The sequence below is a fragment of the Mesorhizobium sp. genome (assembly GCF_965229135.1).
Classification (GTDB): Bacteria; Pseudomonadota; Alphaproteobacteria; order Rhizobiales; family Rhizobiaceae; genus Mesorhizobium.
Genome location: NZ_OZ245860.1, coordinates 565654 through 619758, shown reverse-complemented (window position 1 = coordinate 619758; position 54105 = coordinate 565654). Strand labels below are relative to the sequence as shown.

Annotated in this window: 64 protein-coding genes (2 of these 64 cut by a window edge); 36 read left to right on the top strand and 28 right to left on the bottom strand. The window is 61.7% G+C overall.

The window, feature by feature from the left end; all coding sequences use genetic code 11:
* The 21 genes from ACO07C_RS02975 to ACO07C_RS02875 form a co-directional block, all read left to right on the top strand.
* Positions 1 to 225 carry the 3' end of a phage portal protein gene (locus ACO07C_RS02975; protein WP_421912741.1) on the top strand. Its footprint begins 999 nt before the window's first position, so 225 of the gene's 1224 nt are visible here — the last part of the coding sequence; its start codon lies off the left edge, out of view; it ends in the stop codon at positions 223 to 225.
* On the top strand, positions 222 to 890 hold the full coding sequence (locus ACO07C_RS02970) for an HK97 family phage prohead protease (protein WP_421912740.1): 669 nt from the start codon (positions 222 to 224) through the stop codon (positions 888 to 890). Before ACO07C_RS02975 ends, ACO07C_RS02970 begins: the two co-directional genes overlap by 4 nt.
* 31 nt (positions 891 to 921) lie before the next feature.
* Complete coding sequence (locus ACO07C_RS02965; protein WP_421912739.1) at positions 922 to 2232, top strand: phage major capsid protein; 1311 nt, start codon at positions 922 to 924, stop codon at positions 2230 to 2232.
* Positions 2233 to 2300: 68 nt separating this feature from the next.
* The gene (locus ACO07C_RS02960; RefSeq protein ID WP_421912738.1) at positions 2301 to 2537 is read left to right on the top strand and encodes a hypothetical protein; all 237 of its coding nucleotides are present in this window, start codon (positions 2301 to 2303) and stop codon (positions 2535 to 2537) included.
* Positions 2538 to 2583: 46 nt separating this feature from the next.
* A complete protein-coding gene (locus ACO07C_RS02955; protein ID WP_421912737.1) occupies positions 2584 to 2958 on the top strand; it encodes a hypothetical protein in 375 nt (124 codons plus the stop codon).
* A 4-nt stretch (positions 2959 to 2962) separates the two neighbouring features.
* A complete protein-coding gene (locus ACO07C_RS02950; RefSeq protein WP_421912736.1) occupies positions 2963 to 3532 on the top strand; it encodes a head-tail connector protein in 570 nt (189 codons plus the stop codon).
* Positions 3533 to 3564: 32 nt separating this feature from the next.
* The gene (locus tag ACO07C_RS02945; RefSeq protein ID WP_421912735.1) at positions 3565 to 3975 is read left to right on the top strand and encodes a hypothetical protein; all 411 of its coding nucleotides are present in this window, start codon (positions 3565 to 3567) and stop codon (positions 3973 to 3975) included.
* A gap of 2 nt (positions 3976 to 3977) precedes the next feature.
* On the top strand, positions 3978 to 4190 hold the full coding sequence (locus ACO07C_RS02940; RefSeq protein WP_421912734.1) for a hypothetical protein: 213 nt from the start codon (positions 3978 to 3980) through the stop codon (positions 4188 to 4190).
* On the top strand, positions 4165 to 4512 hold the full coding sequence (locus tag ACO07C_RS02935; protein ID WP_421912733.1) for a phage head closure protein: 348 nt from the start codon (positions 4165 to 4167) through the stop codon (positions 4510 to 4512). The genes ACO07C_RS02940 and ACO07C_RS02935 overlap by 26 nt, the downstream gene beginning before the upstream one ends.
* Positions 4512 to 4937 (top strand): HK97-gp10 family putative phage morphogenesis protein, encoded by a 426-nt coding sequence (locus ACO07C_RS02930; RefSeq protein WP_421912732.1) that lies wholly within the window; start codon positions 4512 to 4514, stop codon positions 4935 to 4937. Before ACO07C_RS02935 ends, ACO07C_RS02930 begins: the two co-directional genes overlap by 1 nt.
* Positions 4934 to 5323, top strand: coding sequence for a DUF3168 domain-containing protein (locus tag ACO07C_RS02925; protein ID WP_421912731.1), 390 nt, complete (start codon positions 4934 to 4936; stop codon positions 5321 to 5323). The genes ACO07C_RS02930 and ACO07C_RS02925 overlap by 4 nt, the downstream gene beginning before the upstream one ends.
* Before the next feature lie 36 nt (positions 5324 to 5359).
* The gene (locus ACO07C_RS02920; RefSeq protein ID WP_421912730.1) at positions 5360 to 5797 is read left to right on the top strand and encodes a phage tail tube protein; all 438 of its coding nucleotides are present in this window, start codon (positions 5360 to 5362) and stop codon (positions 5795 to 5797) included.
* Entirely contained in the window at positions 5797 to 6204 is a 408-nt protein-coding gene (locus ACO07C_RS02915; RefSeq protein ID WP_421912729.1) for a gene transfer agent family protein, read from the top strand. Before ACO07C_RS02920 ends, ACO07C_RS02915 begins: the two co-directional genes overlap by 1 nt.
* A gap of 454 nt (positions 6205 to 6658) precedes the next feature.
* A complete protein-coding gene (locus tag ACO07C_RS02910) occupies positions 6659 to 8659 on the top strand; it encodes a phage tail length tape measure family protein (protein WP_421912728.1) in 2001 nt (666 codons plus the stop codon).
* On the top strand, positions 8656 to 9261 hold the full coding sequence (locus ACO07C_RS02905; protein ID WP_421912727.1) for a hypothetical protein: 606 nt from the start codon (positions 8656 to 8658) through the stop codon (positions 9259 to 9261). Before ACO07C_RS02910 ends, ACO07C_RS02905 begins: the two co-directional genes overlap by 4 nt.
* On the top strand, positions 9258 to 9824 hold the full coding sequence (locus ACO07C_RS02900) for a hypothetical protein (RefSeq protein WP_421912726.1): 567 nt from the start codon (positions 9258 to 9260) through the stop codon (positions 9822 to 9824). Before ACO07C_RS02905 ends, ACO07C_RS02900 begins: the two co-directional genes overlap by 4 nt.
* 13 nt (positions 9825 to 9837) lie before the next feature.
* On the top strand, positions 9838 to 10254 hold the full coding sequence (locus ACO07C_RS02895) for a DUF6950 family protein (protein WP_421912725.1): 417 nt from the start codon (positions 9838 to 9840) through the stop codon (positions 10252 to 10254).
* 3 nt (positions 10255 to 10257) lie between these two features.
* Complete coding sequence (locus tag ACO07C_RS02890; RefSeq protein WP_421912724.1) at positions 10258 to 12963, top strand: phage tail protein; 2706 nt, start codon at positions 10258 to 10260, stop codon at positions 12961 to 12963.
* A 77-nt stretch (positions 12964 to 13040) separates the two neighbouring features.
* Entirely contained in the window at positions 13041 to 14579 is a 1539-nt protein-coding gene (locus tag ACO07C_RS02885) for a hypothetical protein (protein WP_421912723.1), read from the top strand.
* A gap of 10 nt (positions 14580 to 14589) precedes the next feature.
* Positions 14590 to 16461 carry a hypothetical protein gene (locus tag ACO07C_RS02880; protein WP_421912722.1) on the top strand — a complete coding sequence of 624 codons (1872 nt, stop codon included), beginning with the start codon at positions 14590 to 14592 and terminating at the stop codon, positions 16459 to 16461.
* The gene (locus ACO07C_RS02875) at positions 16454 to 16888 is read left to right on the top strand and encodes a hypothetical protein (protein WP_421912721.1); all 435 of its coding nucleotides are present in this window, start codon (positions 16454 to 16456) and stop codon (positions 16886 to 16888) included. Before ACO07C_RS02880 ends, ACO07C_RS02875 begins: the two co-directional genes overlap by 8 nt.
* Here the strand turns inward: ACO07C_RS02875 and ACO07C_RS02870 are convergent, their stop codons facing one another.
* Positions 16889 to 17647, bottom strand: coding sequence for a glycosyltransferase domain-containing protein (locus tag ACO07C_RS02870; RefSeq protein WP_421917427.1), 759 nt, complete (start codon positions 17645 to 17647; stop codon positions 16889 to 16891). It abuts the gene before it with no gap.
* 149 nt (positions 17648 to 17796) lie between these two features.
* On the opposite strand from ACO07C_RS02870, the gene ACO07C_RS02865 reads away from it, so the two are divergent.
* Genes ACO07C_RS02865 through ACO07C_RS02845 form a run of 5 tightly spaced genes read left to right on the top strand, consistent with a single transcriptional unit; the run spans position 17797 to position 19389 of the window.
* On the top strand, positions 17797 to 18450 hold the full coding sequence (locus tag ACO07C_RS02865) for a lysozyme (RefSeq protein WP_421912720.1): 654 nt from the start codon (positions 17797 to 17799) through the stop codon (positions 18448 to 18450).
* Positions 18451 to 18462: 12 nt separating this feature from the next.
* Positions 18463 to 18666: a hypothetical protein gene (locus tag ACO07C_RS02860; protein WP_421912719.1), complete on the top strand. Its 204-nt coding sequence runs from the start codon at positions 18463 to 18465 to the stop codon at positions 18664 to 18666.
* A complete protein-coding gene (locus tag ACO07C_RS02855) occupies positions 18663 to 18896 on the top strand; it encodes a hypothetical protein (RefSeq protein ID WP_421912718.1) in 234 nt (77 codons plus the stop codon). Before ACO07C_RS02860 ends, ACO07C_RS02855 begins: the two co-directional genes overlap by 4 nt.
* Positions 18881 to 19066: a hypothetical protein gene (locus tag ACO07C_RS02850; RefSeq protein WP_421912717.1), complete on the top strand. Its 186-nt coding sequence runs from the start codon at positions 18881 to 18883 to the stop codon at positions 19064 to 19066. The genes ACO07C_RS02855 and ACO07C_RS02850 overlap by 16 nt, the downstream gene beginning before the upstream one ends.
* The gene (locus ACO07C_RS02845) at positions 19066 to 19389 is read left to right on the top strand and encodes a hypothetical protein (RefSeq protein ID WP_421917426.1); all 324 of its coding nucleotides are present in this window, start codon (positions 19066 to 19068) and stop codon (positions 19387 to 19389) included. Before ACO07C_RS02850 ends, ACO07C_RS02845 begins: the two co-directional genes overlap by 1 nt.
* 37 nt (positions 19390 to 19426) lie before the next feature.
* Here the strand turns inward: ACO07C_RS02845 and ACO07C_RS02840 are convergent, their stop codons facing one another.
* Complete coding sequence (locus ACO07C_RS02840; RefSeq protein ID WP_421912716.1) at positions 19427 to 19855, bottom strand: hypothetical protein; 429 nt, start codon at positions 19853 to 19855, stop codon at positions 19427 to 19429.
* A 722-nt stretch (positions 19856 to 20577) separates the two neighbouring features.
* On the opposite strand from ACO07C_RS02840, the gene ACO07C_RS02835 reads away from it, so the two are divergent.
* Complete coding sequence (locus ACO07C_RS02835) at positions 20578 to 21456, top strand: RNA ligase family protein (protein ID WP_421912715.1); 879 nt, start codon at positions 20578 to 20580, stop codon at positions 21454 to 21456.
* On the opposite strand, the gene ACO07C_RS02830 is transcribed toward ACO07C_RS02835, so the two are convergent.
* Positions 21453 to 21917 (bottom strand): hypothetical protein, encoded by a 465-nt coding sequence (locus ACO07C_RS02830; RefSeq protein ID WP_421912714.1) that lies wholly within the window; start codon positions 21915 to 21917, stop codon positions 21453 to 21455. The genes ACO07C_RS02835 and ACO07C_RS02830 overlap by 4 nt on opposite strands.
* Positions 21918 to 22246: 329 nt before the next feature.
* Here ACO07C_RS02830 and ACO07C_RS02825 point away from each other — a divergent pair, with 329 nt between their 5' ends.
* Together ACO07C_RS02825 and ACO07C_RS02820 are read left to right on the top strand one after the other, a co-directional pair.
* The gene (locus ACO07C_RS02825; RefSeq protein WP_421912713.1) at positions 22247 to 22483 is read left to right on the top strand and encodes a hypothetical protein; all 237 of its coding nucleotides are present in this window, start codon (positions 22247 to 22249) and stop codon (positions 22481 to 22483) included.
* A 24-nt stretch (positions 22484 to 22507) separates the two neighbouring features.
* Positions 22508 to 22729 carry a hypothetical protein gene (locus ACO07C_RS02820; protein WP_421912712.1) on the top strand — a complete coding sequence of 74 codons (222 nt, stop codon included), beginning with the start codon at positions 22508 to 22510 and terminating at the stop codon, positions 22727 to 22729.
* A gap of 189 nt (positions 22730 to 22918) precedes the next feature.
* On the opposite strand, the gene ACO07C_RS02815 is transcribed toward ACO07C_RS02820, so the two are convergent.
* Both ACO07C_RS02815 and ACO07C_RS02810 read right to left on the bottom strand, forming a co-directional pair.
* Positions 22919 to 23104: a hypothetical protein gene (locus ACO07C_RS02815; RefSeq protein WP_421912711.1), complete on the bottom strand. Its 186-nt coding sequence runs from the start codon at positions 23102 to 23104 to the stop codon at positions 22919 to 22921.
* An 11-nt stretch (positions 23105 to 23115) separates the two neighbouring features.
* A complete protein-coding gene (locus ACO07C_RS02810) occupies positions 23116 to 23820 on the bottom strand; it encodes an SOS response-associated peptidase (RefSeq protein ID WP_421912710.1) in 705 nt (234 codons plus the stop codon).
* A gap of 80 nt (positions 23821 to 23900) precedes the next feature.
* On the opposite strand from ACO07C_RS02810, the gene ACO07C_RS02805 reads away from it, so the two are divergent.
* Both ACO07C_RS02805 and ACO07C_RS02800 read left to right on the top strand, forming a co-directional pair.
* Positions 23901 to 24194, top strand: coding sequence for a hypothetical protein (locus tag ACO07C_RS02805; RefSeq protein ID WP_421912709.1), 294 nt, complete (start codon positions 23901 to 23903; stop codon positions 24192 to 24194).
* Entirely contained in the window at positions 24191 to 24568 is a 378-nt protein-coding gene (locus ACO07C_RS02800; RefSeq protein ID WP_421912708.1) for a hypothetical protein, read from the top strand. Before ACO07C_RS02805 ends, ACO07C_RS02800 begins: the two co-directional genes overlap by 4 nt.
* A gap of 10 nt (positions 24569 to 24578) precedes the next feature.
* Here the strand turns inward: ACO07C_RS02800 and ACO07C_RS02795 are convergent, their stop codons facing one another.
* A complete protein-coding gene (locus tag ACO07C_RS02795; protein WP_421912707.1) occupies positions 24579 to 25091 on the bottom strand; it encodes a Fic family protein in 513 nt (170 codons plus the stop codon).
* Between the two features lie 1233 nt (positions 25092 to 26324).
* Here ACO07C_RS02795 and ACO07C_RS02790 point away from each other — a divergent pair.
* Positions 26325 to 26708 (top strand): hypothetical protein, encoded by a 384-nt coding sequence (locus ACO07C_RS02790; protein WP_421912706.1) that lies wholly within the window; start codon positions 26325 to 26327, stop codon positions 26706 to 26708.
* Between the two features lie 205 nt (positions 26709 to 26913).
* Here the strand turns inward: ACO07C_RS02790 and ACO07C_RS02785 are convergent, their stop codons facing one another.
* From ACO07C_RS02785 to ACO07C_RS02770, 4 genes are all read right to left on the bottom strand, one after another.
* A complete protein-coding gene (locus ACO07C_RS02785; RefSeq protein WP_421912705.1) occupies positions 26914 to 28362 on the bottom strand; it encodes an aromatic amino acid lyase in 1449 nt (482 codons plus the stop codon).
* 143 nt (positions 28363 to 28505) lie between these two features.
* Entirely contained in the window at positions 28506 to 29042 is a 537-nt protein-coding gene (locus ACO07C_RS02780; RefSeq protein WP_421912704.1) for an HD domain-containing protein, read from the bottom strand.
* 32 nt (positions 29043 to 29074) lie between these two features.
* Positions 29075 to 29656 carry a GDYXXLXY domain-containing protein gene (locus ACO07C_RS02775; RefSeq protein WP_421912703.1) on the bottom strand — a complete coding sequence of 194 codons (582 nt, stop codon included), beginning with the start codon at positions 29654 to 29656 and terminating at the stop codon, positions 29075 to 29077.
* Positions 29653 to 30771 (bottom strand): DUF2157 domain-containing protein, encoded by a 1119-nt coding sequence (locus ACO07C_RS02770; protein WP_421912702.1) that lies wholly within the window; start codon positions 30769 to 30771, stop codon positions 29653 to 29655. The genes ACO07C_RS02775 and ACO07C_RS02770 overlap by 4 nt, the downstream gene beginning before the upstream one ends.
* Positions 30772 to 31008: 237 nt before the next feature.
* Between ACO07C_RS02770 and ACO07C_RS02765 the strand changes: the two genes are divergently transcribed.
* The 3 genes from ACO07C_RS02765 (at position 31009) to trmFO (ending at position 33271) form a co-directional block, all read left to right on the top strand.
* Entirely contained in the window at positions 31009 to 31149 is a 141-nt protein-coding gene (locus ACO07C_RS02765; RefSeq protein WP_013531315.1) for a DUF1127 domain-containing protein, read from the top strand.
* A gap of 49 nt (positions 31150 to 31198) precedes the next feature.
* Positions 31199 to 31339 (top strand): DUF1127 domain-containing protein, encoded by a 141-nt coding sequence (locus tag ACO07C_RS02760; protein ID WP_013531314.1) that lies wholly within the window; start codon positions 31199 to 31201, stop codon positions 31337 to 31339.
* Positions 31340 to 31858: 519 nt separating this feature from the next.
* Positions 31859 to 33271 (top strand): methylenetetrahydrofolate--tRNA-(uracil(54)-C(5))-methyltransferase (FADH(2)-oxidizing) TrmFO, encoded by a 1413-nt coding sequence (trmFO, locus tag ACO07C_RS02755; RefSeq protein WP_421912700.1) that lies wholly within the window; start codon positions 31859 to 31861, stop codon positions 33269 to 33271.
* Positions 33272 to 33277: 6 nt separating this feature from the next.
* Here the strand turns inward: trmFO and ACO07C_RS02750 are convergent, their stop codons facing one another.
* The 6 genes from ACO07C_RS02750 to yajC form a co-directional block, all read right to left on the bottom strand.
* Positions 33278 to 34228 (bottom strand): sterol desaturase family protein, encoded by a 951-nt coding sequence (locus ACO07C_RS02750; protein ID WP_421912699.1) that lies wholly within the window; start codon positions 34226 to 34228, stop codon positions 33278 to 33280.
* Positions 34228 to 34617, bottom strand: a complete 390-nt coding sequence (locus tag ACO07C_RS02745) for a hypothetical protein (RefSeq protein WP_421912698.1) — start codon at positions 34615 to 34617, stop codon at positions 34228 to 34230. The genes ACO07C_RS02750 and ACO07C_RS02745 overlap by 1 nt, the downstream gene beginning before the upstream one ends.
* A gap of 123 nt (positions 34618 to 34740) precedes the next feature.
* The gene (locus ACO07C_RS02740) at positions 34741 to 35583 is read right to left on the bottom strand and encodes a phytoene/squalene synthase family protein (RefSeq protein ID WP_421912697.1); all 843 of its coding nucleotides are present in this window, start codon (positions 35581 to 35583) and stop codon (positions 34741 to 34743) included.
* Position 35584: 1 nt separating this feature from the next.
* The gene (locus tag ACO07C_RS02735; protein WP_421912696.1) at positions 35585 to 35974 is read right to left on the bottom strand and encodes an Mth938-like domain-containing protein; all 390 of its coding nucleotides are present in this window, start codon (positions 35972 to 35974) and stop codon (positions 35585 to 35587) included.
* A 27-nt stretch (positions 35975 to 36001) separates the two neighbouring features.
* Positions 36002 to 38548 (bottom strand): protein translocase subunit SecDF, encoded by a 2547-nt coding sequence (gene secDF, locus ACO07C_RS02730; protein ID WP_421912695.1) that lies wholly within the window; start codon positions 38546 to 38548, stop codon positions 36002 to 36004.
* Positions 38549 to 38599: 51 nt separating this feature from the next.
* Positions 38600 to 38911, bottom strand: a complete 312-nt coding sequence (gene yajC / locus ACO07C_RS02725; protein ID WP_421912694.1) for a preprotein translocase subunit YajC — start codon at positions 38909 to 38911, stop codon at positions 38600 to 38602.
* 275 nt (positions 38912 to 39186) lie between these two features.
* Between yajC and ACO07C_RS02720 the strand changes: the two genes are divergently transcribed.
* Complete coding sequence (locus ACO07C_RS02720) at positions 39187 to 40062, top strand: ATP-binding protein (RefSeq protein WP_421912693.1); 876 nt, start codon at positions 39187 to 39189, stop codon at positions 40060 to 40062.
* A gap of 97 nt (positions 40063 to 40159) precedes the next feature.
* On the opposite strand, the gene ACO07C_RS02715 is transcribed toward ACO07C_RS02720, so the two are convergent.
* From ACO07C_RS02715 to argS, 12 genes are all read right to left on the bottom strand, one after another.
* On the bottom strand, positions 40160 to 41656 hold the full coding sequence (locus tag ACO07C_RS02715) for a peptidoglycan DD-metalloendopeptidase family protein (protein WP_421912692.1): 1497 nt from the start codon (positions 41654 to 41656) through the stop codon (positions 40160 to 40162).
* Positions 41657 to 41854: 198 nt separating this feature from the next.
* Complete coding sequence (locus ACO07C_RS02710; protein WP_421912691.1) at positions 41855 to 42505, bottom strand: protein-L-isoaspartate(D-aspartate) O-methyltransferase; 651 nt, start codon at positions 42503 to 42505, stop codon at positions 41855 to 41857.
* Positions 42502 to 43260, bottom strand: a complete 759-nt coding sequence (gene surE, locus ACO07C_RS02705; RefSeq protein WP_421912690.1) for a 5'/3'-nucleotidase SurE — start codon at positions 43258 to 43260, stop codon at positions 42502 to 42504. Before surE ends, ACO07C_RS02710 begins: the two co-directional genes overlap by 4 nt.
* Positions 43260 to 44564 carry a serine--tRNA ligase gene (gene serS / locus ACO07C_RS02700; protein WP_421912689.1) on the bottom strand — a complete coding sequence of 435 codons (1305 nt, stop codon included), beginning with the start codon at positions 44562 to 44564 and terminating at the stop codon, positions 43260 to 43262. Before serS ends, surE begins: the two co-directional genes overlap by 1 nt.
* Before the next feature lie 262 nt (positions 44565 to 44826).
* Entirely contained in the window at positions 44827 to 45702 is an 876-nt protein-coding gene (tatC, locus tag ACO07C_RS02695; protein WP_421912688.1) for a twin-arginine translocase subunit TatC, read from the bottom strand.
* Positions 45699 to 46496: a Sec-independent protein translocase protein TatB gene (gene tatB / locus ACO07C_RS02690; RefSeq protein ID WP_421912687.1), complete on the bottom strand. Its 798-nt coding sequence runs from the start codon at positions 46494 to 46496 to the stop codon at positions 45699 to 45701. Before tatB ends, tatC begins: the two co-directional genes overlap by 4 nt.
* Before the next feature lie 28 nt (positions 46497 to 46524).
* Positions 46525 to 46746 (bottom strand): twin-arginine translocase TatA/TatE family subunit, encoded by a 222-nt coding sequence (locus ACO07C_RS02685; RefSeq protein ID WP_013895102.1) that lies wholly within the window; start codon positions 46744 to 46746, stop codon positions 46525 to 46527.
* A gap of 177 nt (positions 46747 to 46923) precedes the next feature.
* Complete coding sequence (scpB, locus tag ACO07C_RS02680) at positions 46924 to 47679, bottom strand: SMC-Scp complex subunit ScpB (RefSeq protein WP_421912686.1); 756 nt, start codon at positions 47677 to 47679, stop codon at positions 46924 to 46926.
* Positions 47676 to 48476, bottom strand: coding sequence for a segregation and condensation protein A (locus ACO07C_RS02675; protein ID WP_421912685.1), 801 nt, complete (start codon positions 48474 to 48476; stop codon positions 47676 to 47678). Before ACO07C_RS02675 ends, scpB begins: the two co-directional genes overlap by 4 nt.
* Before the next feature lie 59 nt (positions 48477 to 48535).
* Positions 48536 to 49555, bottom strand: coding sequence for a beta-N-acetylhexosaminidase (nagZ, locus tag ACO07C_RS02670; protein ID WP_421912684.1), 1020 nt, complete (start codon positions 49553 to 49555; stop codon positions 48536 to 48538).
* Positions 49556 to 49676: 121 nt separating this feature from the next.
* Positions 49677 to 53075 carry an SPOR domain-containing protein gene (locus ACO07C_RS02665; protein ID WP_421912683.1) on the bottom strand — a complete coding sequence of 1133 codons (3399 nt, stop codon included), beginning with the start codon at positions 53073 to 53075 and terminating at the stop codon, positions 49677 to 49679.
* Positions 53076 to 53178: 103 nt separating this feature from the next.
* Positions 53179 to 54105 carry the 3' portion of an arginine--tRNA ligase gene (argS, locus tag ACO07C_RS02660; RefSeq protein ID WP_421912682.1) on the bottom strand. Its footprint extends 831 nt past the window's final position, so only the last 927 of its 1758 coding nucleotides appear in the window; the start codon falls outside the window, past its right edge — the gene reads right to left on this strand; its stop codon occupies positions 53179 to 53181.

Below are 54105 nucleotides of genomic sequence, written 5' to 3'. Positions count from 1 at the left end.
GTGTCGATCGAATTCAGCATCGAAGGCCTGTTGCGCGCGGACAGTGCCGGCCGGTCGGCCTTCTACCGCGAGATGACCTCGATCGGCGCCATGACCATCAATGAGGTGCGGTCGCTCGAAAACCTGCCGAAGGTCGACGGCGGCGACGTGCCGCGCATGCAGATGCAGAACGTGCCCATCACCGCAACGCCAGACGAAAAGCCCCTGATCGGAGGTCCGAAATGAAAACCAAGGATTTCGCCCTGCAGGTCAAGGACCTGTCGGATGACGGCACGTTCGAGGGCTATGGCTCCGTGTTCGGCAATGTCGACGTCTACGGCGAGAAGGTCATGCCGGGCGCCTTCGTCGAGAGCTTGACGCGCCACAAGCGCGAAGGCTCCAATGTCCTCATGCTCTGGAACCATGATTCCTCTCAGCCGATCGGCGTTTGGGAGGATCTTGCCGAGGATGCGAAGGGGCTGTGGGGTAAAGGCAGGTTCCTGCTCGACATCCAGAAGGCGCGCGAGGTTCACACGCTGGCGAAGGCCAAAGCTATCGGCGGCCTGTCGATCGGCTATCGCGAAACCGACACCGACCAGGATGGCGCGGTGCGCCTGCTGAAGAAGCTCGATCTCTATGAGATCAGCCCGGTCACTTTCCCGGCCAACCGCCGCGCGCGGATCGAGGCCGTGAAGTCCGAACGAATGGAGGATTTCGCCCGTCGCATCCGTGATGGCGAGCCGCCTCCAGTTAAGGAATTCGAGGATCTCCTGCGCGAGGCAGGGATCCCGAAGGCCATGGCCGTACAGATCGCCTCTGTCGGCTATGCGAAGGCCATTCGGAGTGAGTCCGAGGGCGACAAGGCGACCGAACAGGCCGAGCGCTTCCTGCAAATGCTGAAGGCCGGCTGAAGCCCTTAACCTCCACAGGAGACTTTCAAAAATGACTCACCACCGCATTCTTGCGGGTGGCATTGCCGCGCTTGTTGCCGGCATGGCCTATTCCCGCTTCGCTCCGCGCATCGCATTCGAAAAGCCGAATGATAGCGGCGTCGACATCGAGCAGCTGGCAAAGGACGTTACCGCCAAGTTCCAGAAGTCCTTCGATGAGGTGAAGGCGATCGCTGAAAAGGCCGTCGCCGATGCCAAGAAGGGCATCGACATGGCCACTTCCGAGAAGGAAAAGGCCGACGAGGCGCTGCTCAAGATGAATGGCCTCAATGAGCAGGTCGCGCAGATCGAGCAGAAGCTTTTGCGAGCCAAGGGCGGCAAGGATGACGAGCCCAAAAAGTCGATCGGCGAAATGTTTACCGAGACCGACGACTTCAAGGCTTGGCAGGAAACCGGCTTCTCCAAGAGCGGTCGTGGCACGGACCTGCGCATCAAGACGACCTTGACCTCGGCGACGACGAACGCTGCCGGTTCGGTGGGCGACGCCATCGACAGCACACGTCTGCCTGGCATTCTGCCTTTGCCGCAGCGCCGGCTGACGGTTCGCGACCTGCTCACTCCGGGCAGGATGGACGGCAACACGCTGGAATATGTCAAGGAAACTGGCTTCAACAACAACGCCGCCCCGGTCGCCGAAGCGGCAACCAAGCCCGAATCCGACATCCAGTTCGACCTGATCACGACATCGGCAAAGGTCATCGCGCACTGGACCAAGGCTTCCAAGCAGGTTCTGTCCGATATCAGCCAGCTTCAATCGCTGATCGATCAGCGGCTTATCTATGGCCTGGCCTATGTCGAGGAGGCGCAGCTGCTGAAAGGCGACGGCACCGGCCAGAACCTCAACGGCATCATCCCGCAGGCAACCGCATACGCTGGTCCCATCTCGCTGGCCGACCTCAATATCATGGATGTTCTTCGGCTGGCGATGCTGCAGGCGGCTCTCGCCGAGTATCCGGCTACGGGGCATGTGATGCACCCGACCGACTGGGCCGGCATCGAGACGCTGAAGGACAGCCAGGGCCGTTATATCATCGGCAATCCCCAGGGCACGACCCCGCCGACCCTCTGGGGCCTGCCTGTTGTCGCAACGCAGGCGATGACGGTTCGCAAGTTCCTGACAGGCGCCTTCAAGCTCGGCGCCCAAGTGTTCGACCGCTGGGATGCGCGCGTCGAGACCGGCTACGTCAATGACGACTTCATCAAGAACCTGGTGACCGCGCTTGCCGAAGAGCGTCTGGCGCTGGCCGTCTACCGGCCGGAGGCTTTCATCTACGGCGACTTCGATACCGCTCTCGCTGCCTGACGGCGTTCGGCTCAGTAAGGCGGGCGGCTTGGGCCGCCCGCTCTCTGAACCGACGAAGGAGAGCGTCAATGTCCATCATGAAGTATCGCGTCATCCGCGAGCACGGTGCCTTCCTCGAGGGCGATGTCCGCGAGGCCGAGGAGACCACGGTCGCGCACCTGGTCGGCAAGTCCCTGACACCGATTGGCCCGGTCGACGGGGCCGCAACGAAGTCCGAACCGGCTCCCGAAAACAAGGCCGAGTCCGCCGCACCGGCGAACAAGGCCGCAACCGGCAAGAGGGTGAAGGCGAAAGCCAGATCCTGACGGCCACCCCAACGGCGCGCGCGCCACCACGAAGGAGAGCACTATCATGAAGCGCTACAAGGTTTCTGTCACCACGGACGGTTCCGGCAACGCCGTGGCTTACACGCCTCGGCTGTCCGGAGAGATCCATGAAATCGAGTACATCAAGGATGGCGGCGCCAATCCTTTCGCAGCCGGCGTTGATTTCAACATCACGTCGGAAGCGACCGGCAAGACGCTATGGGCGGAAAACGACGTCAACGCGTCGGCCGCTCGCGCTCCGCGCGTTCCCACGCATTCTACGGCAGGTGTGGCCGCCCTATTCGCGACCGGCGGTACGGGGGTCCTGTCGCGTCCCGGCGTGGCAAACGATCGCGTCAAGATCAGCATCGCGCAGGGCGGCGCCACCAAGGTGGGCGCTTTCCACATTCTGGTTGCATAAAGCCATGCTCGCGCCTGTCCGCACCGATCCCCCACAGGAAACGCCTGTCTCGCTCGACGAGGTGAAGCTGCACTGCCGTGCCGATTTCGACGACGATGACATGCTGCTGGAGGGGTTGATCGGTGCGGCCACGGCGCATCTCGAAAAGGTGCTGGACATGGCGCTGGTCACGCAGGGCTGGCGCCAGCAGTTTGACAGCTTCCAGTGCCTGCGGCTGGCCAAGGGCCCGGTGCAGGATGACGGGATCATTGTCGAGTATCGAGACGCGGAAAACGTCGAGCAGACACTCACGGGATCAGCGTATTACCTGCTGACTGACAGTATGGGTTCATTTGTCGCCCTTGAGCCGGGTCAGGCGTGGCCGGCCATAAGCAGCCGTCCGGATGCGGTTTCGGTGTCCTACGTTGCCGGCAACGATGTCGAAAACGTCGAGCCCGCGCTCAAGACCGCAATCCTTCTGCATGTCGGTCACCTCTACCAGAACCGCGAAGCCGTAACGGTCGATGCCGTCTCGGAATTCCTGCCGCTCGGCTACGAGGCGCTGATCTGGCCCTTCAAGAAAGTCGGCGTCTAGCCCTTTCCCCTCAACCTCCTCCGGAGACACCCATGGCCGACCTTTCCATCACCGCGACGCTTGTCGTCGCCGGCGCCAATGCCGTTACCGATCAAGCTTCCGCCGGCGAGGTTATCGCCGCGGGGAAGCAGGTTTACCTGTCGAGCACCACCAAGAAGCTCATGCTGGCGGATTCGAACTCGGCGACGCCGGAGGCGCGCAAGGCGATCGGCACGGCGCTGAACGGCGGAGCGCTCGACCAGCCGATCAAGTATCAGAAGGCCGGCGACATCACGATCGGCGCGACCTTGACGCCAGGCGTGGCCTACTACCTGTCGGATACGCCCGGCGGCATCTGTCCATTCGCGGATGTCGGCACCGGCGAATATGTGGGGCTGATCGGCTTGGCTAAGTCGGCCACGGTGCTGTCGCTGAACTACCAGTTCACCGGCGTGTCCAACTGACGATGTGGGTGCGGTTTACCGGCGATTTCGACTTCTCGCCAGCCGCCCACGGTGGCCGCAGCACCATCGCCTACAAGGCCGGCATGGTTGAGAACGTCACGCGCGAATGCGCCGACCTGGCCGTTGCCGCCCGCAGTGCGGTCAAGGGCCGGAAGCCGCGCAAGGGCGGTGTGTTCGAGGAGTTAGACAATGGCGAGCAAGCCGACAGCCGGTGACCTGTTCTACAGCGTCGCTTTCGACCGCAGGGGCGAAGCATCGGACGGCGCCGGCGGCACCACGACGGCATTCTCCGAGCAGTTCCGTTGCCGCGCCGCCTTCGTGCATCTGCGCGGCGGCGAAACCGTTCAGGCGGCGCGCCTGCAGGGCCAGCATCCCCAGATCATCCGCGTACGCGCCTCTTCGCTGACGCGCGGCGTTTCCGGCGACTGGCAGATCCGCGATGTCCGCAATGGCGACGTGTTCAACATCCGCGACATCACGCCGGGGCTTGACCGCCAGTTCATTGATTTCCTGTGCCAGAAGGGTGTGGCCGTCTGATGCAAATCAAAGGCAAGGATAAGTTCCTGGCGCAGATCGCGGCGTTGCCGCAGGCGATGCGCGAAGAGATCACCAAGGCGTTGACGACGTCCGCCGAGGAGACAACCGACCTGATGAAGCGGTTCGCGCCACGGCGCACGGGCAAGCTGGCCAACAGCATCGGCTACGCCTTCGGGGAAGCGCCGAAGGGCAGTGCCTTGAGCACCGCCGGCAATGCGCGCGCCGCGAAGGCCGAAACCGGCCTGTCGGTAACCATGTATGCCGGTGGCGGCGAGGCGTTTTATGCGCGCTTTCAGGAATTCGGCACGGTGAACATGTCGGCGAACCCGTTCTTCTATCCCGGCTTTCGGTTCGGCAAGAAGCGGGCCAAGGCGCGCCTCGGCCGCGCCATCCGCAACGGCGCCAAGAAGGCCTTCAAGAAATGATCGGCGCCGAAATGCAGAAGGCAATCTTCGCTGCCTTGAACGGCGCGACCATCGCCGGCGGGAATGTCTTCGACCAGGTGTCCGCGAGCGACCCGTTCCCACGGATCACCGTCGGCGACGAACAGGTGATCGACGACAGCAACACCTGCCAGGTTGGATGGGAAGTGTTTTCCGACGTGCATTGCTGGTCGCGACCGGCCAGCGGTTCGAAGGTCGAGGTCAAGACGCTTGCCGCCCAGGCCGTCGCAGCGGTGCGGGGGATTACTTCGATCCCCGGCTACGAACTCGTGTCGATCGAACATCAGACCACGCGTGTGTTTCGAGATCCTGACGGCCTCACCGAACACGCCGTCGTTTCCTTCCGGGCGCTCATCGACCCGGCCTAACCCGGCCCGGACGGGCATCAACCATGGAGAACCATCATGACCGCTGTGCCTCGCGTTACCGGGTCGAAGCTGCTCGTCCAGATCGGCAACGGCGCTAACCCTGAAGTCTTCGATCACGACTGCCTGATCAACACCAAGCGTGGGGTGCAGTTTTCGTCCGAGAAGACGGAATCGATCATGCCAGACTGCGACAATCCCGACGATCCTGCATGGAAGTCGGTGTCGAAGGATGGTTTTCAGGCCACGATTTCCGGCGCCGGCATGCTCTATGCCGCCTCGCTCGGCGATTGGTGGGACTGGTACAACAGCGACGACGCCAAGAACGTCCGCTTCAACGTCACGCCGGCCGGCTACTGGCAAGGTGCGTTCAAGCTCACCGACTTCGAGGTGACCGCCGATGGCAACAAGGATACCGCCACCACGACTGTGACCATCGTTTCGGATGGCGCCGTTGTCTGGGTGCCGGTGCCCTGATGAACCGGCATGGTGCCATAGACCTCGACTGGGCCGGCGGAACCCATACGTTTCGCCTTGGCCTCGGCGAGATCGAAGAGCTGGAAGCCGGCGTCGACATGTCCGTTTTCCTCTTGCATGCCGCGATGAGCGCGCAAGTCCCCTTTTCGCGTCTCAAGCACTATTCCGAAACGATCCGCCTCGGGCTGATCGGCGGCGGCATGAAGCCGATCGAGGCGCGGGTGCTGGTCAAGCGCTATGTCGACGAAAGGCCTTTGTCGGAAAGCGTCGCGCTTGGCCAGGTCATCCTGCGCGCGGCGATGGAACGGGTCCATTCGGAATCGCTGGAGGACGGCGAGCCGGGGGAACAGCAGGCGCCGAGGTCAAACGCCTCGACTTCGGCGCCATCCGGGGCAATGCCGTCCTGATGGGCGTGGACAATGTTGGCGACCTATCTATCGGCCAGTGGGTAGCCATCGTGAGAACTTGGAATGCGGCTCATGCGCCAGAGGACTCGGTTGCTCCGCCGTCAATCGGCGAGTTCGAGGCAGCGGTGGCGCGAGCAAGAGGACTGCACTAGAGATAGTTTAGCCCACTGCAATTTCTGACAAGAATTCTGACCATCTCCGTGTTGTCATTATCACGGTAACGTCTGTCGGACATGGTCTTGCAGAACGCTCTAACCTTGTCGATCTCGTAAGATTGAGCGTTAGCCAGTTGGAAAAGCTCTCTTCTGGCGCTTTCACGCCCAGCGGCGATATCTGATCGCACGCGATATTGACTGTACTGATCCCACGCGAAGTAAGCGCCACCTGCGATCACAATGCAGCAAGCCGCCGCGATCAACACTTTTAGCCAAGTCTCCAAAAAGGTCTCCTCCCCATGACTATCGAAGCCGAGCGCTTGCTCGCCATCTTTGAAGCGAAATTCGACGCACTTGACAAGGCCTTGGCCAAATCACGCGCGGCCGCCAACCAGAACTTTGCCGCTATCGAAGCCGCCGGAAAGAAGGCGGAAGACTCTCTGGCAAAGGTTGGTTCTCGCGGCACGCCGGGCATCGACAAGATGGCGAAGTCCATCCAGGGCGCCAAAGTCCAGACAAGTAACCTTGCCGCGCAGTTGAACGATATCGGGGTGCAGCTTGCCGGCGGACAGTCGCCGTTCTTGATCGCGTTGCAGCAAGGAACCCAGATCAACCAGGCGCTCGGCGACGCGGGCGCAAAGGGTGCGATCACGGCGCTCGGCGGTGCATTTTCGTCCCTGATCAACCCGGTAGGGCTGGCCACGATCGCTATCATAACACTGGGTGGCGCTGCGCTTCAGTACTTCACGAGCCTGTTTTCCAACGGCGAGAAATCGGCGGAACAGTTGGAAAAGGAAGCAGGCCTTATCCAGCAGGTCGCTTCGAAATGGGGCGACGCCCTTCCGGCGCTGAAGGCCTATGCCGAAGAGCGGCAGAAGCTTGCTGATCAGAAATCGATCAGCGAAGCAACACAGATCGGTAAGGAAGGCGCGTTCGAGGACACCAGAACGCAGGTAAACGATCTGCGGGCAGAGTTGGCGCAGTTGATAGCCGACCTTGCGACCATGGGCGGTCAGGAGGCGCAAGTTGGACGGCTACAGTCGGCCTTCGCCGAGCTTGACGACAAGGTCAAGGATCAGACGGCCACGTCGGAAGATGCGCAGCGTGTGCAGGAGGCGCTGGCCAGCATCCTTGCCGAAACCGGTATACCGGCGGCCGAAGGTCTTGCTGGTGCGTTCGACCGCCTGGCAGCGGCCATTGCCAACGCCAGCGGTCAGGCAAAGGCATTCACGTTCGACGAGCAAATCAAGAATAGCGTTTTGTCGCCGCTGGGAACGCTGCCGCCCGTGTTCAGCAGCGGCGGTGGTTTTCAGGACGAAAATCAGGTCCAGACCGACCGGGCCAATGCAACGAAATCGCAGTATCAGACAGAACAAGACAAGCTCGCGCGCTCGAACAAATCCGGTTTGCGGCGCCTGACCGCCGACGACAAGATCGGGCAGGACATACAGGCCATCCGTGACCGCACCGCCGCGCTTCAACAGGAAGCGTCAATGATCGGCCTTTCCTTCGAGGAGCAGCAGAGGCGCAGGATCGCGCTCGACCTTGAGCAGGCAGCGCTGAAGCAGTTGCGCGAGGAGGCCATCAAGAAGGGCCAGACGGATCTCGATTCGATCCATCTGTCGCCGGAGCAGGTAGCATCGATCAATGCCGTGGCGGAGGCTTACGCGAAGCAGGCGCAGCAACTGAAGGAAGCGCGCGAGGCGCAGGCGCTGCAGCGCGATCTTCTGCAGGGCGCTTTCGGCGACCTTCGTTCGGCGCTCGATGATGGCAAGCTCGACTGGCAGGACCTGGGCAACATCGCCATGAACGCGCTCGACAAGATCATCGACAAGATCGAAAACGACCTTATCGACGCAATCCTGCAGGCCAATAGCGCCGCGGGCGGTGGCAGCGGTATCCTCGGAACCTTGCTCGGCGCTCTCGGTCTGGGCGGCAGCAGCTCCTCGTCGTTCGGCACGCCGGGCGGTTTCGCCCAGATGCTTGGAATTCCCGGCTATGCTGGCGGTACGGATGGCCACCCTGGCGGATTGGCGTGGGTCGGCGAAAGGGGCCGCGAACTGGTCAACCTTCCGAAAGGAAGTCAGGTGCTGCCTCACGATGTCAGCGAGCGTGTCGCCGCCGGCTCGTCGTCATCGTCGGTCATCAGCCCGGTTTTCGCACCGACGATCAACATGGATGGCGGAAATGGCGATGCCGGTGAACAGGTTGCGGCGGCGCTGAAGAAGTTCGAGCAGGAATTCACCGGCCGCGTCGTCAAGTCGATACGGCAGGCTAAGATAACCGGTATGCTGGCATGATCGCCCTGCCCGCTGTCGGTTTCCAGCCCGCCTATCCGCAGCTGGTGGAATCGGTTTCGGTATCACGCGCCGGCACGCGTGCCATGGCGTTCGTCGACTATGCCGACGCCTACTGGTCGATCCAGATGCGCACCAAGCCGCTCAAGGCTTCGGAACGGCTGCTGGTCGAGGCGTTCAAGGATGCCTGCCGTGGCGGGCTTCAGACCGTGCTCTACACGCCAAAGCATATGTGCGTTCCGCGTGCCTATTGGGGCAATGCGGGCGCGGCGGCGTTGCTGAACACGGGCAACCTGGTTTCGATCACCGGCAACCAACTGGTCATCAACAGCGTCGACAACGGGCTCACGCTTGGCGCTGGCGATTTGATCTCGGCGACGACGGGCGCCTACAATTCGCTGTTCAGGATCCAGAGCGGCGGCGTCGCCGCGGGCAACGCGATCACGGTCACTGTCGAGCCAACAGTGCCGTCCTACATCGCCACCGGCGCGGTGATGACCTTCAAGAACCCCATCGCCAACATGCGCGCCCTGCCCGGTTCGTTCTCGATCCCCGACGAGCGCAATCCCGTCGCCACCTTCACCCTGGTCGAGGTGCCGAAGTGAGCTTTCCGACCCGCCTGCAGACCGTACTTTCCGAAGGCCGGGCGATCATCCGGTCGGGGCTCAAGGTGGCCTGCACCACCGGCACCTATGGCTTCTGGAACGGCAAGGGCGACATCACCGTCAACGGGCAGCTCTATTGGCCGAACACGCTGATCGAGGTGTCCGAGCCGGTCTATGGGCTGGGCACCGCCGCCTCGACCTTCACTGTCAGCCTGGTTGCCAAGCGCGATTCCGGACTGACGCCGGACAAGCTGCTGCTGATCGAGAATGAAGGCTACAAGGACGCGCCGCTGTCGGTGTTCGATTTCTACTTCGATCCCGACGACCGCTCATTCCTGCATGCCGAGCCCGGCGCCTACGGTTTCGTCGACACGATCGACCATTCCCGCGAGAGCGGCGACAAGAAGCTGATCGCCAATGTCCGTTCCGGCGCCATCGCCAACCACCGCGACGGCTACCGCACCGCCAGCCACGAAGACCAGCAGCTCGTTTCACCCGGCGACATGTTCTTTCAGTACGCCAGCAAGGTGCAGCACGAGAGCTTCGACATAAAGTTCGACTGAGGCCACCATCATCATGCTTGAACTGACCCGGTTGCCCGACTGGGACCGACGCCTTGCGCGTCTGGTGCCTGAGATCGCTTCCACGCCTGGCGTGTGGGGCCAGACCGATTGCCTGCTGACGGTGATGGATGTCGTGGCCGAAATCACCGGCTTCGATCCGGCGGCCGACATTCGCGGGCGCTACAAGACTGAATCGGGCGCGGCGAGGATCCTGCGCAAGCGCGGCTTCGATGATGTCGAGATGGCGCTCGCCAGCCTGTTCCCACCGGTCGGCGCGCTCATGGCGCAGCGCGGCGATGTCGGCGTGGTCGAGCAAGACGGGATGCTGTGCGCCGGCTTCGTCTGCGACAGGGGTTTCATGGTGCGCTCTGAGGCCGGTTGCACCATCCTGCCGCAGACGGCGATCAAGTCGGCGTTCAAGGTCGGCTAGGCCGTGGGTTTTCTTGTCCCGATCTTCACGGCGGTCAGCGCGGCCGTTGCCGGCGTTTCAAGCTGGCTGGGCGCGTCGACGATACTTGCCGGCCTGGCGCGCTTCGGGCTCGGGCTTGCGGCCAAGTATGCCCTCGGCGCCCTCCTCGGCGGGCCCAAGCAGCAAGCGCAGGCGTCCCAGCTCAACACGACCTATGGCGAAGATCTGGCGCGCACTGTCGCCCTGGGCAAGGTCGGAACGGCGGGACAACTGGACTATCGCAACGCCTATGGTTCGGGGAACCGGACCATTCAGGATGCCTATATCCTGTCGAACTTCCGCATCAACCGCATCACGCGCGTGCGCTACAAAGGCGAGTGGAAGACGCTCGGCGGCGCGGAAGATGCCACCAAGGGCTTCCGGATCCAGAACATCGACGCGCAAATCTGGGTCAAGCTCTACAAGGGCACGATGACGCAGACGGCCGACGCCGGCCTGATCGCCAGGGCGAACCCGGCCGGCCGCTGGACGTCTGCGCATCGCGGCGCCGGCATCGCCTACGCGGTCGTCACGCAGTTTCTCGATCGCGAGAAGCTGACCCAGCCCTGGGAGGCGTTCTTCGAGATCGAAGGCGCGCCGCTCTATGACTGGCGCAAGGATAGCTCGGTCGGCGGCAGCGGCGCGCACCGGTGGAATGACCAGTCGACATGGGAGTTCACACAAAACCCGGTGCTGATGGCCTATGCGCTTGAGCGCGGCATCTTCAACGGCACCGAAATGATGGTCGGCAAGAATGCGCCGGCGGCGCGCCTGCCGCTCGACGTGTGGACGCTGGCCGCCAACATCTGTGACGAGTTCGCCGGCACCGGTGCGCGCTATACGGCCGGCCTCATCGCCGCCGCCGGTTCCGGCGTCACGCATGACCAGAACCTGCAGCCGCTCCTCGAGGCGTGCGCCGCGACATGGGTCGAGGATGCCACGGGCGAGTTCCCGATCGCCGGCGCGGCGCAATCCGTCGTGATGACCTTCACGGACGACGACATCATGATCGACGAACCGTTCCGGTTCTCGGTCAAGCGCACCAAGTCGGAACTGATCAACACGCTGGCCGGCACATATCTGGAGCCGGATAACTTCTACGCGCAAACGCCCACGGCGATCCGCATCAATGGCCCGGCCCTGGCGGAAGATGGCGAGCGGCTGGCCGTGTCGGTGCCCTATAGTGCCGTCAATCGCTCCGAAGTCGCCGACCGGCTTGCCGACATCGCCTTCAAGGCCAGCCGTTTTCAGGCCAATGGCGAAATCTGCATCCACCCGAAATACCTTGGCGACGCGAAGGTCGGTCGGTGGGCGCAGTGGAACTCCGCCGAATATGGCACGCGCAAATTCCAGATCGTGGAGAAGCGGCTCGGCCCGCTCGGCGACAAGGGCGCGCGCAACATCTATCTGACCGTGCAGGAGGTCGACGGCTCGATCTTTGACCCGACCGCCTATGTGACCGTGCCCGTGGTCACTGCACCCCCTGGCGAGCCGGACTATGCCGTATCGGCCAGCAATTTCACCGCCAACGGCATCCAGATCAAGGTCGAGGGTTCGACCGACCGCAAGACGGGCATCCGATTCCAGTGGGACGCCTTCACCGATGTCACCGTTTCTGCCGTCGATGTCGAGTACCGGCCGGAAGCGGTCGGCGTCGCTATCTCGATCGGCAGCCCGGCCGTCATCACCTGGCCGAACCACGGCCTTGCCGCCAACGATCTGTTCTATCTCGCCACCACCGGCACACTGCCGGCCGGGCTGGCGCCCGACAGCCCGCTCTACGTCAAGACGGTGCTGACCTCCGGCACGTTCACGGCCTCGTTGACGCCCGGCGGCGCGGCGATCGCCACCACGGGGCCGCAATCCGGCATCCACAGCGGCTATGTCGACAGCATCGTCAAGCGCGCCGAAATGCCGGTCCAGGTGCTCACGGTTTCGGAAGGCGTGCTGCCGAGCAAGACCTATGAGTATCGCCACCGCATCATCACCAGCCCGCCACGCACCACCTTCTTTACCGGGTGGTCTCAGGTCTCGACGCCGGCGGAAGTTTTCGACGTTTCGGTGGGGCTGGCACAGCTGCAGGCGGATACGATCGCGTTTCTGACCGGCATGTCGGCAAGCCTGCAGGCGGATCGCGACAAGCTTGCCCAACTGGCGGCGGCGACCCTCGAGGCCGCGGGCCGCCAGGTCGAGGACAACGCCGTCGCCCGGCGTTTTCGTGATGCGAGCGCCGCCGCCTTCCTCGAACTCGACGCCAACATTGACGACATAAACGGCGTCCTGTCGGCACAGGCGACAGCCATTCTTGGCGTGCAAGCGTCGGTCGGTGACGTGTCCGCCGGCGGACTGTTCAGGATCCGCGCCGAAGCGGGAAGCGGCGACGTCGTTTCCCGCCTGGTCGCAGAAGTGCGGGCCACTGTCGGCGCGGCATGGGTGTCATCTGGCTTCTACATGGAGGCGGGCTTCGTTGGAGGCAACGCCGCTGCCCCGTTCTCCAATTTCGTCATCAATGCGAGCAAGTTTGTGGTGACGGACGGGACCAGCAGAGGCACTCCGCTGACGTTCGAGAACGGCACGCTCAAGTCGCTGATCGCCAACCTTGGCGATGTCACGGCGGCCTATATCCACAGCGCCGACAACGCGATGATCTCGGACTATAACAACAAGTACCATTCGATCGCGGTGCCCTGATGCCAAAGCTCGGTTTCGGCCTCATCGGCGGCACTACGCCTGGCCTGCGCATCTCCTTCGACAACGCCACCGACTTGATGAACGAACCGGCCGGCAATCGTGGCAAGTTTCAGTTCGACAGCGTCGGTGGCGGCAAGCTGGGCTATGTCTATGACATCACCACGATAGCATATGACAGCCGCTACCAAACCGGCGGCTACAACAACTATGCGTGGTTCTTCAAGAATGGCGACCTGAACACGGCTTACACGTCGTCGAACATGTATTACAGCAGCGACGCAACCATCATTTGGGGCAGCACTGGCAGCGGTAGCCAGATGATATACATGATGGATAGCTGGTGGCCGTTCGGCTATATGCCTATCGTCGAATGGCGTTATATTAACCCCGACCTCGCGCCCAATGTTTTTGTGGGCCCATCGGTCGACTACGCTCAGTTCCAGGTGTCAGGCGGAGTCGTCACAAGCGCATCAGGGTACACAAGCCAGACCGGCAACACAGGTCCGCTCACGGAAATTGGCGCCCTCACCAGTAACTACAACTTTCGTCCCGCGGCCAACATCTTGCTGCGGCAGAATGGGAAAAACTTCAAATATCTCCTTTCGGTGTTTCAGGTGCCGGTTCGTGACGACGTCATGCCCGATTACTCGGCGGCGCCGGTCAGTGGACAGGTGCCGCTCCTTCTCAATCCCACGACCGCGCGGCTGGCGCTGCCCGGCCGCGATGTCACAAGCACAAACCTCAACCACTTCATTTTCCACGAGAACAAGATACCGGCCAAGATCATGCGGGCCGGAGACTTCGCGCTTCCAGCGCTCGGCAGCATAGACCTCATCTGCCCGCTTCCCCTGACGCCGCTGACCTACATGGATTTCATGATCCGGCGCGCCACCGACGCCGAATTCTGGAACCCGCCCTATTTCGACAGCATCGCGTCAAACAAGTCGCTGAGCTTCACCTATGAGGTGAAGAGCGACAGGATCACCATCGTCAACAAGGTGAATACCGCCTGCGTGGTCCGCTGCATGATCAACGCGGATTCCGAGCAGGACTTTACCACCGGGGGCAAAAAGGTCTTTCTCAGGGGCAATGACGGCGTCCGCGACTACGTGCAGATCAAGCGCCCGGGCTCGTCGGATCTGTCGCCCAACCTGAATGACATCATGGTCGACACGCGGCTGGCCTATGTGCCGATCCTGGCACAGGGCTTCCTCCCATGGAGTTCGGGTTTCCCGACTGTCATTACCGGAAGCGACCGTTTCAAGGGCGAGAGGATGAGGACGATCTCTGTCGTCAACCCGTCGCCAGGCCTCAAGCTGTTCCCCAAGCAGGCGGTTGTCTTCGGGAAAAACTGTCAGGTCGCATCGGTCAGCGGCTACCATCGTGTGTTCACCGATGCTGGCGGCACGTGGACGGGGCGATCAAATCAGTACAGCTCCTGGGCAAATGTCCGTGCCGACGAGAGCGCCGTGGATTTCTACATGGCCGGAAGCAATCCGGTCGGCGCGACGACCAGCAGCACGGTATACAACCGAGACTTGAGTGTCGTTGGCGGCTCCGACGCCACGGCACTTGGCCTCAGTTACGTCATCTTCGGCATCCCCCAAAGCCTCTAGGGACCAACCCATGACATCGATATACAATGCCGGCACGGTTTCCGTGTCGAACGGCAATGCCGTGGTGGCGGGCTCGGGCACGGCCTGGGCGGTGGCGCTGGTCAAAGGCGGCTCGTTCTCCTGCGCGGGCATGTCCATTCCGATCGTCTCGGTCGACAGCGACGTGTCGCTGACGCTGGCCTATCCGTGGCCGGGCGCGGACGCGGCCGGCGCCGCCTATGCCATCGCGCGCGAAAACTCCGACGCGGCGAATGTGGTTGATCTCTACGACCGCCTCTCGAAGGTGCTCCTCACGCTGTCGCTCGCGGGCATCAACCCGAATGCCTCTGGCAGTCTTGTCGACCGCAATGCGCTGACGCTCACCGCTCAGGACAAGGGCTATATCTTCCTGCGCGCCGAACTGGGCGTGGCCTTTGCCTTCTACCGCTGGACGGGCACGGCGTGGGACGGACCCTTCCCGGTCGCCGGCGAGGCCGGATCCTCGAATGTCACCGGCACATCCGCCACGAGCCTGACGATCGGCACCGGCACCAGGACGTTCACCGTCGCGGAAAACAGCCGCGGGTGGTCGGCCGGCGCGCGGCTTCGGGCATCATCGAGGGCCAGCGGGGCCAACTTCATGGAGGGCGTCGTCACCTCCTACGCCGCCAACACGCTTGTGCTGGCGGTCGATCTCGTCGGCGGCTCTGGGACCAAGACCGACTGGAACATCAACCTCGCCGGCCAGCAAGGCGCGTCCGGCTCTGGCGCCGGCGATGTCGTTGGCCCCGCGAGTGCCGTCGCCGACCGCATCGCGCGCTTCAGCGGGACGACCGGAAAGCTGATCAAGGATGGCGGCCTGGTCGCCACCGCCGACCTCGCCATTGGTTCGGTCGCCAACGACCGGCTGGCCGACATGGTGACGCAGCGCATAAAGGGTCGGGCGACGACCGGCACCGGCGCGCCTGAAGACCTGACGCTGAGCCAGCTCCTCGACATGATCGGTTCGCCCGCGCCAGGCGATATCCTTTTCCGGGGGGCATCCGGTTGGCAGCGCCTGCCCAAGGGCACGGCGCTTCAGGTCCTGCGGCAGAACACCGCCCTGACCGCGCCCGAATGGGGTGCAGCGCGCGAAATCCTCACGGCGAACCGTGCCTATTATGTTCGTACAGACGGATCGGACGCCAACAACGGTTTGGCCAACGCGCCTGGCGGTGCCTTCCAGACGATTCAGAAGGCTTTCGACACCATCAAGACGCTCGATCTTGGCGGGTTTTCTGTAACCATCCAGGTTGGAGCGGGAACCTACACAGGGTCGATATCGGTCTCGTCGCCGTTTCTTGGCGGCTCAGTGACGCTACTGGGCGACACCACCACGCCGGCCAATTGCACCATCTCCCACAGCTCTTACGGGGCATTCGCGGTCAGCGGATACGGCACGTGGCTAAACCTCGCCGGTTTCAAGATACAGAATTCCGCCGCCAGTGCACTCGGTCAAGCCATCCTGATCAGCAATGGCGCTGTAGTCTCGCTCACCGGAAACATGGATATAGGAGCATGCACCCGCTACCACTTCGAAGTAAACACAGGTGGTACGCTGAGCATAGGTGCCGGTTACACGGTCAGTGGAGATAGCCCGCGTCATTGGTCCGTGGATGGCGCTAATGTCATCCTTTCGGGGCAGACGATTACGATGTCGGGGACCAGGGCGTTCAGCGGGGCATTCGCCTCTTGCACGAACAGGGGCGGGATAACGATCTTTACCCTGACGAAGGTCGGAACTGCCACGGGAAAGTATTACGACGTCACCCTGAACGGCGTGATCAACGCCTTCGGCTCTGGCGCGACCGCTCTTTTCGGCGGCACCGCGGGAACCACCGCTACAGGGGGGCAGTATGCTTGATATCCCAACCTATACACCCGAGAACTGGTTCTGGATCGTCGGGCAAGACGAAAGCCGCTTCTGGTCAAGTGCTGCCGGCGCCTATGTCGGTGTGGCGCCGGAGGGTGCCGGTGTGACCAGCATCGCCAGCGAAGACGAGTTGAGCGATGTGCTTGCGGCGTGCGGGTTGCCGGGTCCGATCGTTCGCATTCCAGGCAAAGTGTCTCCCGCCCAAGCGGAAATAGCTCTTTTCAACTTTGACAACGGGGCGCTGCTCGCCAACGTCAACGCTGCGATCGAGGCATTTCCCTACGAGCCTGTTCGTATCTGGTGGCGCAAGGCGACATTCATCTCGCGCGGTCATCCCTATCTCCAAGCACTGGCAATGGAGTTAAGTTTGACCGATGACCAGGTCGACGGCCTGTTCGCCGCCGCAGCCAAACTCTAGTTATTCGTATCGACGTCCTTCATGGACCCCGAACTGAATATAGTGCCTCCTCGGGTTCATCCCTGACGCCTTAACATCGGGATGAAGCCGCAGATAGGTTTCGTCACGAAACGAGCGGGGCAGTCTCGGTCCCGGCACGACGGGCCAATCCAACAGATTGCTACTGTTTATCAGGCCGGGGAGAAACGACGGCTCGAAGCCGAATTGTCGAGCCACGAAGTTGAACGACAGTTGGTCGCGATAGCTCCACCGCAGCACCTCGGCGAACCATCGCTCCATCACGGCAACCACCTTGGGCTCATTGTGGCGTCTCAATAGAACGGTGCCACAGATAAGGCCGGCCTGCTCGGGGAAGCCGAGCGACCGGTAGTAGTTCATCTGGCCGGCGATCGTGTCGAGATCATCCAGTCGTAGCTCTGAAACCAGTGCAGCCTCGTCGTAGATGCATGACCTCTCATAGTGCTGGAAACAGACCATGGGCCTATCGGCTTTGTCCAGGAACGAAAAAAACGTGTCCGCCGCGACCTTAGGCTTAACAGTGTTGTCCATGTAAAGGCTTGATGAGTATACGCTTAAATAACGGTGCGGTAGGATCTTTACCTTCTTGGAAGTGCGAACCGGGCCTAGTGGCCGACTATCAACATATCGAAATCGCCATAGCTTCGACCTCAGCGACCTATCATCAGTGAAGCATATGAACTCGGTATCACCGTCTTGATGAAACTGGTGATCAGAAAATTCTTCTGAATAACCAAACATGCATGTATAGACGACACGTTGCCGCTTTGTTGGCCACAGTCGTGCTCTTAGCAGATCAAACATGATTTCTTCCCCCCGGAAGTGAAACATAGATTTTGGCACTTCCTGCCACAAAGCACAACCACACTTGCAACCTGGAGGATAATCCAATGCAAACCAGCCCATCCGGGCGGGCGGCAATCGCTCGTCGCGAAGGAAACAAGCTCACCGCCTATCTCGATAGTGTCGGGGTTCTCACCATTGGCGTCGGTCACACCTCGGCCGCCGGCGCGCCAAAGGTCACCAAGGGTATGAAGATCACGGCGGCGCAGTCGGATGAAATCCTGTCTCGCGACCTGGCCGACGTCGAAGCGTCCATTTCGTCGCTCGTCAGGGTGCCGCTCAACCAGAACGAATTCGACGCGCTGGTATCGCTGGTGTTCAACATCGGCGCGCCAGCCTTCAAGAAATCAACGGTGCTGAAAAAGCTCAACGCCGGCAATCGCGTGGGCGCGGCCGATGCGATGCTGATGTGGAACAAGGGCACGGTCGACGGCAAGAAGGTTATCTTGAATGGGCTGACCAGCCGCCGGCAGGATGAGCGGGCTCAGTTCCTTACGGCAGCCTCACCGGCGCCCGCGAAGCCCTCGCCGGCTCCACAGACGCCGGCACTGGCTCCCGCCGCTCCTGTGCCCCCGGCGGCCGCGCCCTCGACGTCCCCGGCAACGAAGCCCGCCGTGGCCGCCGGCGTTTTTGTCATCGCCGCTGCCGCTGTTGCCAACTGGTGGCACGAGCTCGCCGCCTGGCTTCATTCCTTCTTTTGAAAGGGCACCACTATGACCTCAGTCATTGTTCGCATCGCGCTTCGGTACTTCGCCGGCATCCTGGTCGCCCGCGGACTTTTGTCCGCTGACGACGGCGGCACGTTCTCCGCAGATCCCGATATCCAGATGATCGTGGAGACCGGCGCCGGCTTGGCGATCGGCGGAATCACCGAGGGCTGGTACTGGATGGCGCGTAAGTTCGGGTGGTCGAAATGACGGTCATCGCAACCGCGCTTATCCAACAGCTTTGGCCGTATCTGCTTGGCGCCGTCGTCTTCCTCGGCGGGCTGGCCACGGCCTACGTCAAAGGCAAGGCGAAAGAGCGGACCAAACAGGCCGCCGCTGACGTCGCTGCGCGCACCGAAGGCCAGAAGATCGACGACGCCGTTGCCGGCCGCGCACCAGACGACAACCGGGAGAGGTTGGTCAAATGGTCAAAGTCGTAGCGCTGTCACTCATGCTTGCCGGCTGCGCGGCCACCGGTGGCTCATTCTGCGCGGTCGAACATCCGATCCGGCCGACAAAGGCCGAGGTCGCCATGCTGTCGGATGCGTCGGTTGCGGCAATCCTGGCTCACAATGAAAAAGGCCAGAAGCTCTGTGGATGGGTGCCATGATGCACGATCTGTTCGACCTTCTCGGCATCAAGGCGCCTGTGCTTGTTGCCGGCCTTTCCGGCGGCATCCTGCGGGCGTTGTCGCGCCACCGTTACAAGCTTCGTGAAATGGTGGCGTCGCCTATCTGCGGTGCCCTGGCGGCGGCATACCTGACGCTACCGGCGGTCTCCTACTTCAAGGCGACCGGCTTGCCGATGCCGGATCCCAGCGACGAGACGACGACACTCGCCGCTGCTTTCCTGATCGGTGTCAGCGCCATGTGGATATCGGACATCCTGTTCGAATACGTCGTGCGGAAGTTCAGGCTGGCGACGGAGGAGTGAGCCGGTCGAGCCTGTCCTCCTTGTCGCGATTTAGCCCTCAAAACGCATTCGCGGTATCGGGCAGAACATCCAGGCTAACTATGCAAGTGAAATCATCGATCGGATCGCCGTTGGCTTGCTGGTCATAGTGGACGCAAACTGATGAGTTGCCAAACCAGCGCCCGTGACCGGTAAATCCATCGTGGGACTTCTCGCTTTTTGTTTGCTGCACCCCCAGCCTTCCAAGTTCTATCCAGAAGCTCCTCGCTGGATCAGCGCCACAACTGAGATAGATTGTGTTGTGACGGTCCGAGTCATCATCGTTCTTGGCGATCCAATCCTTAGCAAACGCTCTTTGTTGAATCGCTTGTGTTATGCAGTCTTGCATGGCCTGCCCAACTGGACTTGAAATTTGTCCCGCAGATGCGGCGGTCGAAATAAAGGCTGCGAGAACAGCACCAACCCCTCCGATGACAACGTATTTCACCTGCCGTCCCTCCACTCTGTGCGACCGCCTCTGATAATGCATTGCATGTGTCGGGCTGTCTTCCATTTCACGTTTAGTTGAACCCTGCGCGTGCGAAGCAAAACGCTCAGATTTAATGATGACATCCGACCCAACAGACCTAGACGTTCCAAGCGTCTAAGACTTTCGCTGCCGTCATCGGCATCTTGCCGCAATGGCCAAGGGGGAAAACTCACTCCCGATTATTAGCAGAAGCAGGCGTTGACGCTTCGCAACCATCCCTCCGCCGCTCGGTGACCATACGCTGGTTGATCCCAGCTACTCCTCTCTTGCCCATGCCTGACGGTGGCGGGCTCTTATAAGGGAGGTTGACAACCACCGACGCCTCAATGCAACTGGCCGCCATTGAGGGACATTCTGCAACCTAGGGGTTATCATGAAGAAGTACGAAAAGCCGACGCTCGTAAAGCGCGAACGCCTTTCCAAGGTGACGGCTGGACCGGTGAATTCAAGGTCCGCTTGACCAGTCTCTAGAAACAGAAAGCCCGTCGGCTCGCGCCGGCGGGCTTTTTTGTTGGCTATGGAACCGGCATGTGAACTCGGAGTTGTCTCAAAGCCTGCTTCCCTCAAAGTGGGTTCATGACGACACCAAGGCCCGTCTCGGCTCACGCCGCGGCGGGCTTTTGTGTTTTGGGAACAATTTTAGCGCAATCTTATTGAATCGCGGTTTTGCGAGTCAGTTCATGCGTTTGGACTTCATTCTGCCGTTAATGCCGACCCTTGTGGAGCAGCCTCCGGAGGGCGACGACTGGATTCATGAAGTCAAGTTCGACGGCTACCGCTCGCAGCTCGTCATCGACGAGGACGGCACCAGGATCTTCACCCGTAACGGACACGACTGGACGGCGAAATATCGCGACCTGGTGAAGGAGGCGGCAAGCCTCGGCGCGGAAAGCGCGATCGTCGACGGCGAGATCATCGTGCTGAACGACAAGGGCCTGTCCGACTTCGGCGAACTGCGCAAGGCAATCACCAGCCGGCAGCACGACCTCTATTTCGTCGCCTTCGACCTGTTGCATCTCAACGGCCATGATCTGCGCAACATGGCGCTCGAGGAGCGGCGCGAGATCCTGGCCAGCATGATCGAGCCCGGCCGGCGCATCCAGTTCAGCGAGGCGCTGCCGGGCGACGCCAAGGCAATCTTCCAGCTTCTCGACCAGAACGGCCTTGAGGGCATGGTGTCGAAGCGGCGTGACAGCAAGTATCGCAGCGGTCCGTCGACCAGCTGGCTCAAGGCGAAATGCTACGCAGTCGACGAATACGAACTGCTTGGCGTCGAGCGGGAGGCCGGCAAGCCGGCGTTCGCGCTGATGGCCGATCGAGCGACGGGCTGCTATGTCGGCTCGGCCTTCATCAACTCAAGCCGCGCCATTCGCGAGCGGCTGTGGAAGCGCGTCCAGGAGCACGCCGGGCCGGCGCCCAAGGGCATGAAGCGGCCTGCGACACAATGGGTCACGCCGGGCCTCATCGGCCGCGTCAAGCACCTGCGCGGCGAGGAAGACTTGCGCCACGCCTCGCTGCAGGATTTCCGGGAGGAAGAATCGCGAAGCCCGTCAGGTTAGTTGTTATTAGGCTGGACCATTGGGGTGAAACTCGGAGAGTTAGGCTGGACCATAGGGGTCGAATTCGGAGGGAGTGTGCTGGGCGACGTGGACCCGCCTGGGCCGACATCATCTTTAAAGACGCCTGGGTTGCTCGTCTTGAAGTCACCGCTGGACGGCGCCGGGGGTTTGGTTAAATTCCACTCGGTACTGTCGAAATACGTCTTGAGAGGCTTTAACGACTTCGCAGCGATGGTTTTGACGGTGTTCTGGTCGACTTTGATTCCAGCTTCTTTCATAGCGTCGTCAATGTCCGAGGCTAGCTTCGCTGTGTCAGGGGCCTTTTCCTCCGCCTGTGCCAAGGCGGTCTCGGCCTTCGACAAATTAGTTTGAAGTTCCTCAATCTTCTGTTCCCGTTGCTTGATCTCGAGCTTGGCCCCCTCAATGTCGAGTGCGATTTCACTCCAGCTAAACATGCTCATGAGTACGATTCCGGTAAAAAGTAGGGGGACGGCAAATAGCCCGACGTCTATGTTGTTGTGATATTTCCAACATGGCAGCGCCCACGAGGCGAGCCCCACCGCGAAGGTTACAACAGTTAGTATTAGAACTGCAGTTGGACCCATTTTGCCGCCCTAAATTAGAAAGCCGACGATACTGGGATTGCAGACTATAGCAAGCGGCGCGTCGATCCTCGATCAAAGCCCTTCCCAATTGGCATCGGCGTTGAGACTTGACCACACAAGGCATCTTCGTGCCGACACAAAGTTGCGTCACGGCAAACTGCTGGATTGCCAGGAGAAGTAAGTAGATGGCCGTGGCTAAGAAGGACCAGGAGCGCATCACCTACGCGTGGATGTATGGCGCACAGGCGCGCAAGGACGGCAAGGAGCGCACGGTCCCGGCATTCTGGGAAGAATACGCCGAAGCGTGGCTTCAGGGTTTCGATGGAGAACCTATGGTTGGGAGCAAGGCCAAGCCTGTCAGCAACGCGTTGGAGGCCGAACTTGGTGACGGCGCGGTCAGTCATCCGCCGGCTGGAACCTAACCGGATAGCTGAGCTTATGCTTTGATGAGCACGCGCGGAATCGACTTTCTAGACCGGTGGATTGCCAACAACATTCCAGAGACCGCCAAGGCCGACGTCATCTCAGTCGACGAGCTGACGCACAAGCTTTTCGCCGATGCGAAGGCCATCGGCATCAAGCGGGAAGAAATCGATGAAGAGGTCACGAGCCTCTATCGAACGATCCTCGACGCGATCGTGCACTACGATCCGGGTATCCCCGAGTAGGAATCAGAGGTATCGCTCCCCCCTCGCCGCGGTGCTCGAAACAGAACCAGTGCGATTCCTGGCGCGGCCGGGCAAAGCCCCAGCCGCCGACCTTCGCGCAGCCTGGATGCTCGCAGAAATGGCCAAGCGTCGTGACGCGCTCTCGCGTTACCGGCGCCATGCCTTCGGCAAGTCTGGCGGGTTCATCGCTCACGAATGGCACTTTCTCGACGACGGTCCCTTGAGGGCGTCAAGCTCATCCTGAAGATGCCTGTTGAGCACGATCATTTCCTTCAGCGCCTTCACCGGGTCGCCATCGTGCAAGCGAATCAACTTTTCGGCGACGGCCTTCAATGCGGCCTCCTGACGACTGTCCAGTGTAACGATATGATCCATGGCGGTACTCCCTAGAACAGCGAGCCTTGTGGCAGAGCCTGTTGCGGGAATTTGATTTGAGTGGCGGGCTTGTCGACGATCACCAGCGCATCATCCGGCGCGGGGCGCTGAAGCTTCTTGGCCTCCGACCACGGTGCCGTCAGCCAGGTCTCCGTTTCCTCTTGCGTCCGCAGGAGCACCGGCATGGCCTTCTCGTGGATCGGCTTGATGAGGGCGTTGGGCGCGGTCGTCATGAAGCCGTAGAGTTCGAAATCGCCCGGGCCGTCCTTCACCTTGCGAACGCCGTGCCATGCCGTCCACAGGCCGGCGAAGAAGAACAGCGGACGATCGTCGTTGATCGCGAACCAATAGTTCTTTTGGATGCCCGTCTCCGGATCCTTGTCGCCCGGCGTGGGGCTCGGCTCGGCAAAGCTTGTCACCGGCACCAGGCAGCGGTGCTCGACGCCGACATACTGCTGCCAGTGGCCATATTGCGGGTTGCGGATATTGGTCGTGCCGTAGTCGGCCTTTCCTTTGACGCGCTCCGCCGGCGTCGGCATGCCCCAAAGCAGATTGGCAAGCTCGCGCTGCCCGTCCGGGGCATTCCGAACCACCGCGCCGGGGCGGTTGGGATAGACATCCAGCGAGGGCTCAAGATTGCCCAGGACGTCGCGCAAAGCCCGCGTAAACTGGCGGATTGCCTCCTGGGAGGTGGTGAGATTGTAGAGGTTGCACATGGGCTTTTCAGGCTCCTGATCGGTGGATTGATTCCACAACCCATCTTGACGGGCAAGGAAAATGTTCCTTATTCGTTCTCATGGCGCACGATCCGATCGACACGCTGGGAAAAGCGACCCGGCATAATATGCTTGTGAAAGCCGAGTGCAGTTGCGGCAATGTCCGCTACTGCCGGTCGGCGGACCTCATGATGGTTTATGGCGGCGGCGTCGATCCCCTCGCCCTGAAGTTCGACTGCAGCCGCTGCAAACCTCAGGTCAAGATCACGTTGCTCGAGGTTCACCCCGAACACCTGCCGAAACGCCTGATGATCCATAAGCCGATGAAGGTGGACGGCAAGATCAAATGGTATACGGAGCGGTTTCGAGGATGAGCCAAGAGAGGTTGATCATCCGCTCCGCCTACCAGCGCGGCTGGCAGGTTGTTGCGAATGGGGCCGTCATTCAGACCTTTGCGGAGCAGCAGTCGGCGTTCCGGTTCGTCGTTGATCGCGGCGCCAGGGTGCATCTTAAATGGGGACGCATGGCCATTGGCGGTGAAACCAGACCGTTCGACTTCCAGGCGATTTTCCAACAAAGGAGTGTCGGGCGCATCATGAGGGAGATGCATGGGCCCCTGACCGGCACGTGGTTCTGGTCATGCTACGATGGCGGCGCGCGCGATACGGTCGCCACCAGGGATGAAGCCGTCGCTGGTGTCGAGGAAGCCTATACGGAGCGGGTGGCGGGTGTGCTTGCACCGCGATGATGTGCCGCGCTCATTCGGTGACTGCGGGAATACTCGCGATCTGTTGCTGTAAGAGGCTGTCGAGAAAGGCCTTCATCGGCCGAAGATCGGGGTGATGCGGGGCAACCGCGAACGAGTCGTCGGCCACCTTCAAAGCATCTTCGTATGCCTTACGGTTCGACATTATCAGATCGATTATCGTAATCGTTCCAGGCAGAACACCGCCTAGTTTTAAAGACAAGCACGAGTAGGCGAAAGCGCGCGCCGTTCTTCCGTTTCCGTTCCTGAAGGGGTGCACCCAATTGATTTTCCAAAGGCAGTAGGCGGATATATCCAGAGCGTCCCCAGATGCCCAAAGCGACGAAAGCTGGCGGAAGAACGTTTGCATCAAGCCGGGCACTAACTGCCACGGCGGAGGTTGATGGCGGACGTTGCCGTCATGGTCTCCTACCTGGACCTCGTGATTTCGATATTCACCGGGTCTTGCCAATAGGAACATTGTACCGGAACGATGCAGTTGCTTCAGAGCAGGCTCGTCGGGCATTGCGGGTGGGCCACTAGCGTGAGGGCCACGGTGCGCTAGCAGAAATACGACCAAGCCCTCCAGAACATTTATCTGGTTGGTGGCATTCAGAACCTCAATGCGATGCGCGATAGGTCCGTTTACAGTTTCCCAATTGTCATCGAGCATTAGCTTTGATGACCCCCTCCCAAAAAAAGAGGCGGGTTGATCCCGCCTTCTTTCAGCTATTTCGCTTCAGTTCTCGACTGAGAATGTCCTTCGATTTCGTCCATTAAGCTCGAAATTTTTTCCCGTGTCAGACCAGACTTGTGAGACTGTAGTCCGTAAACCAAGCTTACTCGCTGCGCACGCTTCTCAGCTGGGGTTATGACGTGAGACTGCACTCGTTGTTCGATCTGCTTGAGGGTCAGTGTAGCCATGACAATTCTCCCGGTTCCTCACAATAATCCGAAAACGTTAACGGTCCGCAGCCCCCTGCGTTCCGGCCCGATTACATGAATCGCCGCAGTCAAGTTCTTGGGAGGCGTTCAGATTGCATCTTCCACGGGACATTTCAAGGGACATACTGCGCCCCGCTTGCGCCAGCCTTGCGGCAAAAATGCGCAGAATTGGACATGACCAAGACACCAATGCTTGCGGCCTCCGCACCCAACCACCCTTTCGAATGCCGCCTATCGTGCCACATATCATGCCACACCATCTCATAAAATTCTGAAATCGCGTGTGTTTTCAATGGCACTCAAATTCAAAGATGCACTTCATCCGCACCACAACCAAAGCGCACAGATCGACGCAATCGATCGAAAGTGCTCAACGGTCCCGATCGCTGACCAAGACGGCCGCGCCCCCACCCACTGTGCAAGCTGGACGAGCGCAAAGGCTGGACCCGCCACCTTCGTTTTCGGTCGATCCCTTTTGCCTTTTGAGTGATCTACTTTGCCTCGAGGCGTGTCCCGGCCAACGCTGGGCGATTTTTGCATTTAAGACCAACTGGTAGATCGCTATCTTATCCAGGTAAGTGCTGTATGCTCTGTTTTGATCCAACCCCCGGATCACGGGCCGGCCAGATTCCACTTTGGCGCCTCCCGAGACCCGCTGATCGCAAGGTTGGCGGGTTTATTGCGACCGGGAGCACCCTGCTTTGATTGCCGTGTGAATGCGCACCTCTTTGGGGGAGGTCGTCGTTGACCTGCACACATACTCCGGCGGCCAGACACCCAAGGAGCGCGCCAGATCCAGCGATGTGATGCACCATTGGACTTCTGGCGCGAACGTGCAAAGATCGCAGTCATGCGCACCCTTTCTGTCTCTGTGTTGGTTTTTTGTTGTTTCCTTGCGGGTTGCGGCAGTTCCACGGCTCAGCTGAGCCCCGCCCCCGTTCCTCCTGTGTCGCTGACCATCGCGGACGACATTCCGATCGGGGCAGTGCGCATGGGACGGGTTCAAGGTGTGGTCTGCGTGAAGGAATTGTTTGCGCGAACTCCTTCACACGACGCAGCGCTCAATCAGCTGAAACAGAACGCCGTCAATATGGGGGCGTCGGGCATTTCCGACGTCAAATACAATACACTGGGTTTCACGACGTCGCCTTATTGTGCGCAAAGCGTGAGAGCGACCGCGGTGGCATTCCGTCGGTAGACTTCGTCTTTTTCTGTCGGACCAGACTCCCTGAGATCACCTATTCCCTGTCGACTGACACTATCCGCAAGTCGATCGGAATCGATCATTCCTACATGGCGCACGATGTTGAGACGTGATCCTGCCGTAGGCGATGTCGAGATGCCCTTCAGCCGCACCAGAATTCGGCGGACCAAAAAGAACCCCTGTTCCTTCAAGAACGCGCTTACGTTGCAAATACCTGGCTGGTGAACCACTCGCTCAGTTTCGCCAGTTCCGGCCCTAGAACGCGATCATCGCCGACCGGCGGTACCAGGCTCCTGATATCCGCGACGAACGTCTGCAGCGCCGGCGGTGCCGCGCGGCCGGTAACGTCAAGCGCCTGGGAGGCGATCATGGCCAGCATCGCCATCGCGGCGTCGACGCAGCGGCCTGCGGTCGCCTCCTTCGTCCAGGCCAGGAACGCCGTCGTGGCGACATCGTCCTGTCCGGCGCCGGCTGATTCCGTGCCAGGAATGAAGGTGCGCTGCGCCGCAAGCTTTGCTTGCTCCAGATAGCCGGTGATTGCCATCGGCACATAGCCGACATTGCCATGGCCGTCGCTGTCGGCCCAGTGCCGCCCCGTCATCAGCAGGTCGGGCAGCTGCGACACCTTGCCGTTCAGCAGCTTTGAGCCGTGACGGTCGCACAGCAGGCAGATATCGGCCCAGATCGCCGCCAGGTCATCAAGGGCCGGCGTCGCCATGGCATTGTGATAGCCGCCCGTGCTGATGCAGCGGCCGAGCGGGTGTGCGTCGTCGGGTGGGATATAGACGGGATTGTCGGATATCGAAGCGAGCGACACGGTCGCCGCCCGCTCCGCCGCGGCGAGCGCGCGGTGTGCCTGCCCGAGAACGCGCGGCACGATCCGGTAACTCACGGGCGCCTGGTAGTTACGCCGTCCGTCTCCCGCACCGAGCAGAAATTCCCTCAGGCCGCGCAACGCCGCAGCCTCGTGTTCATCACCCCACAGCGCGTCGAGCGCCGCATCATAATGCTCCAGAGGCGCGCGAAACGCTTCGATCGACAAGGCGAAGACCTTTTGCGCCAGCCGAACACGACGGCGGGCCGCGAGCGCCGCATCGGCCACCAGCGCCGCGGCGCATGGTGATCCGTTGATCAAGGCGCCCCTTTCCTTCACCTCGAGGTCGAAACGCGCAGTGAGCTCAGCAAACAACGGATAGAGGGCGAGGATTTCACCAGCGCCGCCCTGGCCGGCGGACGAGACCGTGGGCATGGAGCCTCCATCCAGCATCGCCGCGACGGCCAGCGCCATACGCGGCGTGGTCGCGGCGTTTCCCTCGATGAAGTTGGTCAGGCGCGCAAACGCGATCGCCCTGACCACGCGATCAGGCAAGGGATCGCCAAAGGATGTCGCGGCCGCGAACGCCTTGATGCGCGCATGGCGATCCCGTTCGTCATGCGCGAGCCGCTGGCTCGCCAATTCTCCCATGGCGGTGGTCACGCCATAGATGACCGGCGCCGGATCGGAATCGATAAGCTGCAGGAACGAGGCGCGGCACTCGGCAATCCGATCGAGTGCCTTGCCACTGATCTCCACCGTCTCCCTTTTCCAGGCCACGCGAAAAACCGTGTCCAGGTTTATATCGTCTCGCGTCGTCAAGATGATCGGCATGCTCGGATCGCCCCCATTGAGGTCATCGACTGTGGCTGCTCGGCCGAGCCGACCTTCAGTCGCTTCCTCTTCCAGTTCCAATTGAGAAATGGCTTGAGCAGGTCAGCCTCGCACGGAGCCGTCACGCTTCACGCAACGCTGCCTCAGCTATCTGCATTCTCTTTCTCGACCAATTGCGCAGCGCGAGCCCAAAGCGTCGGATCACCGTCCCTCAGCACCTCGAGCAGCCTCAGCTTTTCATGTCGATAGACCCGCCAGAAATCGGGATCCCGCGCCTTGATCGAGATCGTGTTGTCGATCAGATCGGCCAGCTTGATCGTCTTTGCCGCTGGCGGCGCCTTGGCGGTGTGCTGGGCGTCCAGTTCTTTCCGATGTTTTCTATTGCCCATCCACGGCTTCGAAACGTCGGTCAGCCAATATACAAGGTCGCCGACCGCTGGCCCGAACTCTTTGTGGATCACATCGAGCCCGAAGGGCGTATCCTCGGCCACATCGTGCAGGTAGGCAGCCGCCAGCATCTCCGACGTATGAGGCACCGTCTTGACGATCTCGGCGACGGCGATTGGATGTACGATATAGGGCTCGCCGGTATATTTGCGACGCTGGTCGATCGAGGCGTGAGCACGGGTGGCAAACTCAAGAGCGCGGTGTTCCAGTGTCACGATAGTAGCGCCTGTCATGGCCGATTTTCCCTAGCGGGCTGCAGCTGTTCTCAATAAAGCGGCTCCTCGAACAGCGTCTTGTCGCCGTCCATCAGTGCCTTGATCTGCGCCGTGCCATTGGTGGCGAGCGCGACGCGGATACCGAAAGGACGCACCCGCATGTCGTTCTGGATCGGCATTCCCTCGCCCTCCGGCAGGTAGAACCGCTCGATGCCGTAATCCGGCGCGATCGTGGCACCGGGATCCAGGCCCCAGCCTGCGGCAACCTTGCCGACAATATCGGCTTCATCCGGGCCGGCCGGCGACGGCGCTTGCCCGAACCAAGCGGTCGTTGCCTGCCAATAGCCGTCCGTGCCCTTCTTCAACCGCACCACCAAAGATGTATCGTCCGTGGTCAGTTTGCCTTGGGGGATGTTGGCGATCAGCGCGACCGGTATCCGCGAAATGTCATAGCCAAGCAGAATATAGTCGCCACGCAGGAGGTCGCGCGGGTCGATCGGCTCGACCTTCAGCAGCACCTCCTTGCCACTGCGCAGGATCGCTGCCCTTCCGGCTATGATCCAGCTCAGGAACCCGATCTGGATGAGTGACAGCACCAGCGCCGAGATGATCAGTCGCTTACCGGTCATCATGCTGCTGCTCCCTGAACGGTTGGGCCCTTCATGCGTTTCTCTACGCGAATGATAATGAGGGCAAGAATGCCGAGAAGCACGGCGGCCGCGAGGAAGAAGCCCGCCGTATCCAGCATCGACTGCAGGGTCACCACATAGATGATGGCGAGTTCGAAGGCGAAACCGGCATAGGCAATCCATCGCAATGCCCGGCTCTCGCGCCCTGCCAGCACGATTGCCGCGGCAATGCCGGCAAGCGCGATGGCGGACGCGATGGCAAACCCGCCATCAGAAGTACCTCGATCCGCCAACTGGAACTGGATGACCGCCAGGCCAGTGAGAAAGCCGAGCAAGGCGTGCAAGGGCAACCGGCCGCCAAGTTGGACGACCTTGTCCACCGGACCGGGCGCCAGAACGGCGCCCGCGAACAGCGCCACCGATGCCAGCGCAAGCGGCACAGCGACCGGCAACGTGCCGTGGTCCGCCATCAACAGGACCAGATAGAAAATGACCGACAGGATAATCAGGTGCCGGGCCGCCTGGCTGCGGGTCCAGAACGAAATCGCAAACAGCACCACCATCATGACGATGAAGAGATGTGGAATGTCTCTATTCCGGAAATAGTCGAACACGTCCAGGAACAGCCATGCGTCGGCAATACCCACCGCCGCGACAGTCAGCGGATTGGAGCGCAAGGCGAGCGCGGCGAGCGCGGTGCCGACGCCCCAGGTGATCACCGCCGAGGATTCGTCTCCTGAAAAATGATACATCTGACCAATCAGCGCGATAGACCCGCCAAAGGCCGCCGCGGCAACGATCCACAGCGCCTCGCCGATTGCCGCATGGTCGCGCGTCTTCAGCACCGCGCCACCGACATAGCCGGCGACAATGATGACGAAGAGCGCGGCCACGCGCCCGAGCCTCGGAATGGCTTCCCAGTTGGCCGCGACAAAGATCAGGATCGCCGCGCCAAACAGCAGCGCCGCCATCATGGCGAGTATAGAGCCGAAGCTGAGCGACTTGCGGTCGTTCGCGTCCACATCGCGTGCAAGCGCGTCGGCGGTTGGAGCGTCGATCAGGCCCGCTTGCACCCATCGCGCAATGTCCGTTCTGACCCGCGTCGAATAGGTCGCCATGGCTTTCTCCCCCTTCTTGGTCAGTTATTCAACCGATCCGGCCAAACCGTTGACGTGACGGCATTTTCCGATTCGGGTTTCTTTGTGTCGGTGGCGTGAAGGCCTATTAATGTTGCATTGCACAAATTGCATTGCTGCCATGCGCCAATAGCGCTTTTAAATCGATATGGGCCCGCCTATTTATGCTTCGTACACAAAGACGGAATGATCCGGAAGAAAGACGAAACGAGAAATATCATGAACTTGATCCGCAACTATCGCAACTGGCGCCGCTACAGGGACACTGTTTCCGAGCTGAGCCGCCTGAGCAACCGTGAACTGACCGACCTCGGCATCAGCCGCAGCGACATTCCCTACGTCGCTCGCAAGGCGGTCTAATTCTTCGGACCGCGAATGGTCCGAACCAGTTTTGAAAAAGAGAACGACAATGAACCTGATCCGCAACTATCGTAACTGGCGCGTTTATCGCGAGACGGTTACCGAGCTGGGTCGCCTGTCGAACCGCCAGCTGCATGACCTTGGCATCGTCCGCGACGAGATCAAGATCATCGCCCGTCAGGCGATCTAACAAAAAGGAATTTCGCTAGGGTCGACCTCCTCCCCGACCCTGACGAAGACGGTCAGCCCTTATCCTCCTCCCGAGGGTTGACCACTCAAACGGCGCCCGCCGCACCTCCTCCCGCGGCGGGCGTTGTTTCCCAAGAAAGGTTTCGCTCCTTTTAAAAGCGACAAGAGTTTTCGTCAGAGCCGACCTCCTCCCCGGCGATGACGAATAGGCCCAACCTTCACCTCCTCCCGAGGGTTGGCCACCCAAACGGCGCCCGCCGCACCTCCTCCCGCGGCGGGCGCTGTTTCCCAAAGGGTTTCGCCCCTTTTCAAAACGCGAAAGAGTTTTCGTCGAAGCCGACCTCCTCCCCGGCAACGACGAATACGGTCGGCCTTCACCTCCTCCCGAGGGCTGACCACCAAAACGACACCCGCCGGACCTCCTCCCCCGGCGGGTGTTGTTGTTTTCAGGGCGGCTTTCCAAACCAAGCGCTTTCCACAACAATTGCAATCGCGACGGCAAGCGATTATTCCGGCGCTCATGAGCAAAAACCCAATCCATATCGTCGGCGGCGGTCTCGCCGGTTCCGAAGCCGCATGGCAGGCGGCGCAAGCCGGCGTACCCGTCGTGCTGCACGAAATGCGCCCCGTCCGCGGCACCGACGCCCACAAGACCGATGGCCTGGCGGAACTGGTCTGCTCCAATTCCTTCCGCTCCGATGACGCTGAAAACAATGCTGTGGGCCTGCTGCATGCCGAAATGCGGCTGGCCGGCTCACTGATCATGAGCGCCGGTGACGCCCATCAGGTGCCGGCGGGCGGCGCGCTTGCCGTCGACCGCGACGGTTTTTCCGAAGCGGTGACCAAAAGGCTGGAGGCGCATCCGCTCATCACTATCGAGCGCGAGGAAGTGCCGGGCCTGCCTCCGGCGGAGTGGGACCAGGCCATCATCGCCACCGGTCCGCTGACGGCGCCTTCGCTCGTCCAGTCGATCGCCGAGGCGACCGGCGCCGACGCGCTCGCTTTCTTCGACGCCATTGCGCCGATCGTGCATTTCGACACGATCGACATGAACATCTGCTGGTTCCAGTCGCGCTACGACAAGGTCGGCCCGGGCGGCACCGGCAAGGACTACATCAATTGCCCGATGGACAAGGACCAGTACCTTGCCTTCGTGCAGGCGCTGGTCGACGGCCAGAAGACTGAATTCAAGCAATGGGAAGGCACGCCCTATTTCGACGGCTGCCTGCCGATCGAGATCATGGCCGAGCGTGGCGTCGAGACGCTGCGCTACGGGCCGATGAAGCCGATGGGCCTGACCAATCAGCACAACCCGACCGTCAAGGCGTATGCCGTCGTCCAGCTGCGGCAGGACAATGCGCTGGGCACGCTCTACAACATGGTCGGTTTCCAGACCAAGCTGAAGCACGCCGAGCAGGTCCGCATCTTCCGCACCATTCCGGGCTTGGAAAATGCCGACTTCGCCCGCCTCGGTGGCCTGCACCGCAACACCTATATCAATTCGCCGACGCTGCTCGACGCATCGCTGCAGCTGAAGTCGCGCCCCGGCCTGCGCTTCGCCGGCCAGATCACCGGCTGCGAAGGCTATGTCGAGAGCGCCGCCATCGGCCTGCTCGCCGGACGTTTCGCCGCCGCCGAAAGGCTTGGACATCAGCTTTCGCTGCCGCCCTTGACCACGGCCTTCGGCGCCCTGCTCAACCACATCACCGGCGGCCACATCGTCTCCGACGACGAACCGGGCAAGCGTTCCTTCCAGCCGATGAACGTCAATTTTGGCCTGTTCCCACCGGTGGAAGCAGTGAAGATCGAAGGCAAGCGCCTGCGGGGCAAGGACAAGACGGTCGCCAAGCGGCACGCCATCACATCGCGTGCGCGCGCCGATTGCAGGGAATGGCTGGGACTGCCGGCGCAGACGGCGGAAGCTGCGGAATAGGCAAGGCTACTCCGCTGCATCCATGCTCGCCGTCGGCAGCCCTGGTTTGCCAGCCTCACCGGGATTTCGCCGCACATAACCTGCCTTCAGGCTTTCCGACGTTTCGCGCGAGCCGTCATGGCTCCAGCCCGGCGGCTTGAACAGGTAGTTGATGCGCTCGCGCAGCGTAAGGCCGGGTGCGAAGGCGTCGGCGAACATGCCGATCCACTCATGGAACGCCACTTTCAGCGGATTGAAAGTGCCGATGTTCTTGACGATGCCGTAGCGGGGCCGGTCCTCTTCCAACTCCTCGACGAAGGTTCCGAACATACGGTCCCAGATGATCAGCGTGCCGGCGAAGTTGGTGTCGAGATAGCGCGGATTCGTCGCGTGATGGACACGGTGATGCGACGGCGTATTGAAGATGAATTCAAACCAGCCCCACATCTTGCCGATCGTTTCCGTATGGATCCAGAACTGCCAGACGAGGTTGAAGCCAAAAGTGAACGCTATCACCGCCGGGTGAAAGCCAAGCAGCACCAGCGGCGCCTGCAGCACGAACATGAAGGTGAACAGGCTCGTCCAGCTCTGCCTGAGCGCCGTCGACAGGTTGTAGTGCTGGCTGGAATGATGGTTGACGTGCTCGGCCCAGACCCAGCGAACCCGGTGCGCGATGCGATGATAGACGTAGTAGCGAAGGTCATCGAGCAGGAAGGCGGCCAGGAACACCCAGACCGACAGGCCGAGATTGAAGAAGCGGAACTGCCACAGCCACAGCAGGCCCCAGTAGGAGACGACGCCGAGGAGCAGCCCGGCAACGACATTGCCGGTGCCCATCATCAGGCTGGTCAGCGTGTCGCGGGTTTCGAAAGAGCCACTGGCGCGGCCGGTGCGCACGAGCCAGAGCTCGACCAGGATCGCCACGACGAAGAACGGGATGGCAAGCTGGGTCACTTGCGGAAAATTGTAGCTCTCCATCACGCGGCCTCCCTGACTTGGCTTGAGGCTTGCGTCCGGAGCATGGCGATCACCGCGCCGGCATCATTGGCGTTGCTGAAAACAAACTGCCCGCCCTTCCAGGTGAAGTCGGCAAGCCGCAATGAAACCGAGCGGTCGTCGACGGCGTTCAGCGCCAAGATATCTGCGGGCGTCACGATGCGCGTCAAAAAACAATCGCCGAAGCTGTGAACGATACCGGCGCGCGCTGGCCCGAGATCGAGAAACGCTGTCCTGGCATCCGTCGTCAGGCGAGCTGCTGCGATCACTTCGTCGGGGAAATCCTGGGCGAAACGGCTCGACGCCTGATCCGCGCCTGTGAGCGTTGCTGTCCTGCTGCCGCCAGTGAAATGCACTGCCGCGACCGACAAGGCTATGCCGAAGGCGACGATCGCGACAAGTACGGGCAGGCTCATGGACAGGCATCTCCTCCGGACGTCTACATCCGCGGTTGCATTCCGGCCCGAGGAACCCTAGCACGGTTGACGTTTACGTCAACGTGGAGGCCAACCCCTCGACGCCAGGCGCAACAGCAACCAGTGCCTGCGCAATGCCGAAAGCCGTGGAATGGCCGCAAGTGGCGAGCGGCTTTCGATTTTCGCCAGATAGGCCCGCGATAGCGCAAGCGGCAGGAACGCCGGTCGCAACGAAACCGGCAACGCCGATGCACCCTGTTCGAAAGCGGAAAGATGCTCCCGCGCCAACGCGATCATCGCGGCAACTGCACGGCTCGCGCCTGGTCCGCCATCCCCTGTGACGAATTCCTCCGGCGATGAACCCGCCGCGGCCAGTATGTCCGCCGGAACGAAGCATTGGCCGCGCTTGCGGTGCAGCGGCAAAAGCAGCAGCAGCCCGGTCATCGCCTGCGCGCAGCCGGCCCTGCCCGACAGTTCGGCGAATTTTGATGCTTCGACGGGATCGAGCACCATCGCGGCAAGCTGGATCAGCGCTGCCGCCGTCTCGCCGCAATAGCCTTCCAGGTCGGTGCGCGACGGCATCGGATCGTCGTAGAGATCGAAGATGCGCGCTTCGAGCATGTTCTCGAAAGCCAGTTTCGGCAGGCTGAACCTGGCTATCGTGGCGTTCAGGCCCTCGGCGACGGGATGACCGGCACCTGACTCGCCGCCAGCGGCAATGACGTCGCGCCACCATTGCAGCCGTACTTCGCCCGGCAACGGTTCGTGGATGCGGTCGCGTATGCCGGCGACCTCGGCATTGAAGGCGTATAGAGAAAACAGCGCGTCGCGTTTGTCCTCCGGCGCGTAGAGCGCGCAGAGATAACGGTCATGGTCGGCGGCGCGTACCGTCTCCATGACGATCTTGGCGTTTTCCGTCATGTCAGTCGACGGCGATGAGTGCGGCGGCCACGGCGCGGTCCTCCGCCAGGAGGACATTGTATGTCCGCACCGCGGCACCTGTCGACATAGGATCGGACGCAATCCCTGCCGCTTTAAGCGCGGCCCGCAAGGCAGCAGGCAATGGCCTAAGATCCCTGCCCATGCCAACCAGCAGGATCTCGACCTCGCCGGCTTCGCCAAGCAGCCTGTCGAAGTCGGCCACCGCCAGCGCCAGCGGATCGGCTGGCTCCCAGCCGTGGATGCCCGAGGGCAGGCACAGCAGCGAGCCGCGATGCGACATGTCGGCAAAGCGGAACCCGCCGTTGCCATAGGCCTCTATCGGCGCCCGACCCGGGAAATGCGCCTCCCGGATGACGATGCCCTTGGCCATCCCTTGTTTACCCGTCCTCGCCGGCCGTCAGGTCGCGACCACCTTGCCAGCCGGCGCCTTCTCATCGGCCGTTCCGGACGAAGAACGCAGTCTGAAGAGGATCAACAGCGGCGCGGCGATGAAGATCGACGAGTAGGTGCCGAAGATGACGCCGAACAGCATGGCCATGGTGAACGAACGGATCACCTCGCCGCCGAACAGCACCAGCGCCAGCAGCGCCAGGATTGTCGTGACCGAAGTCAGCGTCGTTCTGGAAAGCGTTTCGTTGATGGCGTTGTTCAACAGCTGCGGCAGCGGCATTCGCTTGTATTTTCGCAGATCCTCGCGAACGCGGTCATAGACGACGATCGTATCGTTCAGCGAATAGCCGATAATGGTCAGGATCGCCGCCAGTGACGATTGATTGAACTCAAGCCCAGTCACGACGAAGAAGCCAAGCGTCATGACCACGTCGTGCACCGTGGCGACGATGGCGCCGACGGCAAACTGCCATTCGAAGCGGAACCAGACATAGATCAGGATGCCGAGCAGCGCGATCAACATGGCGATCGTTCCCTGCTTGGCGAGTTCGCCTGAAACGGTCGGTCCCACCACTTCGACGCGGCGGAAATCGTAATTGTTCTGCAGTTCGCCACGCACCTTGTCGATGACGCTCTGTTCGGCGTTCTCGCCGCCACCTTGCGCCCCCACCCGGATCAGCACGTCGTTTGGCGCGCCGAACTGCTGGACCTGCACTTCGCCGATGTTGAGCTCCGTCAGCCGGCTGCGGATGTCCCCGAGATTGGCATCACCGACCTTCGACTGCACCTCGATAAGCGAGCCGCCCTTGAAGTCGATGCCGTAGTTGATGTCGACAGTCATGAAGAGCACGACCGATGCGACCGACAGCACGCTCGACAGCGCGAATGTCCAGCGGCGTATGCCCATGAAGGGGATCTTGGTGCCCGGCGGAATGAAAGTGATCGGCGCCTTCGGCAATTCCTTCGGACGGGCGCGGCGCAGCCAGATCGACACCAGCAGGCGTGTGAAGGTGAAGGCGGTGAACACCGTGGTCAGGATGCCGATGGCGAAGGTAATGGCGAAACCCTTCACCGGCCCGGTGCCGAGATAAAACAGCACCACGGTCGCGATCAGCGACGTCACGTTCGAATCGACGATGGTCGCCAAGGCTTTGGTAAAGCCTGTATCGATGGCTTGGATGACCGATCGCCCGTTTCGTCGCTCCTCGCGGATACGCTCGTAGATCAGAACGTTCGAATCCACGGCCATGCCGATTGTCAGAACGATACCCGCGATGCCAGGCAAGGTCAGCGTCGCCCCAAGCAATGAGAGCGCCGCGACGATCATCGCCACGTGCACCGCGAGCGCGATGTTGGCAAGGAAGCCGAGGAAACCATAGGCGACGAACATGAAGGCCACCACCAGGACCGAGCCGATGATGCCGGCCACCTTGCCGGCATGGATCGAATCCTGACCAAGGCCCGGACCGACGGTCCGCTCTTCGATCACCGTCAATTTCGCCGGCAGTGCGCCCGCGCGCAGCAGGACCGCAAGATCGTTGGCGCTCTGAGCCGTGAAATTGCCGGATATCTGGCCGCTGCCGCCAAGGATCGGCTCGCGAATCTGCGGCGCCGAAATCACCTGGTTGTCGAGGATGATGGCGAACAGCTTGCCGACATTCTGCGAAGTCGCCTGGCCGAACCGGGTCGCGCCCCTGGAGTTGAAGGTGAACGAAACGACAGGCTCGTTGGTCCGTGAATCGTATGTAGCGGTCGCCTTGGCAAGGTCTTCGCCGGAAACGATGACGCGGTTTTCGATCAGATACGGTACCGGCGGGTCGTCCTGCGAATAGAGGATCGATGAACCGGCCGGCGGGCGGCCCTTCAGCGCATCCTGAACAGGCATCGACTGATCGACCATCTGGAAGGTCAGCTTAGCGGTCTGACCGATGATTTCCTTCAGCCGTTGCGGGTCCTGAAGGCCAGGAACCTGGACCAGGATACGGTCATCGCCCTGCCGCTGCACGATCGGCTCGGTGGTGCCGAGTTCGTTGACGCGACGTTCGACGACTTCGATCGACTGCGCCAGCGCGGCCGACGTACGGTATTTGATGCCTGCGTCGGTGACAGTGAATTTGAGCAGGCCGGGTTCGGAATCATCCAGCGCCATTTCCTGAACGGAACCGCCGGAAAACAGGCTGGCGGTAACCGGATCGGTCAGCGGCTTCAGCGCCGTCTTGGCGGCATCGACCTGTGCCGGATCGGTTATGCGCACCTGCACGGTCCTGCCGGTGCCCGTCAGGCCGGTATAGCCTACCTTGGCATCGCGCAGCAGCGTCCGGATCTCGTCGCGCGTGGTTTCCAGCTGCGCCTTGACCAGATCATTCTGATCCATCTGAAGCAGGATGTGCGAGCCGCCCTGCAGATCGAGGCCGAGCGTCATCTGCCGTTTCGGCACCCAACTGGGAAGCTGGGCCAGCACGCTTGCAGGTATGACATTGGGCGCGGCGAGGATCACTGTGGCGGCCACGGCCAGCCAGATCAGGATCATCTTGAAGCGCGAAAAATACAACATATGGCGTCGTCCGTCAGGGCATGCTGGCGGACAGTCCCGCCGACAATTCAGTTACTTCTTGGCGTTCTGGTTCGCCACCGGCTCACCCTTGACCCGCACGTCGGCGAGTGTCGAGCGCAGCGCTGTCACCTTGGTGCCGCCGCCGAGATCGATCTCGAGCTCGGCATCGTCGATCACCTTGGTCACCTTGCCAATGAAGCCGCCACCGGTAACCACGGTATCGCCGCGGCGCACCGCGGCCAGCATCTCGCCGCGCTTCTTCAACTGGGTACGCTGCGGCCGGATGATGAGAAAATACATGATCACGAAAATCAGGACAAACGGCAAAATGCTGATCAGCATATCGGGAGAGGTGCCGGACATCGAGGTAACTCCTGAATTTTGAAAAAAGCCGCGAGGCGGCCCATGAAATTTGGCCGGAATATAGTCGGTAAAGTTCTCAATGCAACTGCGGGACCCGGCAAATACGCCGCTTTTCCGGGCTCTTGGCCCGTGTTAGAGCATCATGCCGGGAAGCGTGCCTCGGTTTCGCGAAAAGATCACGCTCAAACAAAAGGTTGGCGGCGATTTCGAAACCGCGGGAATCGAGTAGGTTCCGATGTCGCACCCCTGTGAAAGCCAAGACAAAAAGACGCAAGATGACCGAAAACAGCATTGAAGCCCTGAACCAGAAGCTCGACCGGCTGATCGAGGCCGTCAGCCGCCTCGCCCCACCGGCAGTGCCGGAAACCGACATCGCGACAGCCGATTGCTTCGTCTGGCAAGCCGATCCGGGCTTCCTGGAACCGGTTCGCAGGGTCAATCGCGTCGACATCGGCCTGATCCGCGGCGTCGACCGCGTGCGCGACATCCTGGTCGACAACACCGAGCGTTTCGCCGCCGGTTTTGCGGCCAACAACGTGCTTTTGTGGGGCGCGCGCGGCATGGGCAAGTCCTCGCTGGTCAAGGCCGTGCATGCCGAGATCAACGCCAAGGCCAAGTCCGACCTGCCGCTCAAGCTCATCGAGATCCACCGCGAGGACATCGACACGCTGCCAAGGCTCATGACATTGCTCAAGGCCGCGCCCTACCGGTTCATCCTGTTTTGCGACGACCTGTCCTTCGATCATGACGACACCTCCTACAAGTCGCTGAAGGCGGCACTTGAAGGCGGTGTCGAGGGGCGCCCGGCCAATGTCATCTTCTACGCCACGTCGAACCGGCGTCACCTCCTGCCGCGCGACATGATCGACAATGAGCGCTCGACCGCCATCAATCCGTCGGAGGCCGTTGAAGAGAAAGTCTCGCTCTCCGACCGTTTCGGCCTGTGGCTGGGCTTCCACAAATGCTCGCAGGATGAGTATCTCGATATGGTCGGCGGCTACGTCCAGTATCAAGGCCTTGCTATCGATCCCGATGCGCTGCGCGCCGAAGCCCTCGAATGGGCAACGACGCGGGGCAGCCGTTCAGGCCGCGTCGCCTGGCAGTTCACGCAGGATCTGGCCGGCCGGCTGGGAAAGCCGCTGAAAGACTGAAGCCTATCCAGGAACTGAAAAAGCCCGCCCCTTGCGGAGCGGGCTGAGCCGGCAGGCCGGACTGGAGGTCAGACGGCCCGCAAATGCTTTTTTTCTTCTATTCGAGATAGCCCGACGGATCGACCGGGGCCGAGTTCTTGCGCACTTCGAAGTGCAGTTTAGGCGAGTCGGTCGAGCCGCTCATGCCGGAAAGGGCGATTTCCTGGCCGCGCTTGACCTTCTGGCCGCGCTGGACCTCGATCGAGCTGGTGTGGCCGTAGACCGTGACCAGACCATTCTCGTGGCGCACCAGCACCGTATTGCCGAATTCCTTGAGCCCGTCGCCAGCGTAGATGACGACGCCGTTCTCGGCCGCCTTGACCGGCGTTCCCTCCGGCACGGCGATGTCGACGCCGTCCTTGCCGCCGCCGAAGCTGGAGATGACGCGGCCACGAACGGGCCAGCGCATCTTGCTGATGCCGGTGGCGTTCGGCGCGACGACGTCATCGTCCTCGGCCGCCGCGATGACCTTCGCATCCTTCTTCGGCGGCGTGTAGGACGCCAGCGTTTCGGTGGTCTTCGCGGCGGGCGCGGTGGTGGCGGTCGTCACCGGATCGACAGCAGCCGGCTTGGCGCTGGCGACGGCGGCATTTCCGCCAGCCGGCACTTTCAGGGTCTGGCCGATCTTAAGCGCGCCATCCTTCATGCCATTTGCGTTCTTCAGCGCGACGACACCGACACCGGTCTTGCGGGCGATTGCCGCCAGCGTATCACCCTGCTGCACGGTGTAGCTTCCACCAGCACCCTTCGGAGCGGCCGAGGCCACCTGCGGCGCCTTGCCGTTCTTCGGCTGGTTCGCGGCGGCGGACGCATCCACCTGCGCGGCGGACTTGCCTTCCTTCAGCTTTGGCTGCTGCGGCAGCACGGCCACTTTCTCAGGTGCATTGACCGGCTGGTCGTGCTTGCCATTCGCGGGCTTGGCGTCGGCAATCTTCGGCGCATCCTTGCTCGAATAGGCGTAGGCCGGAATGACGATCTTCTGGCCGGTCCTCAACCCCTTGGCCGCATTCAGCCCGTTGACCTTGATAATCGCATCCGCGGGCACGTTGTAGTGCCTTGCCAGACCGGAGATGGTCTCGCCGTCCCTGACAATGATTTCGGTTGCGTGCGGCGCACTGGCGGCAGTCGCCACTCGCGGAGCATCAGGCTGCGCATCCTTGAACGGCCTGGCTGCCGGAGCGACGGTGCCAGTCGCCGTCTTGTCGAGACGCGGCGCCGGAGGCACGGCAACCGGGGTCGATGCGGTACGCGCCGGATTTGGCGAGGTGGGCGGTGGCAAGGGGCGCGACGAAACCGGATCCAGACTGGACCGGGCCACCGACTGCGTGGGCGCGGCATCTACCGGAGCAGCAGAAACATCGCCTGGATAGGGCTGGCTGTTATCCTGCTTGTTGATGATGTTGCGCTGATTGTTGGTCGAGGAGGTAAAGACGTCGTCGACGCCATTGAACCGCGACGCCTGGGAACTGCACCCCGCCGCCGCACCGGCAATCATCAAGACAGCGCAGCCCCTCGCCAGATTGCGACCGTTTGCCTTCAAAACACTGAGTTGCATCGCACTAACCCGCACATACTCTGTACCAACCTGTGCATGATTAAAGCGCGTTAATGTTACTGGCCGGTTAAGCCTGTAGAATCCGACGAAATTTTTCTTAAAACTATTTGCAGCCAATTTTCGGCCGCTTCGGCGCATACCCATACCTGCGATGGCTGCCACCCAGCCTTCGCAAGGATCGGGATGCGACAGGAGAGTTCAGATTACAGCGGCGAGGCTGCGCAGGATCGGCTGCAGACGCACGAGGCCGATATCCTCGCGTTCAAAACGGCTGCCCACCTTGGTGAGCTTGGCAAGCACCTGCTCGCCCTCCTCCGGTCCGATCGGCGCGATGACGACGCCACCACTTGACAACTGGTCGAGCAGGAAGCGCGGCAGGCTGTCGAAAGCGGCCCAGGCAACGATGCGATCGAACGGGCCTTCATTGGCCAGTCCGCCGGATCCATCGGCCTGGCGGGCAATGACATTGCCGATGCCAAGAGCCTCGAAGCGCTGCCTGGCCTGCTCGGTGAGCGTCTTGTAGCGATCGATGGTGACGACTCGCGCCGCGAGCCGCGACATGACCGCCGCCGTGTAGCCGGAGCCGGTCCCGATCTCGAGCACGCGGTTGCTTGGCTCTATGCTCAGAGCAGCTATGACCGCCGCCTGCATGTCGGCGCCCTCGATCGCCTCGCCGCATTCGATGGGCAGCATCCGGTCCGACCACGCGATCGGGTGGTACTGTACGGCAAGGAAACCGCGGCGTGGCGTCGCCTCGAAAGCGGCAATCAGCGCCTTCGGTACGGTCCCCCTGCCGCGCAAGCGCAGCAGGAAAGCGGCGAAACCTTCGCGGTCGTCCATTGTGTTCATGCGAGCGCCTTGGTCAGTTGATCGCGGATCTCATGGGCAGTCAGGTCAAGCTGCAGCGGCGTGACCGACACCAGCCGGTTGCGCATGGCGTGGAGGTCGGTGCCGGTCTTGCCCTCGACAGGTTCCCGGCCGAAGCGCAACCAATAGTAAGGCAACCCGCGCCCGTCGCGGCGCTCATCGACCCACAGGCTGTGGACAAGCTTGCCCTGAGAGGTGACGACAGTGCCCACGACCTCCTCGGCCAGGCAATTGGGAAAGTTGACGTTGAGCAGCACGCCATCCGGCAGCGGCATCGCAACCAGCTTTTTCAGCAGCGCCGGCGCCAGAGCCTCGGTGGTCTCGTAGGGAACGACGCGATCCTCGCCGACATAGCTGTAGGCCTGGCTGAGCGCGATCGAGCGCACGCCGAGCAGAGCGCCTTCCATGGCGCCGGCAACGGTACCAGAATAGGTGACGTCATCGGCGATGTTGGCGCCGGAATTGACGCCCGACAGGATCAGGTCGGGCACTCCCGGCAGGATCTTCTTCACGCCCATGATCACGCAGTCGGTCGGCGTTCCCCGCACGGCAAAGTGCTTCTCGCCGATCTTCCTCAGCCGAAGCGGCTCCGAGATCGATAGCGAATGCGCATAGCCGGACTGGTCCTGCTCGGGCGCCACGACCCAGACATCGTCGGACAGCGTGCGGGCGATGCGTTCGAGCGACGCGAGGCCCTCGGCATGGATGCCGTCGTCATTGGTCAGAAGAATGCGCATTATTTCGCTTCGATCTTTTCCAGACCACCCATGTAAGGCCGCAGCGCTTCAGGAATGGTTACGCTGCCGTCTTCATTCTGATAATTTTCGATGACAGCAATGAGAGCACGGCCAACAGCGGTGCCCGAACCGTTGAGCGTATGGACGAAGCGGTTGCCCTTGCCGTCCTTGTCCTTGTAGCGGGCGTCCATGCGCCGCGCCTGGAAATCGCCGCAGACAGAGCAGGACGAGATTTCGCGGTAGGCGTTCTGGCCAGGCAGCCACACCTCGATGTCATGCGTCTTGCGCGCGCCAAAACCCATGTCGCCTGTGCACAGCACCATGGTGCGGAACGGCAGGCCGAGCCGCTTCAGCACTTCCTCTGCGCAAGCGGTCATCCGGTCATGCTCGGCAAGAGAGGACTCCTGGTCGGTGATCGACACCAGTTCCACCTTGTAGAACTGGTGCTGGCGCAGCATGCCGCGCGTGTCGCGCCCTGCCGACCCCGCTTCGGAACGGAAGCATGGCGTTAGCGCGGTATAGCGCAGCGGCAGCTTTTCATGCGCCGTGATTTCCTCACGCACCAGATTGGTGAGCGGCACCTCGGCGGTGGGAATGAGGCCAAGCCTGCCGTCGCCATGCGGCGTGAAGAAAAGATCCTCCTCGAATTTCGGCAATTGATTGGTGCCGAAAAGAACCTCGTCGCGCACCATCAGCGGCGGCTGGATTTCCTCGTAGCCGTGTTCGGTCGTGTGCAGGTCGAGCATGAACTGGCCGAGCGCGCGTTCCATTCGCGCAAGCCCGCTCTTCAGCACCGTGAAGCGCGAACCCGAGAGCTTCGCTGCCCGCTCGAAATCCATCATGCCCAGCGCTTCGCCGACTTCGAAATGCTCCTTTACCCAGTTCGGGCGCGTCGGCACCTCGCCGACGATGCGCTTGACGACATTGTCATGCTCGTCCTTGCCGACCGGCACGTCATCGAGCGGCACATTGGGCAACACCGCCAGCGCGTCGTTCAGCGCCTTGTCGAGTTCGCGTTCCCGCGCCTCGCCGTTCTGGATGAATGCCTTGATCTCGCCGACCTCGGCCTTGAGCTTTTCGGCCAGTGCGGCATCGCCCGAGCGCATCGCATTGCCGATCTCCTTCGAGGCGGCGTTGCGGCGCTCCTGCTTGATCTGCAACTCTGTGACATGTTCGCGCCGCGCCTCGTCCCGGGCGATCAGATCATCCACCGCGGACTGCGCGTCAGCACCGGACCACGACCGCTTGACCAGCGCCTCGACCAGGGTCTTCGGGTTGTCGCGAATCCATTTGATATCAAGCATGATCTGAACGCTCCTGCGGTAGCGTGTCGCCCAAAAATGCGCTGCGGTTTTGGGGAAACGACACGCTCGAAACAAAACTGAAACGCATCGCTTTGAGAGCGCTGCGCTTCAGCCAGAGGGCGTAAACCGCATCATTGATCTATGCAAGATGAGCGGTCGGCGGCCACTGGCTTTTTCCGGGCGCAACGACCCTTCGAGACGAGCAACAGAACCTGTCAGCTCGCCTCGAATGCCCTGTGAGAGGGCAATCATGACATCGTTGTTACGAAGCGGCCGGCGTCGGTGGCTCGTCCGGCCCCTTGTCCGCCGCAACTTCCTCGGCGTCCTGCTTCTCACGCGCCAGCCGTTGCTTTTCCTGGTCCCGCTCGATCCACCGGGCGGCCCAGATCGAGACCTCGTAGAGAAGGATAGTCGGAATGGCGAGGCCAATCTGGCTCATCGGATCCGGAGGCGTCAGCACGGCGGCAACGATGAAGGCGATGACAATCGCCCATTTGCGCTTTTCGGCCAGCGCCTTGGATGACAGCATGCCGACGCGCGTCATCAGGCTGGTCACCACCGGCAGCTGGAACACCAGGCCGAAGGAGAAGATCAGCGTCATGATCAGGCTGAGATATTCCGACACCTTCGGCAGCAGCGAAATCTGCACCTGATCGTCGGTGCCGGTCTGCTGCATGGCGAGGAAGAACCACATCACCATCGGCGTGAAGAAGAAATAGACCAGCGACGCGCCCATCAGGAACAGGACCGGTGAAGCGATCAGGAATGGCAGGAAGGCGTTGCGCTCGTTCTTGTAGAGGCCCGGCGCGATGAATTTGTAGATTTGCGTGGCGATCAGCGGAAAGGCGATGACCATGCCGCCGAACATGGCGAGCTTGACCTGCGTGAAAAAGAATTCCTGGGGCGCGGTATAGATCAGCTCAACCTTGTGCGGATCGAGCCCTGCCCACTTGGTCGCCCACTTGAAAGGCACCACCAGCAGGTTGAAGAGCTTCTTGGCGAAGAAGAAGCAGACGAGGAAGGCGACGAAGAAGCCCCCGAGCGACCATATCAAGCGGCGCCGCAACTCGACCAGATGTTCTATGAGGGGAGCCGACGACTTGTCGATCTCTTCCCTTTCCTTGTCCGAAACACTCACTTGGCGGCCCCCGCCGTCTTCTTGCCAGTCGCGGCCGGCTTCTTCGCCGCCGCGGATTTCGGTTCAGCCTTCGTCACCGGTGTCTTCGCCGCGACGGCCTTGGTGGCGGTCGTCTTAACGGCCTTCACCGCGGCCGGCTTTGGCTCCGCAAGCCCTTTCGGTGCAGGCGCGGCCTTCGCGGCAATCGTTTTCGCTGGTGTCGCCGCCTTGGAAGCCTTGACCGCGGTCTTGTCTACCGGCTCAGCTACTACTGGCTTGGCTTCCACTGGCTTGGCCCTGGCCGCCTTTGCCGGCGCCTTCCGGGGCGCGGCCGGCTGTTCGACAGGCGCCGCCGAGACTACGGACTCATCGGTCATCGCGGGGAAAATCGGCGCTGTCGGCGACGTCTCCGGTCCGTTGACGCCCGGCATCGCCGTTGAACCGTTCTTCAACGGCTCGGAGGCCTGCGCCGACGAAGCAGCCGGTGCGGAGGGATCCGGCGCCGGCTTCGGCTTCATCATGTTGTCCACGCCGGAACGCACATCGGCCGCCGCCTGCTCGAACGGATTGAGCTGCTTCTTGATCTCGGAGACCGGACTGAGGCCTCTCAACTCGTCGACCGACTTCTTGATGTCGTCGAGTTCGGCTTCCTTCAAGGCGTCATTGAACTGCCTCTGGAAGTCGGCCGCCATGGCGCGTAGCTTCGCCGTCGTGCGGCCGAAGGTGCGCAGCATGTTGGGCAGGTCCTTTGGCCCGACGACCACGATCATAACGACCGCGATCACCAGCATTTCGCTCCAGCCGACGTCAAACATGGCTACCTGTTCCGACTAGGTTCTGGACTCAGCTCTTGCTGGCCTTTTCCTTGACTGCCGAAACGGTCTCGTCAGCGCGATGCTCGACGGTGCGCTTGTCTTCGGCAACGTCGTCGTCCGCCATGCCCTTCTTGAAGCTCTTGATGCCCTTGGCCATGTCGCCCATAAGCTCCGGAATCTTGCCGCGGCCGAACACCAGGAGCACGATGACCAGCACGATCATCCAGTGCCAAATTGAAAATGAACCCATAGCAATTCTCTCTCGAATGTTTTCCCTGACGCTGATCTATGCGTTTTCACGTTGGGATTCAAACACAACTGCGACAAAGTTTATGAATGAGTGACGGATGTCACGCACTTTCCTCGCAGGTGACCCGCTACGAATCGGCGCAGCCCCGCCCACGGGCGGCCCTGCGTGGGGCAGCGCTCAATCTTCCGTGACGCGTGGCGTCAGCAGGCCAAGTTCCTCGAGATCGATGTCGGTCAGCGCATCCTCGTCATCGGTCAGCGCATCCGGATCGGCCGGCGGCACCGGGATGGAGAAGTTCGACGGCATCCGGCCTGACAAAAGGCCGGCGCCCTTCAATTCCTCCATGCCGGGAAGATCACGGATTTCTTCCAGGGCGAAGTGATCGAGGAAGCTGTCGGTGGTGCCGTAGGTTACCGGACGGCCAGGCGTGCGGCGCCTTCCGCGCATGCGCACCCACTCGGTCTCCAGCAACGTATCGAGCGTCCCCTTCGAGGTTTCCACGCCGCGTATGTCCTCGATCTCGGCACGCGTCACCGGCTGGTGGTAGGCAATGATCGCCAGCACTTCGAGCGCCGCGCGCGAAAGCTTTCTCTGCTGCACCGTGTCGCGGCTCATCAGGAAAGCGAGATCACCGGCCGTGCGGAAGGCCCAGGCATCGCCGACACGCACCAGGTTTACGCCGCGCCGCGCATAGATCTGCTGCAGTTCAGCCATGGCCACGGCGACATTGATGCCGTCGGGAAGCCGCGCGGCGAGCTGCTTTTCACTGACCGGCTGGGCGCTGGCGAAAACGATCGCTTCGGCCATGCGTACCGCTTCGGCGAGATGCAGCCGCTCTGCCGGATTCTGCTGGGCATTCTGGGCCAATGTCTCTTCCTCGGTCTGCTCATCGACCTTGAAGGGAATGACCGACGCGTTGGCGCGTTCGCTCATGATGCCACCTCGACTGCCTTGATTGCCTGGGCACGACCGCGCAGATAGATCGGGGCGAAAGCCCCATCCTGCCGCAAATCCATACTGCCGTCGCGTACCAGTTCCAAGGAGGCCGCGAACGAACTCGCGATCGCGGTGCGCCGTTCTTCCGGACTGGTCAGGTACCGGATCAGGAAACTGTCGAGCGCCGTCCAGTCGGTCAGCGTGCCGACCATCCGGGTCAGGATATCGCGTGCGTCCTTCAGCGACCAGACACCGCGCCTGGCAATGGTCACATTGGTGATCGCCTGCTTCTGCCGCTGCTGCGCATAGGCAGTCAGCAAATCGTAGAGCGAGGCCGAATAGGCGTTGCGCTTTTCGACGATGACCATTTCCGGCATGCCGCGCGCGAACACATCGCGGCCAAGCCGGTTGCGGTTGACCAGGCGCGCCGACGCGTCGCGCATGGCTTCGAGCCGCTTCAGCCGGAACTGCAGGACAGCGGCCAGTTCCTCGCCGCTCTCGCCGTCCTCACCGGGTTGCTTGGGGATCAGCAGTTTCGATTTGAGGAAGGCGAGCCAGGCCGCCATCACCAGGTAATCGGCGGCGAGCTCCAGCCTCAGCGCCCTCGCCGTCTCGACGAAGGTCAGATACTGCTCCACCAGCGCCAGGATCGAAATGCGCGACAGGTCGACCTTCTGGGTGCGGGCAAGATGCAGGAGAAGGTCGAGCGGCCCTTCGAAGCCTGCCACGTCGACAACCAGCGAAGGATCGCCGGTTACGCGTGCATCGTCGTTCTCGGCCCACAGACGGTCCATCGGTGCGGCCTTTGCGGGCTTGCTTTCCAATGCTTCCGCCACTGCCCGTTGCCTTCTCGTTAGGCCACCGCTTCGAAGTAGGTGGCGAATTCCGCCCGTATCTCGGCTTCTTCCGCGCGATCGCGATTCTTAATATAGGTCAGCGCCCGATCGGCGCGATGCAGCGACGTTCCCTCGAGGCCCTTGGTGCGTGACGCAATGCCGACCATTTCCTCAAAAACGCCGTTGCAGTGAAGGACCAGATCGCAGCCCGCTGCAAGGATCGAGGCCGCCTTTGTCGGGAAATCCCCAGAAAGTGCCTTCATCGAGGTGTCGTCGCTGACCAGCAGGCCGTCGAAACCGATTTCGCGACGGATGATCTCGTCGATCAGCTTGCCGGAGGTGGTCGCGGGATTCTTGGGGTCGATGGCGCTGTAGATCACATGCGCGGTCATCGCCATGGGCAGGTGATTGAGCTCCCTGAACGGGGCGAAATCGTGCCGCTGCAAATCGCTCATCGAAGCATTGACGGTCGGAAGCTCCAGATGCGTGTCGGCCAAGGCCCTGCCATGCCCCGGAATGTGCTTCATGACAGGCACCACGCCGCCGGACATGAGCCCTTCCGCCAGCGCGCGGCCCAATTCGATCACGGCGCGAGGCTCCTTGCCGTAGGCGCGCGCGCCGATCACGTCGCTTGCCCCATCGATCGGCACATCGAGTACCGGAAGGCAGTCCGCGGTAATGCCGTAGCGCAGCAGGTCAAAGGCAAAGAGCCGCGCCATCAGCCAAGCGGCACGGACGCCGACATCGTGGTCGTCCCGCCAGAGCGCGCCAAGTGCCGCGCCCGACGGATAGTTCGGCGCCATCGGCGGCCGCAGGCGCTGCACCCGGCCACCCTCCTGGTCGACGAATACCAGCGCATCCGGGCGGCCGATGCAGTCGCGCATAGACTCCACGAGGTCGCTGACCTGCTCGGTCTCGCTGATGTTGCGGGCAAACAGGATGAAGCCCCAGGGACATTCATTGCGGTAGAAGCGGATTTCATCGCGCGTCAGCGATTTTCCGCCGCAGCCGAGGATCATGGCTTTTGATTCGGTCATGTCGACAAGTCTAGAGCTTCGCGCGGACAAAGGGAATCGTGCCGGCCAGATAGAGGCCTTTCAACAAAAAACCGGCGCTGTCTGGGACAGCGCCGGTTTGGCGCAAACTGGGTTGAAGCGCTCAGCGCGAGACGAAGCAGTTACCGCCCGCGGCCTTGTAGCTGGTGCACAGGTTGATCGCGTCATTGCGCGACTGCGTGGGAACCCGCACGCGGTAGAAGGTGCCCTTCCCGGCGATCTCGGCCTTGACGATGTTGGCCGTGCGGCCGGCAAGCACGCTGCCGTAGCGGCGCTGAAGGTCCTGATAGGTGGATTGCGCGCTCTCCACCGTCGGCTGCGACGCGATCTGGATCGACCACGAACCGCCTGCAGCGGCCGCGGCCGTCGGATCGATCGAAGCGACCTGGTCAGGCTTGACCTCGCCGACCACGTCGACCGGCTGGTCCGAAGGACGCTGCGGCGCGACAGGAACCTTGGCCGGCGTGTTCGCCGACTGGGCCTTTGCTTCAGCCTTGGGCGCAGCCACCGGCTTGAGGGCCGAAGCAGGCTTTTCCTGATCCGCATTTGTCTGGGTCGCAAGCGGTACGGCACCGGTCGCCTGGCTGTCGTCCTGGGCGGCCGGAGCGACATGCTGCGGCGCGGGATCGGTCGGTTCGGCTGCGGCGACCTGTGGTGCCGCCGGCGCCGGATCCTCGCGGGCGACCAGCGAACCGTCACTCTTGACCACCATGGTCCTCACCTTGCGCGGCGCCACTGCGACGGAACCGGGATTCGCACCCTTGTCGGAGTCCTGCAGGACCTGGGCGATGCGGTCTTCCGACTTCGGTGCCGGCGTGGCCGCCGTGTCAGGATTACCAGCCGCATCCGTACCCGGTGCGGCATCGGTCTGGTCAGGAGAAAGATCGACCACGCGGGTCTGCTGGTCCTTGGCCGCCACATCCACCGGCTCCTCGGTGTTTGTCACAAGCTTTTGCTGGACCTGCTCGGCGGGCTTCGCACCCTTGAGCACCGCGTCGTACACCTTGTTGTCCTGGTTCGGCACGACCGTGCCGCCCGGATTCTCCGGCTTGACCTTGATCGGCGCGTTGTCGGCCTTGACGATTACCGGCGCGCCGCCGCTGCCCTTGCCGCCGAACGACAGCGCAAAGGCACCAAGGCCGCCAGCGATCGCGACGCCACCGACGATCGCCGCGATGAGCAGGCCCCGACGGCGGGGCTGCCTGGCGTTCTCCTGGGCCGCGAGGCCCGGAACCGCCATCGCCTCGTCCAGCTCCGGATCGTAGTCCAGTTCGTCCACTGTGAAATCATCGGCCTGCGACACCGGCTGGCTGCCAGGCAGTTCATTCACGTCGAAGCCCGCCGCATCGGCGTAGGATGCCGCGGCACCTGCCGCCGGCATTTCCGCGGGCCGCGCCGTATAGGTGCGCGCCTCGACACGATCCTGGCCGTAGGCCGGCCTGGACTGTTCATAGCCCGGCTTGGTTTGTGCATAGGACTGCGGCGTCTGCTCGTACCCCGGCTTGAACCCCGCGCTGTAGGATTCATCGTCATAGGCCGCGCCGCGCGCAGGCGCGGCGGCAGGCACTTCCATCGTGTTCATTTCGGTGAGCAGGCTGGCGAACTCCGAGTCGAGGTCGTCAAAGGTGCTAGACGCCGGCTCATCCTCTTCGAAATGCAGCTCTGGAATGTCGAGGTCATCAGCCAGCGCCACCACGCGCTCCGGCACGTCGACCGTCTCGACATCGGGCATTTCGTCGTATCTTGCGGGCTGTTCGTGCTGGACGGGTGCCGGCGCGGTATAAACCGGCTCGCTCCTCACTGGCTCGGTCCTGGCCGGCTCGGGCCGATACGCGGACGCAACCATTATCGCTGGAGCGGCGGCCACCGCTGCAACGGAGGCGAGTGGCGCGGCAACAGGCGCCATGGTTGGCTGCGCAACCGGCGTCACACGGCTCCATGAGCGGGACGGCTCGGTCGGCGTGGCGCGATCAGCCGACCAATTCAGCGAATCCACCCTATCGTCACGCGAAACAGGCCGCGAAGCGTTCGCCGTCTTGTCATCAGCCTTTTCATCGCCAAGGCCGATGCTTTTGGCAAAGGCGGCGTCGAAGGCGTCATCGTCGAAATCGACATTGCCGGCGACATCCTCAGGATCATGTCTCTGGAGCTCATCCAGCAGAAGATCGTCGAGATCGGCGGCGACAGGCTGAGCCGCCTGATGGTGCGACGACTGCGACGCGGCGTGATCGTCGATTTCCCAATCGAGATCTCCGATGAGATCCATCGGTTCCTCCGCCGAAGCTTCGGCCACCGCGACGGGCTGCTGAACGAAGGGCTGCTGAATCGCGGCGGGTTCCTTGAACGCCACCGGCGCTGTCCGCGCGCTCATGGCGCCCAGCAGCGCATTCAACTCGTCTTCAAGGCTGCGTTCGTCCGCAACGGGAGCCCGCACGGACTGCACCGCGAGCGCGGCAGGGATGGCTACAGGCGGCTCGACCGCCGGGGCCGCCGCCCGAATCGACGGCTCATGGGCTTCCTCGACGAGCGCATCGTCGAAATTCAGATCGAAATCGTGGTCGAAGGCGTCTGTCGAGGCCAGGCCGGCGGTCTCGTCGTGTGTGGCAATGGCATGCACGTCATGGGCATGAACGTGATGCGCATCCAGTTCCCCGACCATCGCGGTCGATCGATCGGCAGGCTGGTGGAAATCGATGTCAACATCAGCCGCGCCAACATCGGTCATGGCATCGTCGAAATGAACCGCGAAATCCTCGTCGGAGGTCGTCTGCGGCTGATATGCGTCGACATGCCCTGAAGCCCGGTATTCCGTCTCGGCCGCGCCATGATGGTCCTGCGCCGACAAGGAATCGTCGAACATCAGTTCGTCTTCGAGCGAGTTGGCCACGGCGCTGTCGAAATCATGATCGAACGCCGGCTCGATCGCCGGCGCGGCATGCGCAAAGTGTCCGGCATGGTCGACGGCATTGCTGTCGAGCTGGAAATTCCGCTCGAACGATGCGGCAAGCTCGTCTTGCATCGGCTGGTCGTCCTCGAAGGGCGACACGTCCGAGAGCGAACTGGCAACGGCATTGTCGAAATCGTCGTCGAATGCAGCCTCGACGACCGGCTCGGGGGCTTGAACCGAGCCATAAGCCGCGTGACCGGCACCATGATTGGCGATATCCGCCGCATCCAGGTGAAAGTCTTCGTCGAGCGACATGGCAAGATCGTCGTCCACCGTGTCGGCGGCAACTGTTTCGAACGTCGGCTCATGAAGACGGACCACGGAACCGGCATCGTTGTCGCCAGCCTCGAACTCGCCCATCAACTCCTTTTCGAGGTCGATATCGAAATCCGCCTCGTCCGTTCGGTGGTCGACGGCAGCCAGCGGCTGCACCGACGCCTGCGGCTTGACCGGCTGGCGCGGGTCGAACCCCATGATCCTCGTCAGTTCAGCGAACGGATCATCGTCGGCGATGTCGTTATGGTCGGCTGCTCTCAGCTGGGTTCTGTCTGCCATTATTGTTCCCGAACTCGCACTCATTCGGACGCCATGGACGTCGCGTAGGGTTGGCCCATACCAGCGCAATGTGGGCAAAAGGTGACAGGTTTTTTAGTCAAACCTAACGCATTTCGGTGGGCGCGGCGGCTCCGATCAGCGTCAGGCCGGACGTCAACACGTCCGAGACAGCCTGCACCAGCCCTAGTCTGGCATGCGTCAATTGTCGGTCGTTAACCTTAACAAACCGTAAGTCCGGATTATCAGTGCCGCGATTCCAGTGTCCATGGAAGCTGGAGGCCAGATCGTACAGGTAAAATGCCAGTCGATGCGGCTCGAGTGCAAGTGCCGCGGACTCGATCAGTCGCGGATATTCCGCAAGCTTGCGGATCAGGCCGATCTCACCTTCATCGGTCAGCAAACCGGAGGCCGACGCCAAGCTAGTGCGGTCGAAATTGGCCTCGCCCAGTTGTTCGCTCGCCTGCCGGAACACGGAATGGCAGCGCGCCGAGGCGTACTGCACATAGAACACCGGATTGTCCTTCGACTGCTCCGTCACCTTGGCGAAGTCAAAATCGAGCGGCGCGTCGTTCTTGCGATAGAGCATCATGAAGCGGATCGGGTCACGGCCGACCTCCTCCACCACTTCGCGCAGCGTCACGAAATCACCGGACCGCTTCGACATGCGGACCGGTTCGCCCTCGCGAAACAGCTTGACCAGATTGCACAGCAGCACTGTCAGCTTGACATCGTCGCCCGCAATCGCCCGCGCCAACGCCTCCAGCCGCTTGACGTATCCGCCATGGTCCGCGCCGAGCACATAGATGAGGTTGACGAAACCGCGATCGACCTTGTCCTTGAGGTACGCGACGTCGGCAGCGAAATACGTGAAGGAGCCGTCGGACTTGACCAGTGCCCTGTCCATGTCGTCGCCGACCGCCGTCGAGCGGAACAGGGTCTGTTCGCGATCCTCCCAGTCGTCCGGCTTCTCGCCCTTGGGCGGAGGCAGCTTGCCCTTGTAAATATGGCCCTTCAGCGTCAGGTCGTTGAT

Excerpts from the sequence above, each read along its gene's own strand:
- ACO07C_RS02955 (WP_421912737.1), top strand. The coding sequence starts at position 2,584 with ATGAAGCGCTACAAGGTTTCTGTCACCACGGACGGTTCCGGCAACGCC.
- ACO07C_RS02920 (WP_421912730.1), top strand. The coding sequence starts at position 5,360 with ATGACCGCTGTGCCTCGCGTTACCGGGTCGAAGCTGCTCGTCCAGATC.
- yajC (WP_421912694.1), bottom strand. The coding sequence starts at position 38,911 with ATGTCCGGCACCTCTCCCGATATGCTGATCAGCATTTTGCCGTTTGTC.
- ACO07C_RS02960 (WP_421912738.1), top strand. The coding sequence starts at position 2,301 with ATGTCCATCATGAAGTATCGCGTCATCCGCGAGCACGGTGCCTTCCTC.
- ACO07C_RS02785 (WP_421912705.1), bottom strand. The coding sequence starts at position 28,362 with ATGCCGATCATCTTGACGACGCGAGACGATATAAACCTGGACACGGTT.
- ACO07C_RS02965 (WP_421912739.1), top strand. The coding sequence starts at position 922 with ATGACTCACCACCGCATTCTTGCGGGTGGCATTGCCGCGCTTGTTGCC.
- ACO07C_RS02865 (WP_421912720.1), top strand. The coding sequence starts at position 17,797 with ATGCAAACCAGCCCATCCGGGCGGGCGGCAATCGCTCGTCGCGAAGGA.
- ACO07C_RS02710 (WP_421912691.1), bottom strand. The coding sequence starts at position 42,505 with ATGAACACAATGGACGACCGCGAAGGTTTCGCCGCTTTCCTGCTGCGC.
- ACO07C_RS02770 (WP_421912702.1), bottom strand. The coding sequence starts at position 30,771 with ATGGCGACCTATTCGACGCGGGTCAGAACGGACATTGCGCGATGGGTG.
- ACO07C_RS02780 (WP_421912704.1), bottom strand. The coding sequence starts at position 29,042 with ATGACAGGCGCTACTATCGTGACACTGGAACACCGCGCTCTTGAGTTT.
- ACO07C_RS02810 (WP_421912710.1), bottom strand. The coding sequence starts at position 23,820 with ATGTGCAACCTCTACAATCTCACCACCTCCCAGGAGGCAATCCGCCAG.
- scpB (WP_421912686.1), bottom strand. The coding sequence starts at position 47,679 with ATGAGCGAACGCGCCAACGCGTCGGTCATTCCCTTCAAGGTCGATGAG.
- ACO07C_RS02795 (WP_421912707.1), bottom strand. The coding sequence starts at position 25,091 with ATGCCCGACGAGCCTGCTCTGAAGCAACTGCATCGTTCCGGTACAATG.
- ACO07C_RS02915 (WP_421912729.1), top strand. The coding sequence starts at position 5,797 with ATGAACCGGCATGGTGCCATAGACCTCGACTGGGCCGGCGGAACCCAT.
- ACO07C_RS02895 (WP_421912725.1), top strand. The coding sequence starts at position 9,838 with ATGCTTGAACTGACCCGGTTGCCCGACTGGGACCGACGCCTTGCGCGT.
- ACO07C_RS02880 (WP_421912722.1), top strand. The coding sequence starts at position 14,590 with ATGACATCGATATACAATGCCGGCACGGTTTCCGTGTCGAACGGCAAT.
- ACO07C_RS02760 (WP_013531314.1), top strand. The coding sequence starts at position 31,199 with ATGAACCTGATCCGCAACTATCGTAACTGGCGCGTTTATCGCGAGACG.
- ACO07C_RS02775 (WP_421912703.1), bottom strand. The coding sequence starts at position 29,656 with ATGATGACCGGTAAGCGACTGATCATCTCGGCGCTGGTGCTGTCACTC.
- ACO07C_RS02845 (WP_421917426.1), top strand. The coding sequence starts at position 19,066 with ATGCACGATCTGTTCGACCTTCTCGGCATCAAGGCGCCTGTGCTTGTT.
- ACO07C_RS02940 (WP_421912734.1), top strand. The coding sequence starts at position 3,978 with ATGTGGGTGCGGTTTACCGGCGATTTCGACTTCTCGCCAGCCGCCCAC.
- ACO07C_RS02850 (WP_421912717.1), top strand. The coding sequence starts at position 18,881 with ATGGTCAAAGTCGTAGCGCTGTCACTCATGCTTGCCGGCTGCGCGGCC.
- ACO07C_RS02735 (WP_421912696.1), bottom strand. The coding sequence starts at position 35,974 with ATGGCCAAGGGCATCGTCATCCGGGAGGCGCATTTCCCGGGTCGGGCG.
- ACO07C_RS02830 (WP_421912714.1), bottom strand. The coding sequence starts at position 21,917 with ATGAGCATGTTTAGCTGGAGTGAAATCGCACTCGACATTGAGGGGGCC.
- ACO07C_RS02720 (WP_421912693.1), top strand. The coding sequence starts at position 39,187 with ATGACCGAAAACAGCATTGAAGCCCTGAACCAGAAGCTCGACCGGCTG.
- ACO07C_RS02805 (WP_421912709.1), top strand. The coding sequence starts at position 23,901 with ATGGCGCACGATCCGATCGACACGCTGGGAAAAGCGACCCGGCATAAT.
- ACO07C_RS02910 (WP_421912728.1), top strand. The coding sequence starts at position 6,659 with ATGACTATCGAAGCCGAGCGCTTGCTCGCCATCTTTGAAGCGAAATTC.
- ACO07C_RS02855 (WP_421912718.1), top strand. The coding sequence starts at position 18,663 with ATGACGGTCATCGCAACCGCGCTTATCCAACAGCTTTGGCCGTATCTG.
- trmFO (WP_421912700.1), top strand. The coding sequence starts at position 31,859 with ATGAGCAAAAACCCAATCCATATCGTCGGCGGCGGTCTCGCCGGTTCC.
- ACO07C_RS02800 (WP_421912708.1), top strand. The coding sequence starts at position 24,191 with ATGAGCCAAGAGAGGTTGATCATCCGCTCCGCCTACCAGCGCGGCTGG.
- ACO07C_RS02945 (WP_421912735.1), top strand. The coding sequence starts at position 3,565 with ATGGCCGACCTTTCCATCACCGCGACGCTTGTCGTCGCCGGCGCCAAT.
- ACO07C_RS02765 (WP_013531315.1), top strand. The coding sequence starts at position 31,009 with ATGAACTTGATCCGCAACTATCGCAACTGGCGCCGCTACAGGGACACT.
- ACO07C_RS02950 (WP_421912736.1), top strand. The coding sequence starts at position 2,963 with ATGCTCGCGCCTGTCCGCACCGATCCCCCACAGGAAACGCCTGTCTCG.
- ACO07C_RS02835 (WP_421912715.1), top strand. The coding sequence starts at position 20,578 with ATGCGTTTGGACTTCATTCTGCCGTTAATGCCGACCCTTGTGGAGCAG.
- ACO07C_RS02870 (WP_421917427.1), bottom strand. The coding sequence starts at position 17,647 with ATGTTTGGTTATTCAGAAGAATTTTCTGATCACCAGTTTCATCAAGAC.
- ACO07C_RS02860 (WP_421912719.1), top strand. The coding sequence starts at position 18,463 with ATGACCTCAGTCATTGTTCGCATCGCGCTTCGGTACTTCGCCGGCATC.
- ACO07C_RS02750 (WP_421912699.1), bottom strand. The coding sequence starts at position 34,228 with ATGGAGAGCTACAATTTTCCGCAAGTGACCCAGCTTGCCATCCCGTTC.
- ACO07C_RS02875 (WP_421912721.1), top strand. The coding sequence starts at position 16,454 with ATGCTTGATATCCCAACCTATACACCCGAGAACTGGTTCTGGATCGTC.
- ACO07C_RS02970 (WP_421912740.1), top strand. The coding sequence starts at position 222 with ATGAAAACCAAGGATTTCGCCCTGCAGGTCAAGGACCTGTCGGATGAC.
- surE (WP_421912690.1), bottom strand. The coding sequence starts at position 43,260 with ATGCGCATTCTTCTGACCAATGACGACGGCATCCATGCCGAGGGCCTC.
- ACO07C_RS02740 (WP_421912697.1), bottom strand. The coding sequence starts at position 35,583 with ATGACGGAAAACGCCAAGATCGTCATGGAGACGGTACGCGCCGCCGAC.
- ACO07C_RS02665 (WP_421912683.1), bottom strand. The coding sequence starts at position 53,075 with ATGGCAGACAGAACCCAGCTGAGAGCAGCCGACCATAACGACATCGCC.
- ACO07C_RS02715 (WP_421912692.1), bottom strand. The coding sequence starts at position 41,656 with ATGCAACTCAGTGTTTTGAAGGCAAACGGTCGCAATCTGGCGAGGGGC.
- ACO07C_RS02905 (WP_421912727.1), top strand. The coding sequence starts at position 8,656 with ATGATCGCCCTGCCCGCTGTCGGTTTCCAGCCCGCCTATCCGCAGCTG.
- ACO07C_RS02885 (WP_421912723.1), top strand. The coding sequence starts at position 13,041 with ATGAACGAACCGGCCGGCAATCGTGGCAAGTTTCAGTTCGACAGCGTC.
- ACO07C_RS02685 (WP_013895102.1), bottom strand. The coding sequence starts at position 46,746 with ATGGGTTCATTTTCAATTTGGCACTGGATGATCGTGCTGGTCATCGTG.
- serS (WP_421912689.1), bottom strand. The coding sequence starts at position 44,564 with ATGCTTGATATCAAATGGATTCGCGACAACCCGAAGACCCTGGTCGAG.
- ACO07C_RS02820 (WP_421912712.1), top strand. The coding sequence starts at position 22,508 with ATGAGCACGCGCGGAATCGACTTTCTAGACCGGTGGATTGCCAACAAC.
- nagZ (WP_421912684.1), bottom strand. The coding sequence starts at position 49,555 with ATGACCGAATCAAAAGCCATGATCCTCGGCTGCGGCGGAAAATCGCTG.
- ACO07C_RS02925 (WP_421912731.1), top strand. The coding sequence starts at position 4,934 with ATGATCGGCGCCGAAATGCAGAAGGCAATCTTCGCTGCCTTGAACGGC.
- ACO07C_RS02675 (WP_421912685.1), bottom strand. The coding sequence starts at position 48,476 with ATGGACCGTCTGTGGGCCGAGAACGACGATGCACGCGTAACCGGCGAT.
- ACO07C_RS02825 (WP_421912713.1), top strand. The coding sequence starts at position 22,247 with ATGGCCGTGGCTAAGAAGGACCAGGAGCGCATCACCTACGCGTGGATG.
- secDF (WP_421912695.1), bottom strand. The coding sequence starts at position 38,548 with ATGTTGTATTTTTCGCGCTTCAAGATGATCCTGATCTGGCTGGCCGTG.
- ACO07C_RS02815 (WP_421912711.1), bottom strand. The coding sequence starts at position 23,104 with ATGGATCATATCGTTACACTGGACAGTCGTCAGGAGGCCGCATTGAAG.
- ACO07C_RS02935 (WP_421912733.1), top strand. The coding sequence starts at position 4,165 with ATGGCGAGCAAGCCGACAGCCGGTGACCTGTTCTACAGCGTCGCTTTC.
- tatB (WP_421912687.1), bottom strand. The coding sequence starts at position 46,496 with ATGTTTGACGTCGGCTGGAGCGAAATGCTGGTGATCGCGGTCGTTATG.
- ACO07C_RS02930 (WP_421912732.1), top strand. The coding sequence starts at position 4,512 with ATGCAAATCAAAGGCAAGGATAAGTTCCTGGCGCAGATCGCGGCGTTG.